The sequence below is a fragment of the Paenibacillus sp. Marseille-Q4541 genome (assembly GCF_018310695.1).
GTDB lineage: Bacteria > Bacillota > Bacilli > Paenibacillales > Paenibacillaceae > Paenibacillus.
The window spans coordinates 1-57,671 of record NZ_JAGXCY010000010.1 but is presented as its reverse complement, the minus strand read 5'-3'; the positions used below and the strand labels follow the sequence as shown (position 1 = coordinate 57,671).

Here is a 57,671-nt window from a genome sequence, read left to right as displayed (position 1 = left end):
TGGTGTGCTGTAATATGTCAGTGTAGTTCGTAAGGCAGACCTTTGGTCTGCCTTATTTGAATGTAAATCAAAAAAAGAATTACTTTTTTTAGGTGAAACGCTTACAATGAGTTCGTCGACATATTTCGATGTTTACTGAACTTTTATTCCTTGTTATTGATCTTTACGATTGTTCTATTATTCCAATACATGAGGTGAGTCACTCTGCTATGTTTCGATATCATTTGTTCAACAAGATCGTTCTTCTCATCGTAGTTATGCTCATTCCCGTCGTACTGCTGTACAGTTATTCCAACAAAATGGCGACGGATGTAGTCGTAAATGAATTGAACCGCTCGAGCAGTAATCAGCTCGCATTTTTTCAAAGTCAGGTGAACACGAGCATTGATGAATTATCTTCCTGGCCCATTTTATTAATACATGATCCGGATATTGAAAGCTTTGAGGATCAGTATTTGGATAGCGAGTACTTAAATCTAGACCTCATTAATCAAGTGAAAAGAATACAGAACAAGCTGAGTATTCAGGAAAGCTCCTCGAATTGGAGGAGCAATTTGTCCTTATATTCACCTTCTATGAAAAGAATGATTACCGAAGGCAATGCTAGGTCATACGATAAGAGTGAACTAGAAAGGGCGAACTCACCAGGCTGGCAGGTACGGAAGGTGACGACAGGTAATAGTGAGCGTTATCTTTTTTCATGGTATACGGTGTCACCCTATTCAGCCAAAGATGCGGTGAAAAATGCGAGTAGTATTATCAAAATTGAATTTGACAGCACTAACATCCAAGACATGCTGGATAAATTCAAAAGTAACGGAAGAAGAGATCCTTTTTATTACAAGCCAGGAACAGGTACGATCTATAACCGAACAGCTGACCTTACACGAAGTAATGAGCTGCTGACACAGCTTGATTTTACACAGATCAAAGACGTGGACTATCGGACAGTTGAGCTGGGTGAAGACGTCTATAGCGTACACATGGTACTTTCTCCTGCTACGGGGTGGTATTTGATCGATTACATTCCACTTACGGATGTACTTGCTCCCATCAAACAATCCAATCAGTTGTTCTACGGGGCTGTTGCTTGTTTGCTATTTATGAGTTTCCTGGCTGCCTACTTGTTATATGTTCAAGTCCAGATTCCGGTAAGAGATTTAATGCGTGGTTTTCAGCGATTAAAACGGGGGGACTATACGGTGAGGCTCGATCCAAAGGGCCGCAATGAATTTAGTTTTTTATCAGAACGTTTTAACTCTATGGTCGTCCAGATTCAGGAACTATTTGAACACGTTTATCTGGAACAAATCCAGGTTCGCGAAGCAAGGCTGAAGCAACTTCAATCCCAAATCAATCCACACTTTTTCTATAATTGTTTCTCCTTTATTACGAGTATGGCGAAACTTGGCAAAATGGATGCAGTCGTAGCGATGTCGCATAACTTATCCCGTTACTACCGGTACACGACCCGTCAGGAAAAGGATCTCGTTCCAATGAAAGAAGAAATCGATTTCGTCCTATCTTATCTGAAGATTCAGAAAATGCGAATGAGCCGCCTAGATTATGTAATTGAAATACCAGATGAGATGCTCGAACAGCTCGTACCGCCTCTTGTTCTTCAGCCGCTTATTGAGAATGCGGTCATTCATGGCATAGAAAGATCATTGGAATCTGGTTTTATACGAGTGACCGGTTTTGTAGAAGAGGGAATGCTGTGTCTTCAGGTAGAAGATGATGGACTGGGGCTTGACGATGAAGGACTTGATAGACTTAGAAGCCAGCTTTCAAGACCAATGGACGAACATAGTGGCTGTGGACTTTGGAATGTCAATCAAAGAATGCAGCTCAGATATGGCGAGAAAAGTTATTTGTCCGTGGAAAAATCGCCAATGGGTGGATTCAAAGCAAGCATTTATATGGATAATCTATAATTTAGGAAGGAATGACACGTTCATGATGGATGTATTACTTGTAGATGATGAGACCTATGTGACAGAAAGTCTGGAAGCGACAATTCCTTGGAGTGAGCTAGGGATTCGCAATGTATACCGGAGTGATTCAGCAGGGGAAGCATTGCAGCAGCTCGCTGCTCATCCCATAGATATTTTGATTACCGACATACGAATGCCAGGTATGAGTGGACTTGAATTAATAGAAAAAGCGAGTGTTATGTATCCGGACCTTCGCTCCATTTTACTGACAGGTTACGGAGAATTCGAATACGCTAAGAAGGCGGTTCAATTAGGTGCTATCGATTACATAATCAAACCCGTAGATGATGAAGATTTTATAAAGAGTGTCAAGCAGGCTGTTCAGTCGATAGAAGAACAAGGAAAGCAAGCAAATAAGTATCAACAGCTACTATATCAGCGTAAATCAGATTACACCTTACTTCGCGAAAATTTATTGCAGCAACTTCTTATTGGAGAACAGATTCCGCTCATGAGAACGGAACAGCTGCTTCACGACTATGAGATTCCACTAACCGTCTCAACACTGACGATCACGATTCTAGTTCAATTAAATAAAGGGTTTATGGAACACGATGGAAAGACGAGAGTCTTGATGGAGTATGCGATCGGTAATATGGCAGAGGAGATTTTTGGCGACACCTATCAGATTTGGCAAAGTCGAACTCCACATCATTGTCTGATAATGATGCTCCAACCTAAGGACAACAACATTGGTGCTTGCATGGGATCGGAGTGTTTGGAACCTAAACATCTGAGGCCACTCATCCAAAAGTTTCGGTCCAGTGTTTTGTCCTACTTGCGCGGAGAAGTCCATGTTATCGTCAATCCTCCGTGCTTCTTTCCTGAGGATATTAGTGAAATCTATAGGCGTGCCCTGAACTCCGTATATTTAGCGGATCGTCAAATGGAGGCGGGGGTTGTTTTTCTGCAAAAAGATCAAACGGCTACAGAATCCCCTTCATCGAAGGCTGCTTTTGAAGTACTGTACAGACCGCCGATGCTTCAGCAGCTTCTGGAACGTAAAGGGTGGGAGGCAGCGTCGCTTAGGTTAAATGAAATGTTTGCAGTCATAGAGAAGCACCCTGTTTCCCGTGAGCATATGTACGAAATTTACTTGGCGATCATTAATTCCTTTTTGTATGTCACGCATCAAACAGGACATCGCATCAGTGAGCTGGATGCCCGAGGGCTTGAGCCCCATGTCGTTGAACGAATGATTCATTACCCAGCATTACTGAAACAATATACGGAACAAATTCTTATGAAACTTGAGCAAGAATTGTCGGTTCCTTCTCCGCCGAAAAGCCATATTGTAAGCCAAGTGAAAGATATGATATCGACTGAAGAGGGAAGCGAACTTACGGTGAAAACTATTGCAGACCGTGTTTTTCTTCATCCGGTGTATTTGTCCAAAATTTTCAAAGCTGAGACTGGAGAAGGACTGAGTGAGTATATCATTCGGATTCGGTTGGAACGAGCACTATATCTGCTCAAACATACAAATAAAAAAATATATGAGATCACTACCGAGCTTGGATATCAGAATCCCCAATACTTCAGCAAGCTGTTTAAGAAACACTATGGCATAACCCCTAACGAATATAGAGACCAATAGGTTGAAAAAGGTGCAGAAACCTTAAATTAGTGTCATAGGAAAAACATCCTATGTAACTCATAATGAAATATATAAAGATTAAGTTTAGGGGGAAACAAAATGGCACTTACATTTAAAAGATCATCACTTGCTGCCCTTGCAATAACGATGGTAATCAGTGCAGGCCTTATTGGTTGTTCAAGTAAAGATTCAAGCAGTAATAGTGGATCTGCTCCGCAAAACACTGAAAACGTATACAAAGAGAAATACGATCCGGAAGTAACAATCTCGACAGCATGGGGAATCGATCCGGCAGTGACATTTAAAAATGGTGAAACGATAGAAAATAGCGTAGCAACGAAATGGGCAAAAGAAGAGCTAGGAATTAATATTAACTCTTTATGGTCTGTAACCGATACGAATGGTGCTTTTGCAACAAAGGTGAGGTTATCAATGTCCTCAAGACAGGACATGCCTGATATTCTGACCATCGGTGCTGATCAGACACAGCTCGTACAGGACTTGATCGATTCAGGTATGTACGGTGAAGTGGGAGATCTGTTTGACAAGTACGCTTCCGACACTTGGAAAAAAGCGATGGATATCGATCCAACCGTATGGAACGCTTTTATACGGGACGGCAAAAAAATGGGTATCCCGGTTCTGGACTACGCCTACAACAATGATTATCTACTATGGATTCGCCAAGACTGGCTAGATGCACTGAATCTTAAAGCTCCAACAACCATAGCTGAGCTCGAACAAGTAATGGATGCTTTTAAAAACAATAACCCGAGTGGGCTTGCTCCAAATAAAGTAGTGCCACTCAGCATTGGATTCAAAAACTCAATGAATACTTGGATGGGTGATCCTTCGTGGATCTTTGGTGCATCAGGCACACTTCCTCAGCAGTGGAATCTAGATGCAGACGGAAAACTCGTATATGGATCCGTACAGCCAGGCATGAAACAAGGACTCGAAACATTGAGAAGTTGGTTTGAAAAAGGCTACATACCGCAAGAAGTGGCGTTATGGGATGAGAACAAAACATCGGAGCCAGCAGTGGCAGGAACAGCAGGTATCATTCCTGGACCCTATTGGATGAGCGGATGGCCGCTGACAGATACCGTGAAAAATGATCCACAGGCGGTATGGAAGCCTTACGCAATTCCAACAGGAGCGGACGGAACTGCGATGCGTCATGGAACTCATTTTGCTAACGGAGTGACGCTAATCAAGAAAGATATGGAACATCCAGAAGCATTCTTTACCTACCAGAACTATTTGTTTGATCAATTTGCTGATCCGGCTGAGGGAAGTAAACATGACTTTGGTTTGTTTGAAGGATATGACTATCAACTTGACGCAAATGGAAACCAGCTTAGGTATGACCAAATCGACGGTGGGTACGTGAACGTGCTTCGTTATCTGCTTGTCCGAGATGGTGCGCGAATTCCAGATGCCCAGATGAATGCACTGTTAAGTCTCGCTGATGGCAAGGAAGCAACAACGAGACTAGAACGCGAAGTGAAAGCCAATTACGGACTTGAGACGCCAGCTGCGGCGAAAGTTCTTGTATCGCAAGAGGATATTTCATATAAAGATATGTTTACAGGACCACCTACCGAAACGATGAAATCGAAACTCGATTACCTTAATAAAATTGAGAATCAAACTTTTAATGAAATTATTTATGGCAACAAGCCAGTAGACTCCTTTGATTCTTTCGTTCAGACCTGGAAAGCAGGCGGCGGAGACCAAATTACCGAGGAAGTTAATGCATGGTATGACAGCGTAAAATAATCGATTAAAGAATCGCACGACCATCTTACTTGATAGCCTGAAAAGCAGCATGCAATCATGTATGCTGCTTTTCTTCACTTGAAATCAAAGAGAGAGACGAATTTTAGGAGGAACAGTGGATGAAATCACTGAGAAAAACATGGCCCTTTCATGTAATGCTGCTGCCCGCCATGATCTTTTTATTGTTATTTAGTTATCTACCAATGGGCGGAATTGTCATGGCCTTTCAGAATTACAAACCTTGGGAAGGAATTACAGGTTCGGAATGGGTGGGACTGGATAACTTTCGTTACTTGTTTGAAAGAGAAGACAGTATGCAGGTCATTTGGAACACGCTTGTTATCGCTATAGCGAAAATGATTTTTAATCTTCTCGTTCCGTTTGTGTTCGCCATCCTACTTAACGAGATTAGGCAAATGGGGCTTCAGCGTTCGATTCAAACCTTAGTTTATTTGCCTCACTTTTTGTCTTGGGTCATCCTTGGTGGGATACTCGTAGACCTGCTCGCTCCGGGAGGACTCGTGAATCGAATGCTCGGGGAGTTCGGAGTGAGTCCCATCTTATTTCTAGGAGATAATAACTGGTTTCGTTTTACTGTGATTGTATCGGATGTATGGAAAGAGTTTGGTTACAACACGATTATCTTCCTGGCGGCGCTAGCTACGATTAATCCGTCCCTTTATGAGGCAGCTGAAATGGATGGTGCAACCCGCTTTAAGCAGACGCTGCATATCACTATTCCTTCTTTAATTCCAATCACCATTGTGGTAGGGACGCTGGCGCTTGGGAATGTACTTAATGCCGGATTTGATCAGATCTTCAACCTCTATAATCCGCTCGTATATGAAACAGGAGATATTATTGACACCTTTGTCTACCGGACGGCGATTCTAAATGGAGAGATGGGTTTTGGTACAGCAATTGGACTGTTTAAATCCGTGATCAGCATGGTCCTCATTTTGATCTCCTATAGACTTGCCTACAAATGGGCTGGGTACCGTATCTTCTAATTTAAGGATAAGAGAGTGAGGGAAAACCTGTGTATCATAAATCAAAATCATACCGTGTCTTTAATGTTCTGAATACGATTTTTCTCATTGGTTTGGCTGTACTTTGTATTATTCCACTTGTGCATGTACTCGCGATTTCCTTTAGTAGTAAAGCAGCGGCCGATGCCAATATGGTATCTCTGATTCCGATTGATTTTTCACTGGAAGCTTATAAAAAAACAATTAACAATCCAGCGTTTCTGAGATCCATCATGGTCTCCGTCTTACGTACGATCATCGGTACTGCAATTACGCTTGTCATTACTTTTTTGGCAGCCTATCCATTGTCTAAGGAAAATAGCGCTTTTCGAAGCAGAACCGTATATTCCTGGATCTTTGTTTTTAGTATGGTGTTTAACGGGGGACTGGTACCTTTCTATGAAGTGATTCAATCTCTTCAATTAATGGATACATTCTGGGTGCTCGTTCTGCCGTCGGCAGTAAATACGTTTCTCGTTATTCTCATGTTAAATTTCTTTAGAGGCATTCCGAAAGAACTGGAAGAGGCATCTCTCATTGATGGAGCAGGACATTTTCGAACATTGTTCTCTGTATATTTGCCGATTTCCTTGCCGTCGATTGCAACAATTAGTTTGTTCAGTATGGTGTATCACTGGAATTCTTGGTTTGATGGTTTGCTATATTTAAATAATTCAAAAGACTTTCCGCTGGCTACGTTTCTGCAAACCGTTATCATTCAGCGTGACATGAGCTCTATGAGCATGAATCCGCAGGAGATGGAGCTCATTAGCCAGACAACGGTAAAAGCAGCACAAATTTTTATTGGGGCCGCCCCGATTTTGATCGTATATCCTTTCCTACAAAAGTTCTTTGTTAAAGGAATGACCGTGGGTTCTGTCAAAGGTTAATAAATGAAATGAAGCAGATAAAGGAGAGATTTCAATCTCATGATAAAAAAATACCCGCCTCTATTTGATAAAGCGCCCGTTATGCTACATGGTGCTGATTATAACCCGGAGCAGTGGCTGCGATATCCAGAAATACTAGAAGAGGATATAAGGCTGATGAAGAAGTCCCATTGCAATGTGATGTCTGTTGGTATTTTCTCATGGGTTTCCTTAGAACCGGAAGAAGGTGTGTTCACTTTTGAGTGGCTTGATCAAATTCTGGATTCATTCGCCCAAAATGGAATTTACGCACTCCTTGCTACACCAAGTGGAGCAAGACCTGCTTGGATGTCACAGAAATATCCGGAAGTACTGCGAGTTAGCAGTAACCGGGTTCGTAACTTGCACGGTTTCCGCCATAACCACTGCTATTCATCTCCCGTATATCGTGAGAAGGTAACTATCATCAATACGAAACTTGCTGAGCGATATGCCAATCATCCCGCCGTTATTGGTTGGCACATCTCCAATGAACTTAGTGGAGATTGTCACTGCGATTATTGTCAGGATGCATTTAGGGAATGGGTCAAAAACAAATATGTCACGCTGGACGAGTTGAATCATTCGTGGTGGACGACCTTCTGGAGTCATACGTACACCGATTTCAGTCAGATCGAGTCCCCGGCTCCGCACGGCGAAACTCAGGTGCATGCCATGAATTTGGACTGGAAACGGTTTGTAACCGACCGTACACTTGATTTTTTGAAGCATGAAATTGCCCCACTTCAAAAGGTGAATTCTAATTTACCTGTCACTACCAATTTCATGAGTTATTTTGATGGACTAGATTACTGGAAATTTGCTGATGTGCTCGATGTTCTATCTTGGGACAGTTATCCGACATGGCATGATATGGATGATAATGATGATAGCAAGCAAGCGGCTTCCGTTGCTCTTATGCATGATATTGTACGTTCGATTAAGGGCGGTAAGCCGTTTATGCTCATGGAAAGTACGCCAAGTATGACCAACTGGCAGGACGTCAGTAAGCTGAAAAAGCCAGGGATGCATCTCTTATCATCTCTTCAGGCCGTAGCGCATGGTTCGGACACGGTGCAATATTTTCAGTGGCGTAAAAGCCGCGGATCGAGCGAAAAACTGCACGGAGCCGTTGTAGACCATGTAGGAAATGAACACACACGTGTTTTTGAGGAAGTCACAGAGGTAGGAAGCGCTCTTATGGAGCTTGGCGATGTTGTTGGAACGGTAGTTCCTGCAGAAGTAGCCATTATCTTTGATTGGGAGAACCGCTGGGCCGTAACGGATTCACAAGGACCTAGAAATGTAGGAATTAAGTATGATGAAACTATTCAGGCACATTATAAAGTATTCTGGGATAAGGGAATTCCAGTCGATATGATTAATATGGATGCCGATTTTACCAAATACAAACTCGTCATCGCTCCAATGTTGTATATGGTGAAATCAGGCGTTGGTGAGCGTATAGAGAAGTACGTGCAGGAGGGTGGAACCTTGGTAACGACTTACTGGTCGGGTATCGTTAATGAGAATGACTTGTGTTATCTTGGAGGATTCCCAGGCCCGCTCCGTAAGACTCTTGGTATCTGGTCGGAGGAAATAGATGGACTACATGACGGTCAAGTAAATCGAATTGAAGCGCTAGGGGATAATCCTTTAGGATTAAGTGGCGCATTTGAGGCCGTTGAACTTTGTGATTTGATTCATTTGGAAGGGGCAGAGGCATTAGCCTTATATGGTAGTGATTTTTACAAGGGTAGACCAGCAGTAACGGTGCACACCTTTGGAGAAGGAAAGTCCTACTATATTGCTTCCCGTAATAAAGAGCCATTTCATGAAGCATTCTATAATGGAGTGATCCACGAAACTGGGCTAAAGCAATCCATTCAAGGTGTGTTTCCTCGCGGGGTAACTGCTCATGTGCGTACGGATGGACAACACGATTATGTATTCGTACAGAACTATACGGGGGAAGAGCAAGTCCTTCACTTGGGAGATGGAACATATACGGAGATTGGGCTGCCTTCCGTAGACAGTAGTCAGGAGATTATAGAGCAGGTGGTACTTGAACCACATAGCGTTCGGATTTTGAAACGTAACCATAGATTATAGCACTCATAATAGAAAAAGGCGACCTCCAACTCTGATGAATTCCAATCAGAAGAACGGAGGTCGTTTTTCTTCTTGAAATCCGTGAGATGAGAAGGAAAAGTGCTATATCATCACGAAAGATAGTAGGAACACTAATCGCGGGAGGGAACATCATGATTCAGCGTAATCTGGACGGGAACAGTATCATCATCCGCCTTGAAATGAAAACGAAGACGATTAATTTTGGAGAAGTAGCTTCTGCTATCTCTATTGCAGGGGGAGATATCGTCGCTATTGATGTGATCTCAACCAATCAGGATGTAACGGTACGAGATTTGACTGTAGCGATCACAGACAGTGAACATAACAAAAAAATTATAGATGAGGTACGTAAATTGGACGGTGTGACGATTATTAATGTCTCTGACCGGACCTTTCTGCTTCATTTGGGCGGCAAAATTGAAATCGCTCCCAAAACGCCAATCAACAACCGTGAAGACCTCTCAAGAGTATACACTCCAGACGTTGCTCGCGTATGTACTGCGATTGCAGAGGAACCGCAAAAGGCTTACTCTCTAACGATCAAAAGGAATACGGTAGCTGTTGTTTCCGACGGAAGTGCTGTACTAGGCCTTGGTAACATTGGGCCAGAAGCCGCGATGCCTGTAATGGAAGGGAAAGCGATGCTATTCAAGCAATTCGCGGGTGTCGATGCATTTCCCATTTGCTTGCAAACACAAGATACGGAAGAGATTATTCGAACAATAAAAGCGATCTCGCCTGCTTTTGGCGGGATTAATCTTGAAGATATTTCCTCTCCGCGTTGTTTTGAGATTGAAGAGAGGTTGAACAAAGAACTGGACATTCCGGTATTCCATGATGATCAGCATGGCACGGCAGTTGTGTTATACGCTGGTCTTATTAATGCACTGAAACTTGCTGGAAAAACGTTGGAAGACAGTAAGATCGTTATCTGCGGTATTGGTGCAGCAGGTGTGGCCTGCAGTAATATATTACTTTCTGCTGGAGCAAAACGGCTTATCGGAATTGATCGTGAAGGTGCACTTATACGTACGAAGAAGTATGAGAATCCGGTTTGGCAGAGCTATGCGGAACGGACAAATCCGGAACTTGAGGAAGGGACTCTTCATGAAGTCTTGAAGGGGGCCGATGTGTTTATTGGTCTTTCACGCGGGAACTTGCTTACAAGAGAACATATACTCACGATGGCGAAAGATCCAATTGTATTCGCTATGGCAAATCCAGTACCCGAAATAATGCCAAATCTAATTGAAGATATCGTTGCTGTCGTAGCGACCGGACGATCGGATTATCCGAATCAGATCAATAATGTGTTATGTTTCCCCGGCATCTTCCGGGCAGCGCTGGACTGCCGCGCAACCGAAATTAATGAAGAGATGAAACTCGCAGCAGCGAATGCAATTGCCTCATCCATTTCGGATGAGGAACGTACCAAATATTATATTATTCCGAGTGTTTTTAATGAGCGTGTGGTGAAAAGCATCCGGGAACGTGTCATTGAAGCTGCAATTCAAACGGGCGTGGCAAGAAGGGTACCGAGAAAAAGCAGTGACAATTCGTAATAAGAGTTAGAGTTGCAAAAAAAGCCCGGTTAACGCAGATGCGTTACCGGGCTTTGTCTGTTTCTATTTACCGAATAGATTTGGTAATATGCTCCTCTGTTGAGGACAGGGACGCTGCATTATATTCTTCATCATGGAATTTGACGAAAGTGTCTGCAATCAACCATTTCCCTGATACATTTTGTTTCATGTAGTACATACTTGTATTATCGCCTTCAATATCTGATTCTTCGGTATGAACGATCGCTGTGTCTCCATCGTACTTAACTACATTGATCTCCGAAGCAGACAAATCATATTCAAAATAATCGAACCATCCATCGTCGAGTAATGATTTCAAATCACGATAAATCCAAGTTGTCGGATCAAATGCGGATAAAACAAGCTTTTTATTCGCTGTATTAAATCCTTCGTATTGGGTATTTAGGGTTTGCTCGATTGCCGTTTTTACTTCAACAGGTACGTTCGGTTTCTCACCGATCAGTTCTTCTGCTTTGTAGGAATCAGAAAGAGATTCTTCGTAATACAATTTCAGATTTCCGTTTGAAGATTTGCTTAAATCTAGAACGAGTTCCTCTTTGACATCAAAATAAAAAGGTCCACTGATCCAAGTGTTTGTTTTGGTTGCATACACCGTAATTCCATACTCATCCGTGTAGACAGGATCGATATTAGTGTACGTAACCTTGCCTTTTGATTTGAAATATTCACTATAAACATGAATCATTTCATCATAGAAAGGAGCGTCAATATCAACCAGCGCTTTTACTTTTGCGAGGCTGCGCTCATTTTCCGCTTGACTAAGTTTGTTCAGAAATGCAGTAACCTGGGCTTTTGTTTTGTCATCCACTTTACCTGTTTCGATATGAATGGTTTTCTTTTGTTGATTCCAGGTTACTTTATAACCAGTAGCTTCTGCTACAAAACGAAGCGGTACTAAAGTACTTCCTTTAGTTATGTATGGAGCAGCAGGTAAGTCCGTTCTTTGGCCGTCAATGTGTGCGGTGTTCTTACCTACGATTAATTGCAGTTTGGTTTCACCATTGTCTGCGTTAATTCGTTTAGCCGCATTATTCCATTTCACACTGTAATCCAATCCTTCAAAAAGGGGACGGAATTGTACAAAAGTTACTCCACTTTTGATGGTTGGTGCAACATCAAATTTCATTTCAACATTATCCAGATATACCCGGATTTGCTTCTGTGCAACAGCAGCTTCTGCTGTCCCGCCCATGATGGACAATACCATTACTAGAGCGAGGGTTAATAGGCCCAATTGCTTTCTCAGCATGATGTCAACTCCTCTTGGTTGTGTAGGTTAGTAGCTATGGCTATATGAATGAAAGAAGATATATAATATGACTTCATCCTACCATGCAGAAATCAGTTTACCTGCCGAGGAAAATAAATGCAATAGAGGTGGAATTTTTTTACCAAGGTAAAATAATACAATGGGATTTCAGGAAAAATTTTTATCTACCGAGGGTTTTAATAAAATTGCTGTTAAAAATACACTCGTCAGTCATAATAAGATATGTTACAATGAATCGTTATGCTTTTTAGAGGAAAGATTTGCTAGTACTTTTTTAACAGAATATGAAAATTAACATCGATATCATTCATGGATATATAAAGAATAAGGAGGGAAGAGAGACATGTCTTTTGGCGCTCGTGTCTTGAAAACCGGAATTGCAGTTACACTGGCCCTCTACGTAAGCATGTTGCTGGGCATTGATCAGTCACCTGTTGGTGCAGCGATCGCAGCTATCTTTGCCATGCAACCTTCCATCTACCGTTCGTGGCGATATTTTCTGGATCAGCTTCAATCCACTACACTTGGTGCGATCGTTGCACTCATAGGGGGAATGGTGTTCTCCAATGAACCCATTGCGATGGGGCTCGCATGCATACTCGTCATTAGTATTTGTCTAAAACTGAATATGGGAGATACGATTGGCCTAACCTTGGTAACCGTTGTCTCTATTATGGAAGCCTCCGGCGACTGGAATTATGCACTGAATCGATTTTTACTTACCCTTGTAGGGATCATCTCCGCATCAGTCATTAATGTAACCGTGTCACCTCCGAAGCCCAAACTTCAGTTTGTGATGCAAATTCGTAGTGTGTTTGACCGAATGTCACTTCTCTTGCGAACTTCGATATCGGATGAAATCAAGGAGTCGGTGTTCCGAGATGAGAAGAATGATTTGGAGGGGCAGATTAAGTCCCTTGTTGATAAGTATCGTTTGTTTGAGGAAGAAACTCAAAAACTGAAAAAAGCGAAGTTCAGTACGACAAGGCAGATGGTCGTCTACAAACTGATGTTATCCAGTCTTCAGAAGGGGTACGCGGTACTTGATTCGGTAGATCGTCATTATTTTCAGGCGGAACGAACAGACAAAACGGATGAATATTTTGACAACCATCTGGAGAAACTCATTAAGTTTCATGAGCATGTATTATTGAAGTTTGAAGATAAACTAAAACCGAATGATCATGAAGGGGAAGAGATCGTAAGGACGAATGTTGAGTTTATGGAGTCTGCCATCGAACGAATTGAATTTGATAGAGAGGGAATGCTCAGACTTTCGATCGTTGCTGCCGCTATGTATGATTATGGTTACCAACTAGAACGTTTGAACAGACTTGCGGATCATATTTTGGATTCTGAAGACAATAAAGATTCTGCCGAAGGACTTGCTGCCTGGTTGAAAAAATAACCCTCCAGCAAGTGTGATCCTTTTATTTGCATCCACTTGGTGGATTGGATACAATAATAAAACAGCCCGGACACCGACTACATTGTCCGGGTTTATTCTTTTTGTATGTGCCGGGAGGTATAAATGAAATGATGAAAACCGTCATTCCAGAAGCACTGATGACCCTGCTAAGCGGAGAACAGTTAGAAGACAAACAGCAAGAGGCATTTATTTTACAAACGGTAAATGAGGACGGTTATCCTCACTCTGCCATGATCAGCGTTGGTGAACTGGTTGCGTGCGACGCTTTTACGTTTCGAATTGCACTTTGGCCAGGAACGATGACGACAATGAACCTCATCCGAAGCCAAAAAGCACAACTCGTTATTATTGACCAGGGCCTTGTATATTATATAAAAATCCAAACTGTGCATCTTCCGCCAGTAAACTCAGATATACATACAAGAGAACGATTCAGTGCGCATATTCATGCGTTAAAAATAGATCAAGCTAAATATGCTCGGATCGAGTCTGGGATTCAGGTGAAGTTACTCAATCCGGATTCAGTGATCAAAAGATGGCAAGAGCAGGTGGATGCACTTAAACAAAATCCATATTGACATAAAGTTAAGTACAAAGGAGCGGTTATCTTGAGCACGGACAAAGAATGGCAACTTGAACAAGCTAGAGTAGATGAAGTAACAAGGCAGATTCGCCAAGCCATTACAAAACTTGAAAAAGAAGTGGGTTCTGTTCGCGGCGAGGTCGTCGAGATGAGAAAAGACTTTTGGGATGAAGTAACGATTAACTTCAGCGAAGCAGATGATGTGGGTGAAACTTCCACCAATCTAAGACAGCAGTCTGAGGTCTTATCCGAACGGGAACGCAGTCACAAGAATACATTTCAGGCGCTTGGTAAGATGAATAAGCTCGTCTCCAATCCTTACTTTGGACGGATCGATTTTACCGAAGATGGATCTCAGGAGAAAGAATCGATTTATCTTGGTATTGCGTCCTTTCTGTCGGAAAATGACCAGGACTTTCTTGTGTATGACTGGCGAGCTCCGATTTCTAACCTGTATTATGACGGGGCACCGGGACACTCATCCTATCATACTCCCTCAGGTTTAATTGAAGGGGAAATTACACTAAAGCGTCAGTTTACGATTCGAGATGCAGACATCAAGTTTATGTTTGATACTGGGGTAACGATTGGGGATCAATTGTTGCAAGCTGTACTGAGTCGAAGTTCTGACGCGACCATGAAGAGCATTGTAGCCACTATCCAGAAAGAACAGAACCAAATTATACGAAATGACAAGAGTAAGTTTTTAATTGTGCAAGGAGCAGCAGGAAGTGGAAAGACGTCTGCAGCACTTCAGCGTGTAGCGTATCTGCTATATAAAGATAGAGAACATCTGAAGGCAGATCAGATGATTCTATTTTCACCAAATCCGATGTTTAACAGTTATGTTTCTACTGTACTTCCCGAGCTTGGCGAAGAAAACATGTTGCAAACGACATTTCAAGAGTATTTGGAGCGCCGGATTGGTAGAGAATTTCAGCTGGAAGATCCATTTGTGCAGTTAGAATATGTGTTGGCTCAGAAAGAGGACCCCTCCTATGAGGCAAGAATTCAGGGTATTGAATTCAAGTCATCCCAGTCGTTCCTTACGATGATTACAAGATATAAAGAAATTCTTGCTGAGCGCGGGATGATGTTTAGGCCGCTGCGATTTTTAGGCAGGGAAGTGGTATCTGCTGAGCAGATCCGTATTAAATTTTATGAGTACGATCAAAGCATTCTTATTGCTAACCGATTAGAGCTCTTAAAAGAATGGCTGCTTAAGGAACTATCTATTTTCGGGAAAAGTGAACTGGATGCACCGTGGGTAGATGAACAAATTCAACTCTTGAGTAAAGAAGACTATCACCGGGCTTATCAAAGGTTAAAACGGAAACAGCAGGGCAAAAAAGAAACGTTTGATGACTTTGATCTGGAGCGAGAAATTTTGGCTCGAATGGTTGTGTCCGATCGGTTAAAACCCCTTAGAAAATGGGTAAAGGCAACCCGTTTTGTAGATATGAAAAATTTGTACCGTGCCATTTTTAAAGATAGTCAGGTGCTGTCTCGTATTTCTGCAGGAATGAACCTGCCGTCTGCCTGGGAAGAAATTAGCCGGTTCACTACGGATCATTTACAGGCACAGGAACTGGCCTATGAAGATACGACGCCGTTTTTGTATTTAAAAGATTCTTTGCTTGGATTCCGGATTTTTGCAGGTATTCGCCATGTCATTATCGACGAAGCGCAAGACTATTCACCTTTTCAGTTGGCCTTCTTCAAACGAATATTCCCTCGTGCGAAAATGACAGCGTTGGGTGATTTTAATCAGGCAATTTATGCTCATTCGTCTGTACTCCAGACAGCAAGCCCGCTTGGAGAAATCTTCGGGAATGAATCAGCGGAAGTAATTCGTCTGACTCGAAGTTATCGCTCTACCAAAGAGATTGTGGAGTTTACGAAAGCGATGCTGCCGTATGGGGAAGAAATTCTTCCTTTTAATCGGGAGGGAGAACTGCCGACAGTCCGTGAATATGGAAAACGAGATGATATGGAAGAAGCCATTCAGCATCAATTAGAACAATTGATTTCGGAAGGGTATGAATCGGTTGCCGTCATTTGTAAATCCGCAGATCAAAGTAAAGAGGTACAGGAACGAATGTCGAATAAACTCAGTGTGCCAACCAAACTGGTCAAGAAAACGACACTTGGTTTCGACAAAGGTGTACAGATCATTCCGGCCTACCTTGCAAAAGGCGTCGAATTTGATGCCGTTCTCATCTATGATGGATCGGAAGCAATGTATGCAGCTGAAAGCGAGCGGAAGCTGTTTTATACTGCATGTACAAGAGCTATGCATTTACTGGACATTTATTCTCTTGGCCCTGTGAGTCCCTTTGTTTCAGATGTACCTTCTGAACGATATAGACAAACGAGGGAGTTCCAGAGCAAATAACAAAAAAGAAATTCAAAGCATTTCAGATTCGATCTGGAATGCTTTTTTGTATGTAAATCAAACGAATGGATGATATTCAAAACATTTACATAAAATGAAAGGAATATTGAATATCCAATGTTATATTTTGGTATAATTATTGATCTTTTGGTTACCTTACTGAAATGATAATACAATTTGAGTTAAATTTGTTTACATGTGAGGATCGGACTACTATAATCGATAACAATATATTTTTTCATGGATGGTACGAATGGGGGAGCTTATGTTGAAAACGAAACGCTTTGAAAGACCTGCCTTAGCCGATTGTGTAAAAGATCTGGTGGCTACTGCAAGAGGAGATATGAAGGCATCGCTTGTCATTCAAGGCGGTACACTTGTTAATGTTATTTCTGGTGAGATCTTAGATCATATGTCCGTTGCTGTTCAAGGATCCAGAATTGCTTATGTCGGTAAAGATGTTTCGCATACAATTGGACCGGACACAGAAATCATTGACGCAACGGGACAGTACATAGCACCTGGGCTGATGGATGGACATTGTCATATTGAAAGTACACAGCTTAAAGTATCTGAGTTTGCAAGAGCCGTATTACCGCTGGGCACAACGGGAGGATTTTTTGATGCCCATGAGATATCCAATGTTTTAGGTTTAAAAGGGCTCAAGTATATGCTGGAGGAAGCAAGAACTACACCGCTTGCCGCTTACATGCAGGCTCCTTCTTGTGTACCTTCCACAAGTCCGGAACTCGAAACGACGGGCGCATGGATTGGACCAGAGGAAGTGGCAGAAGCTTTGTCTTGGGGACCGGATATGATTGGACTCGGCGAAGTTATGAATTTCCCAGGCGTAGTGTATGGTGATGACAAAATGATTGGCGAAATTGAAGCGACACTTCGGGCAGGAAAAGCAGTAGATGGTCACTTTACATGGGCATCGGATGACTGGAGACTTCCCGTGTATGCTGCTGCAGGCGTTACGGGAGATCATGAATGTGTAACCAAAGAAGATGTGGCAGAACGTATTCGACTCGGAATGTATGCAAAACTGCGTCAAGGTTCAGCTTGGCACGATGTTGCAGAGACAATTAAAGCAGCAACTGAGCTAGGTCTTGATACTCGGCGGATGATGCTTGTCACCGACGATCGCAGTTCCGAGTCTTTGCTGGATGAAGGACATATGAATTTTGTAGTAAGGCTTGCTATTTCACAAGGCTTGAAGCCGGTAACCGCATTTCAAATGGCGACCATTAACACTGCGGAACGTTTTGGTGTTCAGCGGGATGTGGGTTCGATCACCCCAGGTTCCATTGCGGATATTATCCTCTTGAATGGACGCCTTGCAGATGTCGATGTGGATACGACGATTGCTGCGGGTCAAGTCGTTGCCCGTGCAGGAGAGATGGTTGCGGAGTGGGAACCTTATATTTACCCTCAAGATGCGCTTGGAACAGTTCATCTTGCGGAAACAGTGCGGCCTGAGGACTTTGTCATAAAAGCTCCTATTTCTGGTGGAGAGCTAAAAGCAAGAGTGATTCAGGTAACTGAGAACCATGTGGAAACCAAAGAAGTGTGGAAAACCGTACAGGTTGAGTCAGGGCAAGTGAAAATAAGTAAAACTCAAGATGTTTGTAAAATAGCAGTCATTGAAAGACATCACATGACAGGTAACAAAGCCGTCGCTCTTGTCGGAGGTGTTGGATTTGATCGGCCCGCTGCGATAGCGATGACAGTGGCTCACGACAGCCACAATCTGATGGTCATCGGAACTGATGAAAATTTGATGGCTGAAGCAGGAAATCGGGTAGCTGCTATGCAAGGTGGAGTTGTTGTAATTACAGAGGAAGGTATAACGGAGTTCCCGCTACAAATTGCTGGTCTCATGTCTACAGAGCCTTTTGAAGTGGTAGCATCACAGTCTGCAGGAATCAGCACAGCTCTGCAAACGGCGGGCTGTTATCTGAATAATGCTTTTATGACCTTATCCTTACTTGCACTGGTCGTTATTCCTGAGCTTCGTTTATCTGATAAAGGACTTGTTCAGATTTCTGCGGATGGGATCAAAATCGTACCTTTGTTTGAAGAGTAAACTTTAGCTTGTTCGTATAAAAATAGGTGAACAGACACGTGTCTGTTCACCTATTTTTTTGTGTTTTGACCAAAAAAATGGTTTTTTATACCTAAATGAATCTAAAGACCTATAAAGAAGTTTCACTTTTATTACGAAAAATATAAGTATAAGGTGATTCTTTGGTCCTTAATATTCGTATATACGGATGAGACTTTGGTAATCCTGTATAAGCTATGAATAGTTCTAAGAGGTGAGAAGAGAGAGATAGGGCAGTGACCATTGGATCGGAAAGTATACACTGAGGGCAAATTTACCGAAAGGTAGAGACGCAAAGCCAAAGGGTCTAAGGTGAGTCTAACGACTTACGATGACAGCCGGTTGCCGATGTGAAAATCGAAGGAGTGTACAACAAATGTGGAGAAGAAACAAAAGGAAATTAGGCGCTATACTTTTGGTATTCGCTATTGCGGTAACACCATGTGCAGGAACTCTGGAAGAGGCAGAAGCTACTCCGGTAGCGACGAGCCAGACAGCTACTTGGCTGTGGGATACAACTCAGATTAAAACCGCGCCAAACTCAGTACTATCGTTTGCAAAAGAGAATGATCTGAATGTGATATACTTACAGATTAATCGTGACGTACCGATCAGTAGTTATAGATCCTTTATACATAATGCTTCGAAAGCGGGAATCGAAGTCGAGATCCTAGATGGTCGCCCTTCTTGGGGGTTAACAGAAGCAGCAAGTGGGCTCGCTGATTTTATAGACTGGATTGAGAAATATCAAAGTGAGGCAAAAGAGACAGAGAAATTCGCAGGAATCCATTTGGATATCGAACCGCATGTGCTTCCCGAGTGGAAAGAAAACCGTGATGATGTAGTAGGACAGTGGCAATCTAATGTGAAGTATTTGACAAGTGAAGCAAGACGCCTTGATATGAAGATTGGTGCAGATCTACCATTTTGGCTTGATAACTATACGATCCCCGGTAAAGATATGAAAATCAGCAGCTGGATGATTCGCCAGTTTGATTCAGTTACGATTATGGCTTATCGAGATAAAGCAAACTCCATCTATGATGCGGCCTATAGTGAACTTGTAGAAGCTTCTGCTCTGGGTAAAAAAGTATCCATTGCGGTAGAGACGAACAAAAGTAATGAAGGGGATTTTATTACTTTTTATGAAGAAGGACCGGTTTATATGGCTGAGCAGCTTCAATTGCTTGAGCAAAAAGCAAAGATACATGGTTCATTTACGGGAGTATCCATTCATGAATATGGCAGTTGGGAAACGCTTTTGAGACGATAAAAAAAGAAAAGGTGCCAAGGATCTTGTATTCAAGTTCCAGGCACCTTTTTTATATAGTCATGGCTTCAATGGCAATTTGTTCATAGAAAAGTTTACGATACTGTGAAGGAGTCTTTTCTTTTTGTTTCTTGAAGAGGGTGATGAAGTAACTGAGATTATCAAATCCAACTTCCATTGCGATATCTACGACTTTGTAGTTGGTGTTCTCGAGCAGTTTACACGCTTTTTGAATTCGGTAGTGATTAATATAATCAATAGGGCTTTTCTGCACCATCTGCTTAAAAAATCTGCAAAAATGTCCTTCACTCATATTTAGATGGGCAGCCAGATCTTTTAATTTGATGCTTTCATTGTAGTGCTCATGAACGTAGTTCAGTGCCATTTTAATCCGGTCGATCTTATCGGGACTGCCTGTAACCCGGTTAGTGTGTTGATCATTTACCTGCATCTGTTCAAACATTTCAGCAAAGATAAGGTATAAATGAGCCTTGGTTGAAATCTCCAAAGTTCGTTTTTTCTCTTCGTGTTCAGATAGAATCCGGTTGATGTGCTCTAGAATGGAGGCTCCCCACAACGTATTTTTCTTAATATGACGAGGGGGAATGAGTCTTTTTGTCATCAAAGGATCAATTAGGTTCTCTTGCAGAGCATCATAGGAAGGACCCGCCAGCCAGCTTGAATCAAAAACAATAGCTGAGAAAATACAGCGTTCCTCCCCTAATAGATATCCGGCGTGGATTTCTCCACTTCCTACAAAAATAGCTTCCCCGGCTTTCACCTCATACACATTCATATCTACGTGAAATACTGCGGAGCCTTGTTCCATTAGTATGATTTCCATCTCATCATGCCAGTGGCAGTCAAGAATACTGTCTCCATTGAGTTGATCCACCCCCGGATAAACACTGACAGGAAACAAGGAATGACCGTGAACTCGATTTTCGCGAAGTAATTCTTTGTTCATTGTGACACACACTCCTTTCTTGTAAGTTTCAAGAATTGGACTTGTAATCGCTTCCATATATGGTTATCGATTGATAATTCAAAGAGCTCAAGTATACAAAATATCATAATAATGATACATTTCATCAAAATAACGTAAGAAAAAGCCCGATTATATCAATATCATTATAGTATAACTGAAGGGGGTAAGAAACTATGAAATTTACAGACGGATTCTGGCTCGTGCGTGAAGGGTATGAAATTCAGAACCCCACTGATATTCGCGATATTGTTCAAAAGGGAGATTCGATTACCGTTTACGCGGCAACTAAATATATTCGCACGAAAGGGGATACGTTGAACGGTACGTTATTAAAGGCTACATACAGTTCACCGATGCCAAATGTTATTAAAGTAACGTTGAACCATCATAAAGGGAAGGTAAATCATGGCCCTGCTTTTGAAATTTTTGATCAAGATACTAATGTTTCTATTCAAAAGACAGAGCAAGGTGCTGTACTGGAAAGTGGCAAACTGAGTGTTCAGATTGATAAGACGAACGGATGGGACGTTCAATTTTTATACGATGGAAAGCGTATGACAGGAAGCGGAAATAAAGCAGCCGGTTACATTACAGGACCTAACAAGGAAGCTTATTTCCGTGAACAACTGGATCTCGGTGTAGGTGAACATATTTATGGACTTGGTGAACGTTTCACTCCATTTGTGAAAAATGGACAGGTCGTTGATATCTGGAATGAAGACGGTGGTACAAGCAGTGAACAAGCTTATAAAAACATTCCTTTTTATCTGTCCAATAAAGGATACGGTGTATTCGTGAATCATCCGGAGCGCGTTTCTTACGAGGTTGCTTCTGAGAATGTTTCCAAAGTGCAGTTTAGTGTAGAAGGTGAAACACTGGAATACTTCATTATTGGTGGAGATAACCCGAAAGATGTTCTTAATAACTACACTGCATTAACAGGAAAACCGGCTTTGCCGCCTGCATGGACATTTGGTCTATGGCTGACGACTTCGTTTACTACGGATTATGATGAAGCCACAGTGAATCATTTCGTAGACGGTATGGCAGAGAGAGACTTGCCTTTGTCTGTATTCCACTTTGACTGTTTCTGGATGAAGGAATATCAATGGTCTGATTTTGTATGGGATGAGGAGATGTTCCCAGATCCAGAAGGAATGATCCGCAGGCTCAAAGACAAAGGACTTAAGATTTGTGCATGGATTAATCCGTATATTGCTGAAAAATCTTATCTGTTCGATGAAGGTATGGAAAAAGGATACCTCGTTAAAACAGCAGACGGAAGTGTATGGCAATGGGATCTTTGGCAAGCCGGTATGGGCCTTGTTGATTTCACAAATCCTGATGCAGTGGAATGGTATAAGAGTAAATTGTCTGTACTGATCGACCAAGGAGTAGATTCCTTCAAGACAGACTTTGGTGAAAGAATTCCAACGGATGTCGTTTATTATGACGGCTCTGATCCGGTGAAAATGCACAACTATTACACACAGATGTATAACAAAGCTGTATTTGAATTGCTTGAAGAAAAGCTTGGTAAAAATGAAGCAGCACTCTTTGCTCGTTCGGCTACAGCAGGTGGACAGCAGTTCCCAGTACACTGGGGTGGGGATTGTTCTGCAACTTATGAATCGATGGCAGAGTCACTACGTGGCGGCCTTTCCCTTGGTTTATCTGGGTTTGGTTTTTGGAGTCACGATATTAGCGGATTCGAAAATACAGCACCAGCTGATGTATACAAACGCTGGGTTCAATTTGGATTATTATCGTCTCACAGTCGCCTGCATGGCAGCACTTCATATCGTGTGCCTTGGCTGTTCGATGAGGAATCTGTTGATGTGGTTCGTGATTTCACCAAACTTAAAATCAGTTTGATGCCTTATCTGTTTAAGTCTGCTAAGGAATCAACGATTCAAGGTATCCCTATGATGCGCGCGATGATGCTTGAGTTCCCGAAAGATCCAGCAACATTCGGTCTGGATACGCAATATATGCTCGGTGACTCCATTCTAGTCGCTCCGGTCTTTAATAAAGAAGGGGATGTCAGTTACTATCTCCCTGAAGGAACTTGGACGAATTTCCTCACTGGGGATAAAGTGATCGGTGGACGTTTCGTAAATGAAAATCACAGTTTCCGTACTTTGCCGATGATGGTGAAACCAAACAGTCTCATTGCGGTCGGGGCTGTAAATGATGTCATTGAATATGATTACGCTGAGGGAGTATGCTTGCATTTGTTTGAACTTGGTGAGAATGCTTCTGCAGAAGCGAAAGTAATCAGCACGAAGGCAGAAGAGGAACTGGCGGTCACTGCACAGCGAACAGGTTCCAAAGTGGAAGTCGTTTCAGAAGGAACAGGAAAAGCTTGGTCACTCGTATTACGCGATATACATGAAGTGTCTGAAGTAGTAGGCGGAACGGTTACCAAAGGTGAACAAGGAGTCGTTATTACACCGGAGAAAAACAACGGTACATTAACAATCCAGCTATAAAAAACATTTGAAGAAGGCGCTGTATTTATGCAGCGCCTTCTTTTTTATGTCACTATCCAAACTGCATAATTTAGTAACGTTACATCCATATTAACGAAGTCGGTTGATTCTAACATCCCTCTTGTATGCTACTTAGGATGTACAGGATGATTGAATAACCCAATAGCGCCCGAGGTGGATACTTACATGGAAGATAAGAAATGGGATTTGGCTGCATTAGCCTCCATTCCGCTTATTATGACACTAGGTAATTCAGCTTTAATCCCCATTTTGCCACAGATAGGAAAGGAACTAGGTGTTTCGACCTTTCAGGTGAGCATGCTGATTACAGTTTACGCTGTAGTAGCCATTATTTTAATTCCTCTAGCAGGATATTTATCGGACCGATTCGGAAGGAAAGCGATTATTATTCCAAGTCTCATCATTGCAGGTGTAGGGGGAGCCATCTCTGGTGTGGCAGCCTGGTTAATGACAGATGGCCCTGCCTACTGGACGATTATCGGTGGGAGGTTGTTACAAGGAATTGGTGCAGCGGGAGCATTTCCGATTGTGATTCCACTGGTAGGGGATATGTTTAATGATGAAGAAAAAGTGAGTTCTAGTCTGGGTATCATTGAAACTTCAAATACGTTTGGGAAAGTACTGAGCCCTATTATTGGAGCGGCACTAGGTGTATGGCTATGGTTCTCTCCATTTTTAATGATTCCAGTTCTATGTCTCATCTCATTATTGCTTGTTATTTTCTTGGTGAAAAGTCCGAAGAAAAGTAAAGAAGTACCTACCATTCGGGAATTTCTACATTCGTTAAAAGAAGTGATGGCTGAAAAAGGACGCTGGCTTTACGCAATTTTTACCGTGGGATGTATTTGCATGTTTGTTATTTTTGGCGTGCTTTTTTATTTGTCAGAAACACTTGAATCCGAATATGGAGTAAACGGAATTACAAAAGGTTTTGTGCTGGCAATTCCACTTGCTGCACTTTGTTTAGCTTCTCTTGTGAGCGGGAAATTAATTGGAAAAGAAAAGTCACGTATGAAATGGATCGGATTTATAGGTCTTATTATTTTGACTGCTTCGTTATTTATCATGGGTTTTTCAAAATCTATCTACTATGTAGTCGGCGTATTTACGGTGGGAGGAGTAGGGATTGGCGCTACCTTGCCATGCCTTGATGCACTGATTACGGAAGGTGTTGAAGAAGAGCAAAGAGGGACGATTACTTCTCTTTTTAGCAGTATGCGCTTTATTGGGGTATCTCTTGGGCCGCCCATTATATCGTTACTTCTGAATACATCTCATTTTGTGCTGTTTACCATACTGGCAGGGATCGCTGCAGCGGGAGCACTACTCACGTTGTTTGCGATTAAACCGAAACAGAATGAAGGATCAGGTTCGGGTCAGAGTAAACCTAGTAAGCATTATCGCTTGGGCGGTAAAAGTTTTGTTAGAGTAAAACGCAAAGTGTAGGGTGAAAAAGCAATAAAAGTCCGTTCTTCGAATAGAAGAGCGGACTTTGTCATGAACTATTTAGGAGTCAGTCTGGCCGTTTATGCAGAATGGGATGCTTTTAATTTTGCCTTTTTAGCCATTCTCATATGAATGAGATAAATAACAAGGAGGAGAAGGATAAACAGAGCTGAGTATCGATACATGATATTATAATCTGAAAAAGAAGCAATCAGTCCAAGCAAGAGTGAGCCAAGAGCAATCCCAAAATCGAGGGTATTCAGAAACATACCATTAGCAAGACCTCTCTGTTCGGGAGATACGACTTGAATCATCCAGGTCTGGAAAGAAGGCTGAAGAGCACCGTACCCTATGCCAAATAGAAAAGCGGAAACAAATAAACCTGATGTAGTACTTACATTGGATAGAAGGACTAAACCTACCATAACAAATATGGAGCCTGGGATCACGAGTGCAGCATGCCCTTTTGAATCATAAATACGTCCTGCAATGGGACGAACGACGAGGATGGCTAGCGCATTGAAAAGAAAAAACAAGGCTGCGTTATTAATTCCGTTCTCAATTCCAAACAAAGCTATGAAGCTAACAATGCCGCCATAGCAGAATGCAAGGAGCCCGTTAAGAACAGAAGGTACAACAAGCGCTTTATTAAATCCAGCTTTTTGTTTTTCGGTAAAAGGAGTTTCTACAGGCGCTTTCGGTTTGGGACTCTTGGATGTCAGCGTATAACTAAGCGGAGCTATGATGAGAATGACAAGAGCGGTTGCCCAAGTCAGCATGTTAAATCCAGAAGAGTTCAGTATACCGATACCGAGGACTGGACCGATTGACATTGCAAGACTGGTTGATAGACCGAAATATCCCATTCCTTCGCCCATTCTTTTTACAGGGATGACATCAGATGCCATCGTGGGGAAAGCGGTACTGCTCATACCAAAACCTACACCAAATATCATTCGAAGCACAAGAAGTACGCCCATAGCAGCGGCAAAATAATAACCTAGGGTTACGAGAAGAGTAATGAGAATTCCGACATATATCATTCGGTTACGATTGCCCTTCTCCAATTGCTTAGCGGAATAAAGACGTGCTGCAATAGCACTCAGTGCAAATAATGTAGTGAACAAACTGACTTGAAAGGAACTGGCATGAAACTCTCCCTGAACATAGGCTGGCAGAGTAGAGATAATCATGTGAAGTTGTAAAAATAATAAGAAATTACATAACGTTAGAATAATGAACTCTTTGGTCCACAATCGGGTTTTATCTTGTTGCATAATCGGTTATTAATCTCCTTCATTATTGGATTGCTCAGGGTCAGGAGAAGAGTTTGTAACTTACTTCCTGTTAATTTGAGCCATTCTTCTGTTCATGCTGTTCTTGCAAATGGTATTGAATGTCATTCAACACTTTCCAGAAAATAGTCATTTCTTCTTCCGGAATGCTGTTTGCAAGATCTTCATTTAATTTTTCTTCAAGAGGGAGAATGGAATGACTGAGAGCAACTCCTTCATCTGTGAGGAAAAGTTCATAAGCTCTACGGTCAGCAAGGCTTGGCTTACGAATGACCAGGTTTTTCTTTTCAAGCATGTCAATAATTCGAGTGGTAGTGGGCTGGTCTTTGTACGCTTTTGAGGCAATCTCTCTCTGGTTCATCCCTTCATGAGAGAAGATTTGAAATAAAACGGACCACTGTTCTGTTGTGATATCGTATTCCTTTAAGCGCTGATTCATTAAATGAACAGAACGTCTATGAGCAACGCCAAGCATAAATCCGATCGAACGTTCGGGTACAGAATTATTCAATGTAGTAGATAACTCCTTTCTATAAACGGATGATATAAATACTTGTTATACTAATATTATTAAATGTTTTTAAATGTGTCAAAGGATAAAATAAGGAACGTGGATTTATAGAAATAAGTGAAGGGTAGAAAATTAACCATATAATTCCTATAATGAGTTTGCAGCATAATAATAAATGTGGACCAATGAAAGGGGCATGATCATGGAACTATCAGACAGGCAGACGGAAATCATTAGATTAGTCACTGATCATACCCCGATTACCGGTGAGCAAATTGCTGAAATGCTGGGGCTGAGCCGAACCACGATCCGTTCCGATTTATCGATTCTAGTTATGCTTGGATTACTCGATGCAAAGCCAAAGGTTGGATATACACCAGGAATAAGTAGTCTTGCCACAGGTACTAAGCAGGAACGAATACCCACCTTATTGGTGCAAGATATTTATACTAAGCCTGTACTAATTGAGGGAGACAAGACAGCTTATGAAGCAATTACTCTTCTGTTCAAAGAGAACACGGGGACACTTATGATTGTAAACGATCAGAGGGATTTTATTGGCATTGTTTCTCGTAAAGATTTGCTGCGAATTACCCTTGGACATGCTGATCTTAAATCAATTCCCGTGAGTCTGGTCATGACAAGAAGAGCACAGACGATTACGATCACAGTAGATGAATCTCTTATGGAGGCAGCAGACAAAATGATGCGATATCAGGTTGATTGTTTACCCGTTCTGCAAAGGGACGGGGATAAAAGAATGCCTCAGGAAGATGAAGTGCTCGGGAGAATTACCAAAACAAATCTGCTGAATCTGTTTATCAAGTTAAAGAAGGGGGAGCTATAATTGAATATAAATGAAAAACAGATGATAAAACGTGCTGAGCTTCGGGACGTACCTGCCATTGCCCCATTATTTGATCAGTACCGTGTTTTCTATGATCAGATTTCTGATGTGGAATTGGCAAAGCGTTTTTTGGAGGAACGGATTCAAAAAGACCAGTCAGTTCTTTATTACGCTCAGTTAGAAGGCACGGATCAACTCATAGGATTTGTACAATTATATCCATCTTTCTCTTCTGTGTCCGCTCAGCCTCTCTGGATTTTAAATGATCTCTTTGTTACAGAGAACGTAAGAAGATCAGGAGCAGGCAGAGCTTTGTTAAGAGAGGCCGCCCGAATGGCTCGTCTTACGGGTGCAAAAGGCATATCCTTGACCACTTCTGGTCAGAACAAAGCGGCTCAGAAATTATATGAATCCGAAGGATATATACGAGATACCGTTTATTGGCATTATGATTTGCAAATATCTCAAGAAGATTAGTCGGTGATATCGATGTATTTTTCTGTGTTATTCATGTAGGAAGTGCGAGGAAATACTGACTCCGTATGTAATTCCATGCCTCGTTGTATTACGAAGAGTCCTTATGGCATAATACAGCTACAAAAGGAACATAAGGAGGCGTTCGTACTGCACTGGATCGCGATGATTACGATGCTAATTGATCATATTGGTGCTGTATTTTATCAGGATCAAGAAATTTTACGTATTATTGGTAGGATTGCTTTTCCCATTTACGCGTTCTCAACATACCTGGGTTATAAATACACGAGAAATATAAAGCGCTACACTTATCGGCTACTGCTGCTTGCTATCATTTCGCAGCTACCTTTTATGCTTGCTTTTCAGCATTATAACCTAAATGTCATCTGGACGTTACTAGCGTCACTATTGGTTCTTCAACTGCTGGACAAGACCCAGAATGGAGTGTGGAAAGTTCTTATTGTCGTTACCTCAGGTATACTCATGGAATTGTCCACCATGGATTATGGGATTTATGGTCTATTACTCGTTCTAATCTTCCGATATACCGAAGGATTTGTCATGATAGGAGCTCATTTACTACTCAATATTGCAGACATGGTCGTGTCTCAGCTCCAAATTTGGAGTACGGTAGCGACGGCATATATTGCCTTTTCTGTACATAAGGGAGCTTCTTTTCGATCTACCGTCCCACGCTGGCTATGGGTTAGCTTTTACCCTTTGCACCTTGCTATCCTTGCAGCCATTCGCATAATGCAGCAGAACGGAACATTAGGCATTTTCGGTCTTTAATAGGCAATAGCTTACATATGCTGAAGGGTTTTTTCTTCAGCTATATTCCTTCATTTTTATGAATCGGTTACAATAGAACACAAGGTGGAGATAATCCGCGAAGAGGTATTCATTGATTTATTTTGCAAACATAGATTGGGAGTTGAGAATTCAAGTGGAACTAAAACGTGCAGCAGCAGAAAGAGCAGTAGATTATGTTAAAGATGGAATGAAAGTAGGCCTTGGTACAGGGTCAACCGCATATTGGGCCATTCGACGTATAGGCGAACGAATGAAGGAAGAAGGTTTAAACATCCAGGCAGTGGCTACGTCCAAGGCTTCTGAAGATCAGGCAAGAGAATTAGGAATTCCGCTGATTCCTTTTGCTGAGATGGGTAGACTCGATTTGACCATTGATGGTGCGGATGAGGTAGATGGCAGATTGAATCTGATTAAGGGGGGCGGCGGTGCTCTTCTACGCGAGAAAATTGTTGCCACAAATAGTAGACGTCTTATTATTGTAGTAGATGAAAGTAAAGTGGTTCATACGCTTGGTAAATTTCCATTGCCTGTAGAGATTGTTCCCTTTGCATTTGAATGGACATTTAATGCGCTGGATCAGCTCGGATGCCGTCCACAATGGCGTATGAATGGTGACGAGAAATATGTAACTGATAATGGAAATTATATTGCAGACTGTTTATTGGGACGGATATCCGATGCGGAGTCTTTAAATCAGAAATTAAATATGATTCCGGGCGTTGTTGATAATGGTCTGTTTGTCGACATGGCAGATAGTGTAGTAGTTGCCCATAGTGACGGCTCGATTGAACTCAAAAAAAGATAGTTTCTTTTACTAGGAAGGAACAGGAATTATGGCAACAGTTCGCCTGCAATCTGATGATGTAGTATTGAGGACAATTGAGGAAGCAGATATTGAAGAGTTATATCATCTTCTCTATGGGGAAGCGAACCCGGAGTGGAAAAAATGGGATGCTCCTTACTATCCTTTAGAGCGGGAGAGCCGTGAATCCTTTCGGGAGAGCGTTCAAAAAGTTTCTTCTAAGGAAGTTTCATCTTGGATCATCATTGAAGTGAACGGTCTGATTGTAGGGACTGTGTCCTACTATATTGAAGATTCTTTATCCATGTGGATAGAGACGGGAATCGTCATGTACCGTTCGGGAAACTGGAATAAAGGGATAGGTACGAAAGCCATGAAATTATGGATTGCTTACTTATTTCAAGCCTTACCCATTGTTCGTATTGGTATTACCACATGGTCAGGTAATGTAAGGATGATGAATGTGGGTACGAAACTCGGAATGCAAATCGAAGGACGAATGCGTAAATGTAGAGTGGTAGATGGGGTATACTATGATTCTATTCGCATGGGAATGCTCCGTGAGGAATGGGAGCAACATGAACTATAAATCATGCTGAAATTTGATATCTATTTGCTAGAAAATGATAACTTTTGATATAGGTTAATGGAGGCAAGGTTATGTCTAATATACGCGATGAGAGAGATATATCGCTCCAGTTGTTTGTGGTTCTTGCCAGAGCCTATAACTCGGTAACTGCAAAATCGAATAAAGACATCCAGAGCCATGGTTTGAATACGACGGAATTCGGTGTTCTGGATTTACTGTATCACAAGGGACCTCAACCTCTTCAAAAAATTGGGGAGAAGGTGCTGATGTCAAGCGGGAACATCACTTACGTTGTGGACAAGTTACAAAGTAAAAATTTGTTGATACGTAGAGCTTCCCTCGAAGACAGAAGAGTGATCTATGCCGAACTGACGGATGAGGGAACGGAGTTTTTTGAACGTATTTTTCCTCAACATCACGAAGTCATTATTAAAGCAGAACAAGGACTGACGGATGAAGAGAAAGTCGAAGCGATTCGGTTGCTCAAAAAACTTGGACTGACCGCAAGTGGGCAGATAACAGATAACTGAAATTGATATAAGAGTCGACCTTACATGAGGTCGGCTTTTTTGATTCAAATTGGCTGTTACTTGCATGTCATTTCATAGTATGGGACAATTAAGTAATTGAAAGTTTGATAGATTCACGTGAAAAACGAAGTGGAACTATTGTATATTGGTTTTCACCGAAGGGAGCTGCGATGGCATGAATGCTACCAATAATGCAGCTGGTGAAGCCTTCTTGCGAGAGGTGGATCATCTCGCCGAACAGATTACAGATCGACAATACGAAATACAGCCCGAACTAGAATTAAAATTCGGCGAGTCCGGCAGAATCAGAACGAAACAAGATACCGTTTATAGTCTCCGTTTTTTGGCAGAGAGTGTCATGATGAAAAGCCCTTCTCTATTTACGCAGTATGTCTCCTGGTTAAAAATATTACTTGCAGGATATCGTGTAACAGAGGAAGACTTACGAATAAACTTGTCATTAATTAAGGAATTCATTGAACAAACATATAACGAGACAGATAAGGAACTTGTGCTTGAATATTTACAACGGGGAATGCAGGAGATAGCCTATGCTGAACCCATACCTACGTATGTTGCTGAGAATCAGCCGTATCATCACTATACGGCAATGTATCTAGAATCGTTACTCTCCGCTGATCGAGAAGCAGCTTGGTCTGTGGTAGTAGAATTGCTTGAGGCCGGGACTTCTGTAAAAGATATCTATATCTTTATTTTTCAGAGATCTCAACTAGAGATCGGAAGGTTATGGCAAATGGGTAACATTACCGTTGCTCAGGAGCATCTGTGCACGGCTGCTACACAGGCGAATATATCCAAGTTATATCCTTACTGGCTCACCAATGGGAATAATGGTTATAAGATGCTCGCTGCATGTGTAGGCAGCGAACTGCATGAGATCGGTCTACGCATGCTAACGGATCATTTTGAAATGGAGGGTTGGGATACTTATTATCTAGGTGCCAATGTTCCTCATGAAGGTATTATTGATTCGATTCAAAAATATAATGTGGACGTACTTGCATTGTCTGTAACGATGACTTTTCATGTTCACTTAGCTAAACGGTTAATTGATGAGGTGCGCAGCAACCCTGCAACCAAAGATGTATCGATTATCGTTGGCGGTCTGCCATTTAATATTGATCAAGAACTGTGGAAAGAAATTGGAGCAGATGGATATGCTCCTGATGAGGTCCATGCTATTGAACTAGCTTATTCACTGCAGTCGCCTAAAGCAGAATAAAATTGCATCGTGTATCATTATTGGCGATCTAACAGAGAGGAGGGATGATATGCCCTCAAAATTTAATGAGCACGAGATTACAAACCTGAGAAATATCATTGCTGAACTTAATAAGGAGATTATTAAAAGCAAAGAGCAGGAGCAGAATGTATTAAGTGAGTTTTCAAGTATGAATAATGATCTGGTTACCTTGCAAAGAGAGCTTGCCAAAAACAATTCAAGGCTCAATGAAGCGAAGGAACAGGCAGTACAGGCTAGTGAAGCAAAAAGTGAATTTCTGGCTTTACTGAGTCATGAGTTTAGGACTCCCTTAAACGGAATTTTGGGTATGACCGAAATTTTATCGATGTCATCCCTTACGGAAGAACAGCAGCAATCCGTGACCGTTATTCAGGAATCATCACAATTGTTACTTTATCTAATTAACGATATTTTGGATCTCTCCAAGCTTGAGGCAGGAGAAATGAAGCTTAATCTTGTAGAAATGGATGTAAGGGCAGTGCTGAAGCATGTGTCTATTCTTTTATCTCCCAAAGCTGCTAAAGCGGGAAATAAACTTTATACAGAGATTGATGATTCACTATCAGAGAAATTGATAGGAGACTCTGCAAGGTTAACGCAAATCCTTGTTAATCTCGTTGGAAATGCGAACAAGTTTACGAATGAAGGAACAATATATACCCGAATAAAAGTTTTGTCACAAAATCAGAATGAGCAAAAGCTTCGGATCGAAGTTTCTGATAATGGAATTGGTATTGCTGAGGAAGAACAGTCAAAACTATTTAGACCGTACGCTCAGACGTTAGACGGACAGCAGTCCAAATATGGAGGAACCGGACTTGGGCTCTCCATTTGTAAGAACTTTGTAGAGCTTATGAACGGCACCATTGGAGTCATTAGTGAGTATGGTAAGGGATCTACTTTCTGGATTGAAGTTTCTTTCCAGGCGATAGCTCAACAAGAGGTGGTTGTTACCGCTACTGAACCTAGTACCATTCTTGCTACATCTCCGTCAATGGATACAAGTAATCCATTAACTTATCTACCACTTGAACATCCGATTCTTATGGCCGAAGACAATGGAATTAACCGTAAGGTTGCTCTCGTTCAGCTGAAGAAGCTTGGAATTACGAATGTAGAGACGGTAGACAACGGGGAAGAAGCAGTCGCAGCTTATCTTAGCAAACCATATTCCGTAATATTAATGGATCATATGATGCCCAAGCTGGATGGTTTGGAAGCAACACAGAAAATCCGTCAGATTGAACGAGATGAGATGCGGTTTCATACTCCGATTATCGCGCTTACAGGTAATGTAATGCAGAGTGAACGTCAGAAGTGTCTAGATGCGGGTATGGATGATTATCTGCCTAAACCGATCTCTTTGGAGACACTAAGAGATATCATGCAGCGTTGGCTTCCGGGAATGCAGGATAAGGCAATTCTAAATGACGAAGTTTTATCAGAGTTGCTGACTCTGGGAGATGAAGAAAGTAACGAAGATTTACTCCAAACATTGCTAGAGATGTATCAGTCAGATACACCAACAAAAATTTCGCAATTGATCCATTACATCAATAGTAATCAATATGATAAAGCGTTCGAAACTGCACATGATTTGAAATCAAGCAGCCTTAGCTTAGGAATGGAGCACCTTTCTTTGATCCTGGGGAAAATAGAAGCATCTGCGACAACAGGTCGGCTTGATGATGCAAAGGCAATGATGGATCTACTAATGCCTGCCTATGAGGAAGCCTGCAATGAAATTGGGAAGCTTCTCAAATCTACAGGTTAGAAATAGATCAGTAACCATTCCATAAGGTATCCGATATTATCGGATGCTTTATTTTTTTATGTAAAAGATGCGAATTTAACAAGAGAAAACTTGCTCCTCATTTGGAAAAAGCCTTTCTTTTTTCTTTTATTTGTTAGGTATTCCTGAAAGGGTTGTGTACAATATGAGAAGAATCAATCGGTACATTTACACTTAGATGAGATAGAAATATTTGAAATTGGAAGAAGGAGAGAAATAGGATGTGGTTTTTATTAGTTATTCTTATTGCGATGGTAGTGTTGTGGGCTGCGGTGTCTCATTTTTATAAAATGGCGGTAAAAAGAGCTCCTAAGACGTTTCTGATCGAAAACTCTGAACAGGCGTCAGGAGATCAGGCAGTTTCCGTAGGTCCTGATTATGCCTGGATACGATCCCAATCACCTCAGATGGTAGAAATCACTTCTTTTGACGGATTAAAATTACGAGGAACCTGGATTTCAGGAAAAGGAAAAGAAAATAAGGTCGTAATTCTGGCTCATGGTTATTCAGGCCGAGGTTATGATATGGCGGGTTTTGCTAGATTCTATGTAGAAGAGCTTGGTTTTCATGTTCTGATGCCAGATGATCGAGGTCATGGCGACAGCGAAGGAAACTATATTGGATTCGGTTGGCACGACCGGCTAGATTATGTGGAATGGACACGTTTTGTGGTTAATAAAATTGGAGAAGACAGTGAAATATTTTTACATGGAATCTCTATGGGTGCCGCTACGGTACTGATGGCAAGCGGTGAGCAGCTGCCCGTTCAAGTCAAAGGAATTGTCGCTGACTGTGGATACACTTCTGTCCAAGCAGAGTTAACGCATCAATTGAAACAAATGTTTAAGCTTCCTGCATTTCCGTTTATTCCACTTACTAGTTTATATACAAAATGGAAAGTCGGTTACAGTTTTCATGAAGCTTCTGCCTTAAAACAGGTGAAACAATCCGAGCTTCCGATTTTGTATATTCATGGCGATGAAGACACGTTTGTTCCTACCTCAATGGTTCATGAACTTTATCGAGAAAGTGCAGGAGAGAAATATTTGTACATTGTTCCTCGTGCCGCACATGGCACCTCCTTTCTAGTAGAACCGGAAGGATACAAACGGCATGTAAAGGAATTTGTAGAACGATATTTGAGACACGGAAGTGAAGTGAATACAGAGAAATGGATATAGAGGAGGAATCACCATTTATTAAGCGCACATGTCCGTATTGCAAAGAGACGGTTTCAAGTGATGCGATAAAATGTAGTCACTGCGGAGAAATGATTACCAAGCAAATGCCACGTCAAGATGTTTATGCCTCAGCAGGTGATGTTTTTTATCTGGATCGCTATTCTAGTATCTTATTGATAATTGTCACTTTAGTTGTACCTATGGCTGCGATTATTATTGGAAGCATCCTGTTATTCCATGATGATACATACCGGCGAGATACGGGGAAACTAATGGTAACCATCGCTATAATTCTATGTATCATCTATCTGATCTTGTTCTCGTCATTTCATTTCTTTTCATTTTTTTAAGTTTTATCATAATAAAAGCAATACATCTTCTTTCTAATTGGGTAATTGGTGTAATAGAACATTGGAAAGGTGATGTGTCTTATGTCTAAAGAGTTTAAAGAAGCTCGTGAAATGGAAGAAACGTATCATCGTAAATTTTATCAGGAGCATGATCTCTATGAAGAAGGTACATGGATGGCTGGGCCTATGCCCATAGTAATGGAGACTCTTCATCGTCTTACCGAGTATAAAAATAAACTAACTGTCCTTGATCTAGGTGCAGGTGCAGGCAGAAATACGATTGCAATGGCGGAAAAGCTGCGTGATACCGGAAGCAGAATCGTAGCAGTTGATTTGCTGGAGGAAGCAGTCAGCAGCTTGGTTCATCACGCTAAAAAATATAAAGTGGATCACCTGATTACTGCAGAGCAGGGTGATATTGAACATTACGAAATTGAGCCTAATCATTATGATTATATTGCCGCTTGTTCTTGTCTTGAACATGTATCCTCTGAAAAAGCGCTGCATCAGGTTATTGACCAAATGCAGGCAGGTACTAAAATAGGTGGTATTCACCTTATTACGATGAGTACGAGTGTGGAAGAAGTGAAGCTGCCGGATCATGAATCCGTGAAACCGCTGATTGAGCTAAATCTGCCTACACAGTATGCTGAAGACTTGTTGACTCATCGTTATCATAATGATTGGGACATTTTGCTGACCGAGCGAGTTACCCAAGCTATTCCAGAACATAAATATGATGAACCGACTGAATTCCGCTGTCAGTTGCTGCGATTTGCTGCGAGAAAAAGAATATAAACAAAAAACAACAGACTATTACAGTTTGTTGTTTTTTGTAGGGAAAAAGTGCAAACATTTCGTTGTGGCGAATGTAAGTTAGCTCTATAATTAAGATATGTAATAATTGTCTGATGGATTATTTTTAGATGTAAATTTCCGTTATATGACGATGGACTCTAAATAAATAGTAAAGGGGGATTCACAGAGTTTGACATATGAAGAACGTTTGCGAGATATCATGAACCAGCCCCAGATTGTAGATGACCTAAAACGTGTCCGCGAACTGCGACTACCACAGGCCTGTATTGCTGCCGGATATGTAAGAAATCGAGTGTGGGATGAACTACACGAGTATAAAAGCCCTACTCCACTGAATGATATCGATGTCATTTATTATGATCCAGAGCATGTAGATGAGTGGACCGATACGAAGTATGAACAGCAATTACAATCTGGCCAGATCGGACGTAACTGGCAGGTTAAGAACCAGGCACGAATGCACGAATATAATATGGACCCACCATACCAATCGGTAGAGGATGCCATGAGGTATTGGCCCGAAACAGCAACAGCTGTTGCCATAAGACTGAATGATCAAGACGAACTGGAGATCATCGCTCCGTTTGGTTTAACCGATCTTTTTGAAATGAATGTGAAAAAAAGTCCATATTTCCGAAATACGGCGCTTTATAAGCAAAGAGTATTTGAGAAGGAGTGGCTGGACCATTGGCCATTATTGTTGATGATGGATTCATAGAGATAGAAAGTACAGATAGAGATAGAAAGATGAAATAGAGATGTTCTACCATTATGAAATCCATTTTATAGGGGAAAAGTGGGGGAAATAAAGTATGCCTTGGCCAATGGTACATTTAACGGTTGCCCATCTGGTTCAACAAGGACGTCCATCACCATCTTTTGTTCTGGGCAACATTGCACCGAATGCTGTTCTCACAAGAAATAATGTGAATGATCAAATGAAGTGGGCCAGTCACCTTTGTGCGGTAGAAGGGGTTTTGCCACGCGTAAGGGAAATCCAGCAGTTTCATGTTTCTCACACGAAAGTTCATCTTGGTGAAGAGTATAGACAGTTTTTATTGGGTTATGCTGCGCATTTGTACGTCGATTTGAGATGGGCTGAAACGGTGTATAAAGGTATGGAAAATTTAGTGGAGCGTATTTTTCTGTACCGATGGTACACCCAGTTTCGCTCATTTCAGTCGCTGTATAACCGGGACGTCACACAACTTGAATACATACTAATGGATACACATCCAGAAACAAAGCAATTACTCGAAGCACTTGAATCTGCACCTGCTGCGGCGATGGGGGAGCTCGTTTCAGTGGAAGAAGTAGATGATTATCGTTATGCTACTCTTCGCAGATTGGAAGAACCGATCAAACCTCGTTCTCTCAGATTAATGGATGTTGAACGTGTAGAGCGTTTTATTGAGGAAACGGCTGATGAATTAAGCTTTTTATTACCTTCTTGGGCAGCAGCCAGTCCAGTTCCTTTTCCGCTAGAGGAGGTCTACAGTGAGTCTTAAAGCAGATGTTGTAATAGTTATCGACGAATAACGAAATGAAAAATTTTGGTCAAAGAATAGCTGAGACTTGAAATATTCATGTAAAAGCCCTAAAGTACGTATAGTGAATGCGTTAGAACAGGAGGATTTACATTGTTTATTTCATTAAAAGATCGTTTACAGGATCCTGTGGTACAGGAACTGATTGAGTATGCTACACTCCCTGAGCCTGAACATATAGAGTCGGCTCTGAAGGAATACAGAGAACAAGATGCCTTACAGCTGTTCGGTTTTGAGGATGAGGAGCAGTTAGTCGCTCTAATTGGCTTCGAGAAACAGGGTAAGGAAGTTCAGATCAAGCACCTTGCTGTCTTGCCAGAGAATCGCCAAAAAGGGTATGGACGCGGCATTATATCAGAGATGATTAGCAGCGTGAAACCCGATGTTGTCACTGCGGAAACGGACGAAGAGGCTGTAGACTTTTATCGAAACATCGGTTTTATTGTGTACAGTCTTGGGGAGAAATACCCCGGAGTGGAACGCTTCCACTGTGTATTTGAAGCAGAAGAAGAGGAATAACCCGTAGCATGAATGATATGCAAGGTTTGCGTTTTATCCAAAACGGTACCATATAGAAGGAGCACATGCATTTGTCTACCAAGATGTATCGAATCATAGGTTTACTTCTCGGACTTGCAGTTCCCTTTGTTTTTCTGTGGCTAAAAATTATATTTTTGCTGCTCTTTTTGTTCATTGTTTATGCGGAGTTACGTAAAGTACAATTTCCCCAAAGCGGAATTTATTTTGTTGCAGGGATGCTGGTGGGGAGTATCGTTACGTTTTTGATCTAAGAATGGATCTTGTGATGATGCTTAGGTGAAAAGACATATGTTTCCTGAGAAAGGCTATACAGCCCTAATCAGAAATGTATGTCTTTTTTTGTGATCTTTTTCTTGAAAAAGGGGCCAAGAGGACAACTTGCCGTGCCGTCTGCTTACGAAAATACATATGCTACGTTAACACCACCTTTGGTGACTCTTCATCATTTTATAAAGTCATAGGAAAGGAGGGGTTTATATGGTTTATCGTTATTTGGCGCTAGGAGACTCGTTGACCGTTGGTATTGGAGCTTTATTTGGAAGCGGATTTGTCCCCCTCTATCGAAAAAGACTGGAGTATCATCTGCGCAGCCCTGTTCTCGTAAGCAACCAGGGGATAAACGGATTAACATCCGACGGACTTCTATCCATGGTAAAATATAATCAGTACTTGCGAAATCTCATTTCGTATGCGGATATCATAACCATTTCGATTGGTGGAAATGATTTGATTCGCGCAGCTCGTTCGAGCAAATGGAATTTAAGTTCTCCTTCTTTTATCCAGACTCTGGACATCTGCGAGAGCAATGTGAGAGAGATTTTATTACAGATTCGATCATTGAAAAAAGAGGATGAATCCTACTTCATTCGGCTAGTAGGTTTATATAATCCGATGCCGCAGAATGAAGCTGCCTATCATTGGGTGAAACAATATAACGACTTTCTCATTAGTCTGACTAACAGAAGAGTTGAAGCTGCTCCGCTTCTCTATGCATTTCAGGGGAAGGAACGGGAGTTGCTGTTTTTCGATAAAGTTCATCCTAGTAGCAAAGGATACCGGGTTATCGATGAGCAGTTGAATCAATTAGGCTATACTCCGCTCTTGCAGCAAGAGAAATCATATACTGCCCGAAAAAGAAAAAAGTAGGGAAAATAAGAGGGGTGCAAGTCGTGTTAGCTTGTATTCCTCTATGCTTCTATTTAAATAAAAAAACCTCTATATACGAAGGAGCGGACAGTTTATGCATGCATTAACATCATCTGATATCACTAAAGAAGAAGGATACGCCATCCGCAGTATGTTGGAGTATTATTTGGGAAGGTCAGAAGGGATAGGAGCAGCAGAGTGCAACATTAGCCGATTGGCGGGAGGTATGAACAATTCGACTTACTTGATTCAGTGCGGCGAGCAGCGCTATGTGCTTCGTAACTACAATAGTCATCAGGATACCGAGAAGGTACAGTACGAGCATGCCATACTGAAAAGTCTTGCAACATACCAAAAATCTTTTGTCATTCCACAGTTGGTACATACGATCGAAGATGAGACATTTGTCAATCATGAAGGAAAAATAGGGGCTTTATTTCACTATCAGAATGGTTGCAATCCAGAGCTAATCGAGACTGGGCAATACTTTGATTTGGGTCAAAAGGCGGGTCAGCTGTCGATTGCTTTGTCCAATATAAAGGTCCCGTTATGCCCCGTATATCCTCCTTACTACAAAATAGAACTTGCTTATACTGAATGCTCACCTGCGGACTTTGTCCGTTTCTTACGTGAGCCAGATCCGTTATTTCTATATCTGCAAGAAGAGACAAAGGAAATAGCAGGAGAAGTGGAACAGCTTTTCATAAAAATAAGCCAGCTTGAGCAACTTCCTCATCAAGTTGTCCATGGTGACCTGAATGCATCTAACATACTTGTAAGCGAAGAAGGAGAGATCACCACCATCCTTGATTTTGAGTTTGCAACCTGGGATATTCGGGTGATGGAACTAGCCGTTCCCTTGTCAGATATCATTTCAGGCATGATTTCAGATGAAACACACACAGTAGAAGCTGAAGAGAAGATGTGGAGTCATCTGGAAGCACTCATTCGCGGGTATAGATCCGGAGTTCATTTACTGAAAGAAGAGATGGATATTCTGCCTTCACTTTTGCTTCTTCGTAGAGTAGATGTCGTTATGCATTTTTTAAGCAGGTATAAAAAAGGCATCGATGGAGCAGATGTGGTTAAAGCTCAGCTACAAGAGCTTGTTCATTGTGTCCGCTGGCAGGAGAAGAACCGTACTAGACTTGAACATCTACTGTAAAATAAAGACCGCACTCTTCTTCTCACTGATTGAGAAGAAGAGTGCGGTCTTTTTATGAATTAAAACAATTTCCGAAAGAAACTGCGAACAGCCCAGCGGCGTTCCTGACGTTTCTTATACTTTGGTAGAGAGCGGTATACGTCAATGGACTGACGATACGCCTCTTTAGCATCATTTTTACGGCCAAGGATTCCATAAACGAGTCCTAGATAATAGTAAGATTCGCTGGAAGAAGACTGGATGTCCTGAAATTTTTCCACATAATGAAGCGCTTTGGACTGATCTTTATCTTTGTATGCAGAAGCAAGGCGAAGATAAGGTTGACCGTACTTTACTTTCGGATTCAGTTCGAGTGCGTGCACAATGTGACGTTCTCCTTGTTCAAGCTGCCCCTGATGAATCTCTATCGTTCCGACCATATCCCAATATTCTGCCGAGTGATCATAGGAGGATTCGATAGACTTGAGGAATCCTTGAGCCTCGCTATACTTTTTGCGTTCAATCAGCAGTCTAGCTAAATCGAATTTAGAAGTAACATCATTTGGGTTCATAGCGATTTGTTGACGATTTTTGGAGATGTTGCGCATCCGTTTGAAGGGCTTCGTGATACTCGGAAATACGCCGACAAAACGGCGGTCAAGAAAATAGACAATAAGCAAGAGTACGATAATAGCGATAAACGGGTTACCAAATATATAAAATAACAGACCAAATACGAAAAGCTTACTCATAGATCTCCCCCCCTGAAAATGATAGTGTTGTTTCATTTACATGGAACCGAGTGCATTACGTGCGGCCAGTATGTACTTCGATTGATCAAGCGGGTTAATACCACGTCTCTTCCGCTGTACCTCAATTCCTTCGGGACACTCCTCATAACCGGCAAAACGAGTGGTCATCACCCCGATCCCCTTCGTTTCGGAACGCAGTTGTAAAGGATACTGAAGCGAAGTGGCAACTGGGATCGTTCCTTCTACGGAACAACGTCCGTTCATGATGGAAGGAGCTTCGAATGTAGCACGCATGTGGACAAGATCACTAAGGACTTTGCCACCATGATCTTCCGGTACGGTGATACGAAAATGTTGCATGGGTTCCAAGAGGACTGTCTTCACACGGTTCAGTCCATCCATAACCCCCATGGGGGTCGCAACTACAAAATCAAGCGGATGGGTGTGCCATACATGGTGCTCGCCTTCGGTTAGTACTACTTCAAGATCTGTTACTTCCCATCCGAGCAGCCCTTGCTGTAGTGCTTCGGGCAAACGGCGAGCGACCTCGTTCTGATATCTCTCTAACAGATGATCGGCTCTAACGATAGAACGATAGACAAGTCCGCTCCCTCTTGGGAGAGGACGGATGGCAAACCGAAGGATCGCCCAGCATGGCTTCGGCATAGTATAGGCGATGTAGCCTTCTCCTGTAGACGCCGGCGTCTCTTTGTAAATGACGGAAGGTTCATCAAAAGTCACTTTTAGACCAAAGCGGGTCATAAGTAAGTTCTCTAGAATTTCAAGCTGTATAGCGCCCATTACTTTGACATGAAGTTCGCGTTCTGCTTGCAGCCATTGCAAATCAAGGAGAGGGTCTTCTTGGGTTAGTTCTTGAAGTGCGTTCGCAAGCGCAGCATATTCTGATTCATTTTTATTATGTACTTGAACGGTAAGCAGAGGAACAGCCATGTTGGGTGCTTGTGGGATTTGTGCCTCTGATCCAAGAATGTCTCCGATTCTCACATCTTGCATCCCGAAAACGGCAGCAATATCTCCGGCTACGACTTCTGAAACATCTGTAAACTTACGACCTTCGATCAATCTAAGTTGCGTTACTTTTTCTTTGATATCCTGGTTTGCAATAGGTACCGTATCACGGGTCTGTAATGTGCCTTGATAGAGCCGTACATAAGCCGTTTTCCCCATGGATTTGTCTCGTTCTATTTTGAATACGATGCCGGAAAGTGGTGCATTATGGTCTCCTGCAGGAGGGGGGAGAAAAGTTAGAAGAGAATCTAGAAGTTCTTCTACACCAATCCCTTTTTGTGAAGCACCGAAACAGATGGGAAAAGCTGTTCCTGCTCTTGCTGCTTCCTGAAATCTGCTCACAAGTTCCATAGGTGCGATCTGCTCCCCATTGATAACGCGTTCGAGAACGAGTTCATCTTGATCAGCAAGCCATTCCGTAAGTTTATCCCATTCTGATCTATCTTCTGTTAAGGATTCAGACGGATCAGAGGAAATCGGTACAATACCGTGAAAAGTATCCCCGTCATATTGTATAGTCTGTACAGGCAACGCATTCGGAGACAAGCCAATTTGTATGTTTCTCACAACGTCTTCCGCATTGACATCCTGCCGGTCCATCTTATTAACGTAGATTAACGTAGGAATGTTTAATTCTCGCAAAGATTTCCAAATGGTTTCGGTCTGTCCCTGAATTCCATCGGATGCGGATACAATCAGAATTGCTCCGTCCATCACCCGCAGCGCTCGTTCCACCTCGGATATAAAATCAATATGTCCAGGAGTATCGACGAGATTAATGGAGTGGTTGTTCCATTTAAGGGAAGTTAGAGCGGCTTTCACCGATATTCCTCTTTGTCTTTCAATGTCTAGGGAATCTGTAAAAGTAGTACCGTTATTTACGTTTCCAGGCGATTTCAGCACTCCGCCCAAATACAGCATATGCTCTGTAGTTGTCGTTTTACCGGCATCTACATGAGCAAAAATTCCTACATTTCGATGATTGGATTTAGCCATAAGATTATATTGAGCTCCTCTAATTTTCTATGCCGTCTTCCGACCTGTTTTTTTAAATTAGTATATCATATACGTTCGTGACAGGTTTCCTATAACTCTAGTAAGATGAAAGAACATCATAACACTTAGAAGATAAAGGAGTAAGGTAATGATAGAGAGAATCAGGCAGCAAATTGAATTTGTTCGTGAAATTGATGGATTGAAACATATTGTTAGACAATCTTACCTAATGAATAGTACGAGGCGTGAAAATGATGCGGAACATAGTTGGCATATTGCTGTCATGGCCTTGCTATTGAAAGAACATACGACTCAGCAAGATCTGGATATGACCAAAGTGCTGCATCTGCTGCTGATTCATGATCTTGTAGAAATTGATGCAGGGGACACATTTGCTTACGACGTAAAAGGGTATGAAGACAAGTGGGAGAGGGAGCTTGCCGCCGCAAAAAGAATTTACGGGTTACTTCCATCCGATCAAAAAGAAGAATGGATGGGGCTGTGGCTCGAATTTGAAGAAGGGCTTACGAAAGAGGCTCAGTACGCAGCAGCTATGGACCGTCTACAACCTGTATTGCATAATTTCTATACGGAAGGCAAGGCATGGAGAGCCAATCAAGTCTCAGCGGTATCCGTAAGAAAAAGATTGGGTGTTTTACAAGAAGTTTCGCCTGCGCTGGAGGCGTTTGCTAATGAACTGATTGACGAAGCAGTAGAGAAAGGTTATTTATTACCATAAGCTTGATTCGGACAGGAAGGATTCCCCTTGAGAGGATGGGGATTCTTCCTTTTTTATATGCATTAATCAAAACTGTACAGAGGATTTAACGCATCATTTTACGATAAGACGAAGGAGTAGTACCTGTATGTTTCTTGAACAGTCGATAGAAATGAGGAAGGCTTACAAACCCGCATGCCTCTGCAATGGAAACCATCGTATCATCGGTGCGCACTAGTTTTTCTTTAGATAAAATAATTCGTCTAGCTGCGACGTATTCGGTGAGCGTCATACCGGTGTGCTGCTTGAAAGCTCTGCTGAAATGTGCGACCGAAATCGACGCATCCTTCGCAAGGGTAGACAGTGACACAGGCAGATGAATCTGATGATCAAGCTGCTGAAGGACATGTGACATCCACAGAGGGCCTGCTAAGGGGGCTTTTGAAGGTTCATCCACTTCCGTCATTCTGATCAGCGAGATAAGCATAAGCTGTAATAACAGGAGAGTGGCATAAGTACGCAAATGTAGTTGACTTATCGTTTCTGCATAAATTTGCTCAATCCATTGTTCAATTTCTACTTGTTCTTCGTAAGTGAGCTTCTTGATATAACTTCGAGTTTTTCGAGATCTTTCAAAAAATGGTTGTATCGATGCTGCTTCACCGCCAATGCCTTGAAAAAGGACGGGGCTAATATAAAAAGCTGACGAAGTAAGCGGATTGTCTACATGTTGAAACGTGCGATGAAGGGTATTGCCGGGAATAATGATTAAGCTCCCTGCCTGAATATCAACGATGGAATGATCGATTAACATTTTGCCTTCGCCTTGATGGACACATATGAGTTCGTGCCAGTCGTGGAAGTGATCAGGAAGTTCATGTTCTGGAAGTTTGGTTTCATGGTACAACATACGGAAAGGAAGATCGATTTCGGCTTTGAGACGCAGATCAACAGGTGCATTCAGCTCATGCTTCAAGATCTTAACCTCCTCAAATTAATAACATCAATTAAGAGTATATTTTCAGCAAAATTAGCAATTTATGTTCTTTCAGATGATGATACAATGAACAACAGAAGGAAACAACCACTAATAACAGAGGTGAAGAGGAGTGACGGTTAAAAAGGATTTACCAAGACTCAGCTTGCAGCTAAGCGGAAAACAAATGAATCCAGTAGATGCCATAAGGGAATATCCAGTGAAAGTGCTTCAGATTGGAGAAGGGAATTTCCTACGCGGATTTGCTGATTGGTTGATTTATGAAAGCGCTATTAAAGGTGAGTTTAAAGGAACTATTGCCGTTACCCAGCCAAGGCGAAGCGGAAGAGAGAAACTGCTCACGATTCGGGAACAGGACGGTCTGTATACATTACTAACAAGAGGGATTGTGAACGGGGAGACCGCGGAGTCGAAAACGATCATTCCTGTCTTGAACTATGCGATAGACCCTTATGAGGAATGGGATGATTTTTTACAGCTTGCAGCAAATCCTGATCTAGATATTGTTATCTCTAATACAACAGAGGCGGGGCTAACCTACCAACCGTCAAAATATAAAGCAGGGGAACCTGTTGAATCTTTTCCCGGCAGGCTTACGGTATTTTTGTACGAACGGTTTACACACTTTTCTGGAAACAAAGAAAGCGGATTGTTAATCCTGCCTTGTGAACTCATAGAAAGGAATGGAGATCTGCTCAAAAAGTATGTACTGCAACACAGTCTTGATTTTGGTTTTTCGGATTCGTTTCGGGAATGGATTCAGTTGCATAATCGATTTTTGAATAATCTAGTAGACCGGATTGTGACAGGAGCCTCTTCCGAGGAAGAAGCTGCGGCGCTGGCAGAACGCTGTGGATATGAAGATAAGCTGATGACGTTGGCTGAGCCTTACCATTTATGGGCTATCGAAGGTGACCCTGAGCTGGATAATAGACTCCCCCTAGCCAAAGCCGGACTTAACGTACATTGGACGGAGGATTTAAGGCCATTCCAGCTTCGAAAGGTACGCCTTTTAAACGGATCGCATACACTCATGACCCCGCTCGCCATATTAAAGGGACAGACGTTTGTCCGTGAAACGATGGAAGATCGTGTGCTAGGTACTTTTGTAAGAGAAGCAGCTGAAGAAGAGATCATCCCGTCGCTGGGTCTTCCGGAGGCGGAATTACAATACTATGTAAAAGATGTCTGGGATCGTTTTCTGAATCCTTACATTAATCATAAGCTGACCGATATTATGCTAGGTTCAATTTCCAAATTTAAAGTCCGGCTGCTTCCCACGATGCTGGAAAGTATAGACCGAAACGGTAGGCTTCCTGAGCGAATCGTTACTTCTTTTAGTGCGCTTCTTCGTCTATACAAGGTAGAGCCAACAACAGAAGGGTATGTATCCTATACCTTTGGTGGTAAGAAAGTGGCACTTCGGGATGAACAATTCCATCTTGCGGTCATGGCACGGTATTGGTCCGCATATAACAGGGGAAATTTGAGTGAAGTTGTTGCTTGTATTTTATCAGATGAAAATTTATGGGGACAAAATCTGGATACTATTTCAGGGCTTCGCAATAAAGTGGTAGATAACCTGAAGCTGTGGGAGAAGGAGGAGACAAATGAGTACATTTAAATCCTCAGCAACCGATTGGACTCAGATTCATCCTCGCGATGATGTGCTTATTGCGCTTAGAGATTTGAAACGTGGGGAACGGATCGATGTTACGGGTGAGAACAGTGTCATCCTGCAAGATGATATCGGCAAAGGACACAAATTTGCTGCAAGGACCATCAAAGCTGGAGAGCACATCAAAAAATATGGTTATTCCATTGGCGTGGCAAAGGAAAAAATTGATGTTGGTCGCTGGATTCATACGCATAATGTCCATACCGGACTAAGTGGCATTCTTGACTATGAATATGTAAAAACTCCAGTGGAAAAACCAAACCTGCCTCCAGCTCACCTCCTTACATTTCAAGGCTATAAGCGAAGAAATGGTAAGGTTGGCATTCGAAATGAAATCTGGATTATTAACACGGTTGGGTGTATTAATAAAGTTTGTGAGGCACTAGCTAAAATGGGGAATCAAACGTTTCAAGGGCAAATAGACGGAGTATATCATTTCGCTCATCCTTTTGGCTGCTCACAGCTTGGGGATGATCTGAAATATACGCAGCAGCTATTGTCGTCACTTGTCGCTCATCCGAATGCTGGTGGGGTTCTGGTTGTAGGACTTGGCTGTGAAAACAATCAGATTGAGGAATTTCGCAGTTTTATAACTGATGAAGATCAGCAAAGAGTCCGCTTCCTGAAAGCACAGGAAATAGATGATGAGATGAGTGAAGGATTGCGGCTATTGGAAGAACTAACTGAGCTTGCGGTGCTAGAACAGAGGGAATCTGTTCCCATATCTGAGCTCACGATTGGACTCAAATGCGGTGGCTCCGACGGTTTTTCGGGAATTACGGCTAATCCGCTCGTTGGAACTGTATCGGATATGCTGGTTGCGGCGGGCGGGACCGCGATCCTTACCGAGGTACCTGAAATGTTTGGAGCGGAAACGATCTTAATGAACAGAGCGCGCAATGAACAAGTTTATGGAGAACTCGTGGACTTGATCAACAATTTCAAACAATATTATGTGGATCATGGGCAGAACATTTATGAGAATCCTTCACCTGGAAATAAAGAGGGGGGAATCACAACTTTGGAAGAAAAATCACTGGGGTGTACGCAGAAAGGCGGACATTCCGAGGTTGTGGACGTAATTGCTTATGGAAAGAGAGTAAGTCAAAAAGGATTGAATATTGTGGAGGCTCCGGGTAACGACTTGGTATCCGTAACAGCTCTGGCGGCAGCGGGTGCACATATTGTACTCTTTACGACCGGACGAGGGACTCCATTCGGAGGACCGGTTCCTACCGTCAAAATTGCAACCAACTCTGATCTCGCAAGCCGCAAAAAGCACTGGATTGATTACAACGCTGGCCAGCTGCTTGAAGGAAAGGGAATGAACGATCTTGCTTGTGAACTGCTGACGGAGCTGGTTGAAATTGCCTCCGGGAACAGATTAACGAATAGTGAACGTTATGGATTTCGCGAGATTGCGATATTTAAAGATGGAGTCATCTTATGATGTGTCTGGAACTAGGTATTGCACGTAAGAAAAAGCCTGTAGAGTGAATGATTTTCTCTACAGGCTTTTTTCATTATAAATCAGATCATCCCGTAACTTGCCAAAGTTTTTAAACGTTCCATGGTGAGATGACCTCGCCACTCCGCTTCCGCCGCTGGGCTCAGTGCAGGCCAAGAGATAGGCCATCCTCCGTCTTCCAACTGGGAGGCTAGCAGATGCTCCAGGTGCTGCTGAATAACCTCCTTAGGTACAAAGCGGGCAGCATAACTGTCTGCACGAGGTGCCCAGTCAAGAACTTTGTGTACATAACCTGTTGCATCGGGATCAAGCTCAATTGTCCCGGGTTGCTCCAGTATATGATCTACCCGATTTTTAAGCTGGTTCGTTCTTTCACTATCGTCCTGATATTCGAGAAAATGAATAGCTTGAATGACATCGTGGTATCCTTCAAGATTCGAGTGTTCAATGGATGACCAGGTGAATGCTTCCGCTTTTTTAAACCAACTTTCCTTTAGGAAAGGGTGCCATTCTTTACATTTGTAGAGGAGTCCGATAATAGATCCGGTTGGATTCAGTGAAGCGATGTCATCTTTTTCTGTAGTCCACCAAGGCGCATGGGGATGTTCGTTTACGCTTCTAAAGGAATATGGCCATCCTCCGGTTTCCGGATTCGAATGTTTTTGTAGAAAATAACCAAGCCCTGTAAGTATACTTTCGGGATAGAGATGAACCTCATCTAGCAAATGAAGCGCAAATTCCGCTCCTTGTGGTTGACTGTAAGGACTTCGAATATCTGGCTCAAGCCCATGACCGAAACCGCCGTCCTGATTTTGATAAGCAGCAAGGGAATGCAAGATCGCTTCGGCCGATCGTTGTCCAGTTGCATATTCGAACCGGTAACGATCTAGCAAACGAGCATGGGTATAAATGAAATCACGAGCTTTTTTTACAACGGGATGGGATTCATCTAGCAATGGATAAGTTCTCATACAGGATTCACTCCTCTAAGGCTTGATCATATTCTCATTTGTATTCTCTATTAGAACATATTCCCCTGCAACGTATAGTGTGTAAATAGAAAATTCCCGCACACTCTACGAATTCAGAGCATACGGGAATGGTTTGATGATGGAACGGAGTGATATGTTCGAATGTAGTATTATTTAACCTGCAAAATCTGTACTCCGCGCCCTTCAATTTGGACGGTTCCATTATGGGAAGTACCCGTTAGGAGATCCTCAGCCTGAACCTCACCCAGGTCATAGGAAGAGGTTTCCTTATTAAAATTGAGTACGAACAGGTAAGAGATACCGTCTTTCACACGACGACTGACCTCAACACCTTCCGGTGTTACAAGGTTCGGCTCAATTCCTTTATCCGCTGCTATTTTGTCAATTAGACCATCTAGGAAGCTGGATTCTGGATCAGAAGCTACATAATATGCCTCACCATTGCCGAAAGCGTTACGAGTCAAGGAAGGCATGCCTTGATAGAAGTCTTCGCCATACTCAGCGATCACTTCCGCACCTTCGGTGTGAAGCAGGTCGCAAAGCATACCACATTCATATTCACCTTGTAGCGTGCCGTACGACGATTTCACAACCATCTTGTTCTTTTGATCTGGGAAGAGGGCATCAATCTCTTCTACCCAAATGCCAAGCAGGTTACGAAGTTCTCCTGGGTATCCTCCTACGGTAACGAGATCATTCTCATTAACGATTCCACTGAAGAAAGTAGTAACGAATGTCCCACCATTTTTAGTGAATGTCTCCAGCTTATTAGCAAAACCGGATTTCACCATGTAAAGGACGGGTGCTACGACAACATCGTAGGATGAAAGATCTGTGTCTACACTGATCATATCGACCTGGATGTTACGGCGATAGAAAGCAGCATAATACTTATGGATTTGTTCCACGTAATTCAGAGCTACTGTCGGTCCGCTTGATTTCTCAATAGCCCACCAGTTCTCCCAGTCAAAAAGAATCGCTACTTTGGATTCTAAACGGGAATCCAGCGTTCGATCACCAAGCTTCGCTAGTTCTGTGCCGAGCTGGGTTACTTCGCGGAATACACGTGTATTCTCGTGACCTACATGTTCAATGACAGCACCATGATACTTCTCGCAGGCACCGATCGAACGGCGAAGCTGGAAGAACATGACGGTGTCTGCTCCGTGAGCGACAGTCTGATAACTTTGCAGTCGCATCACGCCTGGACGTTTTAAAGAATTGTACGGTTGCCAGTTTTGCTGACTCGGGGTCTGCTCCATAAGCATGAACGGCATGCCATCTTTCAGGCCTCTCATCAGATCATTTGCCATCGCAGTTTCACTAGGCGGAGTTGTAAGACTCGGATAGCTGTCCCAGGACACGATGTCCATATGTTTAGCCCACTTGAAATAATCGAGCTGCTTGAAAAAGCCCATCAAGTTGGTAGTCACAACTGATTCCGGAATATGTTTTTTGATCGCATTATATTCAAGTTTGTAGCAATCCAGCATACTGTCGGAATTAAAGCGGGAGTAGTCGAGCGAGATTCCTTGGAAATTGGTGCTGCGATCGCCCCATTCTTCACTGAGGTTGCTTGGAAGTACGATTTCATCCCAATCATAGAACGTGTGACCCCAGAAAGCAGTATTCCAAGCTTTGTTAAGGACGTCCAGTGTCTGATAACGTTCTTTGAGCCATACACGGAAAGCACGCTCACAGTTTTCACAGTAGCAATCACCTCCGTATTCGTTGGAAACATGCCATACCAGTACTGCAGGATGATCTTGGTAACGTTCGGCAAGCTTGCTCGCAATTCGCTCCGAATACAAACGATAAGTTGGGCTGTTTGGACAGGAGTTGTGGCGTCCTCCAAATTTACGTTTGCGTCCGTCCTTGTCCACACGCAGTACATCTGGATATTTGGTTGCCATCCATGCCGGATGTGCACCTGTACTCGTTGCAAGACAAACATAGACACCGCTTTCATAAAGACTATCAATGAGTTCATCCAGCCATTCAAAATGATATGTAATTTCATCTGGCTGATTTTTAGCCCATGAAAATACGTTAATGGTTGCAATATCGATACCCGCAATTTTGAACATACGCAGGTCTTCTTGATGGGTTTCATGATCCCATTGTTCTGGGTTATAATCGCCGCCGTAAAATACTTTAGGAAGTTTAGAACTAATCAAGTTAAGTCACCTCTTGTATAAGAATAAGTCCATGATATATCATGGATTATATTTTTAAAATATAAGAATTGTAATGAGGTATATAATAATATGGAACAGAAATGAGGTGGGACTATGCTGCTGACTCCAGAGCATCAACGCTTTTTTATGACAAGCAGAGAACAACCGCTGCCCTTATATATTGAAAGTATTGGAGCGAACTTAAATCAAGAATCCATTGTGCGTCCTTCAGGATATCCATGTTATCACTGGCTGCAAACGGTAGAAGGAGAGGGAGAGTTCACTTTTGGAGGGAAATCCTACCCTGTACTTCCTGGTACAGGAGTGTTAATTGCCCCGGGTGAACCGCATGAATACAAGAGGAAAGGGTCAGGATCACGATGGTCTACTTTATATATTACATTTAGCGGTCCGCAGTCGGGCCCTATTCTTGCTTCGCTTGAACTCGAACCATCTGCATGTTACCAGTGGGATCCTGCCTCAGACCTTCAGTCCTATGGACAAAAAGTGCTGCGATCGATTGGCAGCGATCTGGATCTGACCGGACTCGATGCCTCAGGCGATATGTACCGCTTTCTGTTATTGCTCAAAAAGTATGGAACGACGGGGAATACGCCTTCTTTGTCGCATTCCCTAGGTCGACTTGCACCGTTGCTTGTTTTTATGGAAGAAAATTTGGGAGATCCCGGAGTGGGTTTAGACGAGATGGCCGCTGTGCTCTCCCTCAGTCCGAGATACGTAAATACACTATTCAAGCAATCCTTTGGCGAGACAGCTTATGGATATTTCATCCTAAAACGGATTCGTAAAGCAAAGGAAATTCTCACATCCCATCCTGAAATGACGGTGAAAGACACGGCCCAAGCGGTTGGGTTCCGGGATGCAAGCCATTTTGTAGCCACATTTCGAAAGATTGAGGGTGTGACACCGGAACATTTCCGTAAACTGTACTAACGATTTTATATGAAAAAAAGACGGATTTTTAGGATTGATGAAAACGGTTTTATGTAGGATGATGAATGGGTGAGACAGGATACATAATTTGGAATAGAGAAAGAAGGGGAGACCATGTCTGAAATATTTATCTGGCCTGGACAGCCTCCATATGCAGCTGAAGGGTATGAAAATGACAAACCTACGCTGACACCCTATCTTGTAGAAGGGGCTAAAAGTGCCGTAATTATTTGTCCGGGTGGCGGATATCGTCATCTTGCGCCTCATGAAGGAGAACCGGTAGCCAAGTGGTTGAATGAAGCAGGAATTTCTGCATTTGTTTTAAAGTATCGGATCTTTCCGCACAAAGAACCCGCACCGCTGGCTGATGCAAGAAGGGCAATACAATACGTTAGGGCCCGGGCAGAGGAGTATGTAATTGAAAAAAATCGAATTGCTATACTGGGCTTCTCGGCAGGAGGACATCTGACCGCTAATGCAGGAACTTCTTGGATTCAGGGAAGGGCTGATGCCGAAGATCCCATCGATTTTGAAAGTTCGAGACCAGATGCCATGATTTTGTGTTACCCCGTCATTACAATGGAGGATTACGGCCATCTAGGTTCGAGAGAAGCACTTCTGGGAGAAAAGGCTTCTTCGGACCTTGTCCAAAAATATAGTACCGAAAAGCAAGTAAAGAAGGATACACCTCCCGCATTTATATGGCATACGTTTCAAGATGAGGCAGTTCCTGTGCAGAATAGTCTAGCGATGTCCATGGCATTAAGCCATTTCAAAGTACCTCATGAGCTTCATGTATTTGAAGAGGGGCATCATGGAATAGGACTCGCCGAGGATCTAGAGGAGTCATCTGGAAAGTGGAAGGAACTGTGCATTACCTGGCTTCGGAAGCAGGGATGGTAGAAACGCGATTAATTTAGAAGAGGAGTGTGTTAATCATGAAGTTGCAAGCAGGAGATAGATTCGTCATGATCGGTGATTCGGTTACGGATTGTGGACGGGCAAGACCGGTTGGCGAGGGCAGCATGGGTCTTGGAGATGGTTACGTTAAAAACGTAGATGCGCTGCTCCAGAGTGTTTACCCAGAGCTTGGTGTTCGCGTTTTAAATGTGGGGATCAGCGGTAATAACGTGAGGGACCTCAAAAACCGCTGGCAAACCGATGTTCTTGATTTGAAACCGGATTTTTTGTCCATCATGATTGGAATCAATGATGTATGGCGTCAATTCGACAGTCCTCAGCGGAAAGAATTTCATGTCTATCTGGATGAATATGAATCTACTTTGCAGGAGATTGTTACGGCCGTACGTCCTCAAGTAAAAGGAATCGTTCTTATGACACCTTACTATCTGGAACCTAACACAGATGACGCTATGCGCTCTACTATGGATCTATATGGCGAGGCTGTTCACAGAGTTGCGAAAAAGAATGATACTATTTTTGTGGATACTCAAGCAGCACTAGCTCCGCTATGGGATCACCTCTATCCTGGCGCCATTGCTTGGGATCGCGTGCATCCTAATCATACAGGGCATATGGTTCTGGCAAGGGCTTTACTAAATGCCATCGGTTTTGAGTGGAATCGGAATCTATCCTAGCGAAGGAGTGTTTGACATGGCAGAACTCGAACTCGTATTAGAGGCAAAAGCGAAGCTCGGAGAAGGACCCAGCTGGGATGCCGAAGCCGGCCGTTTATATTGGGTAGATATTGAAGGTTTCAAGCTGCATGCATATGAGCCTGAGACAGGGAAGGATACGGTCTATGAGATTGGACAACATATCGGAGCTGTCGTTCCCTATGAAAAAGATCGCGTTGTCATTGTTCTAAGAGAAGGATTTCATTTTTATAACTTGGATACAGGTGAACTCGAGCTTATACATGACCCAGAGAATGGTCGTCATGATAATCGGTTTAATGATGGGAAGTGTGATCCTGCCGGCCGTTTTTGGGCCGGAACGATGAGCCTTGAAGGTAAAGACAAGCAAGGATCTCTCTATTGTCTGGAAAAAGACGGTGAAGTAAGAACCGTATTTACAGACGTAACCACTTCGAATGGTCTCGGGTGGAGTCCTGATCATAAAACCATGTACTACATCGACACGCAGACGGGAAAAGTAGATCAGTATGATTTTGAGGTTGCTAGCGGATCTGTGTCGAACCCAAGAGTAGCCGCTGATTTTGAACATCAAGACGGTTTTCCAGATGGGATGACGGTAGATGCTGAGGGGATGATCTGGGTAGCACACTGGGGAGGTTCACAGGTAAGCCGCTGGAATCCAAACACGGGCAAACTGCTATCACGCATTGAAGTTCCTGCGAAGCAAGTAACATGTTGTTGCTTCGGAGGTAAAGATCTGGACGAGCTCTATATTACTACCGCACGGACCGGACTGGACGAAGAACAGCTTGCAAACACACCTCATGCAGGAGGGCTGTTCCGAGTCAAACCTGGCGTCAAAGGAATGCCGACCTTCCGATACAAACAACAATAAGTAGTCCATGTTACTATTAACTTCTAGATGAAATAGCAAAGACGAAGTGAGGGTCTTTTTAACACCCAATACACTCTGTTTTTGCTATTTTTTAGTACTTATTATGTTTATTTAATTTCCAATTTAATGGGAACCTATTTATTAATAAGACGTAGAAAGAGTATGAAGTTCTTTTTATAGAATAAAATTTAGGGAGATAAGGAGGGGAAAATGAATAATGAACCGCTCCAAGATCAGAATTTAATTTCTGAACCAATCGATCCTTATAGTGCAAAAGCGAATTTTGACGTAAAAGAAGAGATGCTGCATAAATATGGTTTTCCATCTTTATGGAGAGAAGTGTCCAATCTACTTATTTTAGTCGGGATTATTGCAGGAGTAGTATTATTATTTCGACTTTTCTAAATGCCACAATAGCAAGGCAAGCTCTGGATTTATTGCTGCAAAGGTATGAGTTCAGAAAAAGAAAGCCACAGAACGATAAATTCGTTCTGCGGCTTTCGTATAGTAATGGGATTAATTGCGAATGAGATAATCAAAAGCACCGAGTGAGGCAGTAGCGCCTGATCCCATGGAGATAATGATTTGCTTGTAGGCACTGTCTGTGCAGTCTCCGGCAGCAAATACACCAGGAAGGCTTGTCGCACCACGTTTATCTACAACGATTTCACCCATTCTAGTACGTTCAATCGTATCGCCTAACCAATCTGTATTCGGAACAAGACCAATTTGAACAAACACGCCTTGAAGTTCGATATGCCCTACTGTTTCTGTATCACGTTCAATGTAGGAGATTCCGTTTACTTTGTCAGTACCCGTGATTTCCTTCGTTTGAACATTCTTAAGAACAGTAACGTTAGGCAGGCTGTAAAGACGATCTTGTAGTACGGAGTCAGCTTTTAGTTCAGGCATAAACTCAAGAACTGTAACATGTTTTACGATACCAGCAAGGTCGATCGCAGCTTCAATACCAGAATTTCCGCCGCCGATAACAGCTACGTGTTTTCCTTCGAACAATGGACCATCACAGTGTGGGCAATAAGCTACCCCTTTGTTCTTGAACTCCGCTTCGCCAGGTACGCCAACATTACGCCAACGTGCACCGGTAGAAAGAATTACAGTCTTACTCTTAACGACAGCGCCGTTTTCCAGCTCAATTTCGATAAGATCTTTTTTCTCCAGACGTTTAGCACGCTGTAAATTCATCAGATCGATATCATACTCTTTCACATGTTCTTCCAGGCTAGCTGCAAGTTTAGGACCTTCTGTATGTTTCACACTGATAAAGTTCTCGATACCCAGTGTGTCCATGATCTGACCGCCAAAACGTTCAGCGATAATACCAGTACGGATGCCTTTACGTGCTGCATAAATTGCGGCACTTGCCCCAGCTGGACCACCACCAACAACAAGAACGTCAAAAGGTTCTTTGTTGCTGAACTCGGATGCATCTGGAACACTTCCTACCTTAGCAAGAATTTCTTCCAGAGACATACGGCCGCTGCCAAATGGTTCGCCATTCATGAAAACAGTTGGTACTGCCATAATGTCTTTGCTCTCAACTTCATCTTTAAAGGCTGCACCATCAATCATTGTGTGTGTAATGCCTGGATTCAGAACGCTCATCACGTTTAACGCTTGAACGACATCAGGACAGTTGTGGCAAGTCAAGCTAATATAGGATTCAAAGTGATACTCACCTTTGATGTTTTTAACTTGATCGATTACCTTTTGATCTACTTTCGGAGGTCTACCGCTCACTTGAAGCAAGGCAAGAACCAATGAAGTAAATTCGTGTCCTAAAGGAATACCAGCAAAAACAACGCCCGTGTCTTCTGAAACACGGTTTACACTGAAGCTTGGTGTTCTTTCTAGTTGCGCATGTTGCACTTTAATTCTGGATGACATCGTAGCAAGCTCGTCCACAAGGGAAAGCATGTCACGGGAAACTTCATCGTCTCCCGCGGACACTTTCAGTACTACGTCGCCTTCCAGAAGCTGTAGATATTGATCTAATTGTGCTTTAATATCTGCTTCTAGTATCATTTAACGACACTCCTTAGATTTTGCCTACAAGATCCAGACTTGGTTTGAGTGTAGCGCCGCCTTCTTGCCATTTAGCTGGGCAAACTTCACCTGGATTGTTGCGTACATATTGAGCTGCTTTGATTTTGTTAACAAGCGTACTTGCATCACGGCCGATACCGCCTGCATTGATTTCTACGGTTTGGATAACACCATCTGGATCGATGATGAATGTACCGCGATCAGCAAGACCAGCTTCTTCGTCCAGTACATCAAAGATACGGGAAATCTTTTGGGAAGGGTCTCCGATCATAATGTACTCGATTTTACCGATAGTTTCGGAATGATCGTGCCAAGCTTTATGTGTAAAGTGAGTATCTGTAGATACAGAGTATACTTCTACGCCAAGATCTTTCAGTGTAGCATATTGATTTTGAAGATCTTCGAGTTCAGTTGGGCATACGAAAGTGAAGTCTGCTGGGTAGAAGCATACTACGCTCCATTGACCTTTAAAGTTTTGTTCAGAAACTTCGAGAAATTCACCTTTTTGAAAAGCATTCGCTTTAAATTCTTGTACTTCTTTTCCGATTAGAGACATATTCATGTTCCTCCTAAAATGTGTTTGGTTTTGTAAGAATTGATATTTAATTAGTTTGAACAAAATGGCCAAAACCAATTAAATAATAATAATTCTAATC

The 57,671-nt window shown here is 42.4% G+C and carries 50 protein-coding genes and 1 riboswitch; of the genes, 39 read left to right on the top strand and 11 right to left on the bottom strand.

The window, feature by feature from the left end; genetic code table 11:
• Positions 1–209 precede the first annotated feature (209 nt).
• The 7 genes from KFT32_RS12920 (at position 210) to KFT32_RS12890 (ending at position 11,004) form a co-directional block, all read left to right on the top strand.
• On the top strand, positions 210–1,934 hold the full coding sequence (locus KFT32_RS12920; protein ID WP_211747631.1) for a sensor histidine kinase: 1,725 nt from the start codon (positions 210–212) through the stop codon (positions 1,932–1,934).
• Positions 1,935–1,956: 22 nt separating this feature from the next.
• Complete coding sequence (locus KFT32_RS12915) at positions 1,957–3,591, top strand: response regulator (RefSeq protein ID WP_211747630.1); 1,635 nt, start codon at positions 1,957–1,959, stop codon at positions 3,589–3,591.
• A gap of 99 nt (positions 3,592–3,690) precedes the next feature.
• On the top strand, positions 3,691–5,373 hold the full coding sequence (locus tag KFT32_RS12910) for a type 2 periplasmic-binding domain-containing protein (RefSeq protein WP_211747629.1): 1,683 nt from the start codon (positions 3,691–3,693) through the stop codon (positions 5,371–5,373).
• Between the two features lie 119 nt (positions 5,374–5,492).
• Entirely contained in the window at positions 5,493–6,383 is an 891-nt protein-coding gene (locus KFT32_RS12905) for an ABC transporter permease (RefSeq protein WP_211747628.1), read from the top strand.
• 29 nt (positions 6,384–6,412) lie between these two features.
• Positions 6,413–7,291 (top strand): carbohydrate ABC transporter permease, encoded by an 879-nt coding sequence (locus KFT32_RS12900; RefSeq protein ID WP_211747627.1) that lies wholly within the window; start codon positions 6,413–6,415, stop codon positions 7,289–7,291.
• Positions 7,292–7,330: 39 nt separating this feature from the next.
• Positions 7,331–9,421: a beta-galactosidase gene (locus KFT32_RS12895; protein ID WP_211747626.1), complete on the top strand. Its 2,091-nt coding sequence runs from the start codon at positions 7,331–7,333 to the stop codon at positions 9,419–9,421.
• Between the two features lie 152 nt (positions 9,422–9,573).
• Complete coding sequence (locus KFT32_RS12890) at positions 9,574–11,004, top strand: NAD-dependent malic enzyme (protein WP_211747625.1); 1,431 nt, start codon at positions 9,574–9,576, stop codon at positions 11,002–11,004.
• A 67-nt stretch (positions 11,005–11,071) separates the two neighbouring features.
• Here KFT32_RS12890 and KFT32_RS12885 read toward each other — a convergent pair whose 3' ends face one another.
• Positions 11,072–12,295, bottom strand: coding sequence for a copper amine oxidase N-terminal domain-containing protein (locus KFT32_RS12885; protein WP_211747624.1), 1,224 nt, complete (start codon positions 12,293–12,295; stop codon positions 11,072–11,074).
• Positions 12,296–12,659: 364 nt separating this feature from the next.
• Here KFT32_RS12885 and KFT32_RS12880 point away from each other — a divergent pair, with 364 nt between their 5' ends.
• The 5 genes from KFT32_RS12880 to KFT32_RS12860 all read left to right on the top strand — a co-directional run bounded on the left by KFT32_RS12880 (position 12,660) and on the right by KFT32_RS12860 (position 20,103).
• The gene (locus tag KFT32_RS12880; RefSeq protein WP_211747623.1) at positions 12,660–13,724 is read left to right on the top strand and encodes an FUSC family protein; all 1,065 of its coding nucleotides are present in this window, start codon (positions 12,660–12,662) and stop codon (positions 13,722–13,724) included.
• Between the two features lie 128 nt (positions 13,725–13,852).
• On the top strand, positions 13,853–14,323 hold the full coding sequence (locus KFT32_RS12875; protein WP_211747622.1) for a pyridoxamine 5'-phosphate oxidase family protein: 471 nt from the start codon (positions 13,853–13,855) through the stop codon (positions 14,321–14,323).
• Between the two features lie 30 nt (positions 14,324–14,353).
• Positions 14,354–16,723, top strand: a complete 2,370-nt coding sequence (gene helD, locus KFT32_RS12870; protein WP_211747621.1) for an RNA polymerase recycling motor HelD — start codon at positions 14,354–14,356, stop codon at positions 16,721–16,723.
• Positions 16,724–16,988: 265 nt separating this feature from the next.
• Positions 16,989–18,812 (top strand): adenine deaminase, encoded by a 1,824-nt coding sequence (ade, locus tag KFT32_RS12865; RefSeq protein ID WP_211747620.1) that lies wholly within the window; start codon positions 16,989–16,991, stop codon positions 18,810–18,812.
• A gap of 275 nt (positions 18,813–19,087) precedes the next feature.
• Positions 19,088–19,180: riboswitch (cyclic di-GMP riboswitch) on the top strand.
• Between the two features lie 26 nt (positions 19,181–19,206).
• A complete protein-coding gene (locus KFT32_RS12860) occupies positions 19,207–20,103 on the top strand; it encodes a hypothetical protein (RefSeq protein WP_211747619.1) in 897 nt (298 codons plus the stop codon).
• A 49-nt stretch (positions 20,104–20,152) separates the two neighbouring features.
• Here the strand turns inward: KFT32_RS12860 and KFT32_RS12855 are convergent, their stop codons facing one another.
• Positions 20,153–21,067, bottom strand: coding sequence for a helix-turn-helix transcriptional regulator (locus KFT32_RS12855; protein WP_211747618.1), 915 nt, complete (start codon positions 21,065–21,067; stop codon positions 20,153–20,155).
• A gap of 194 nt (positions 21,068–21,261) precedes the next feature.
• Between KFT32_RS12855 and yicI the strand changes: the two genes are divergently transcribed.
• Entirely contained in the window at positions 21,262–23,580 is a 2,319-nt protein-coding gene (gene yicI / locus KFT32_RS12850) for an alpha-xylosidase (protein ID WP_211747617.1), read from the top strand.
• A 186-nt stretch (positions 23,581–23,766) separates the two neighbouring features.
• The gene (gene bcbE, locus KFT32_RS12845) at positions 23,767–25,047 is read left to right on the top strand and encodes a bacillibactin exporter BcbE (RefSeq protein ID WP_211747616.1); all 1,281 of its coding nucleotides are present in this window, start codon (positions 23,767–23,769) and stop codon (positions 25,045–25,047) included.
• Positions 25,048–25,127: 80 nt separating this feature from the next.
• Here bcbE and KFT32_RS12840 read toward each other — a convergent pair whose 3' ends face one another.
• Positions 25,128–26,324 carry an MFS transporter gene (locus tag KFT32_RS12840; protein WP_211747615.1) on the bottom strand — a complete coding sequence of 399 codons (1,197 nt, stop codon included), beginning with the start codon at positions 26,322–26,324 and terminating at the stop codon, positions 25,128–25,130.
• Between the two features lie 70 nt (positions 26,325–26,394).
• Entirely contained in the window at positions 26,395–26,853 is a 459-nt protein-coding gene (locus KFT32_RS12835; RefSeq protein WP_211747614.1) for a MarR family winged helix-turn-helix transcriptional regulator, read from the bottom strand.
• Between the two features lie 202 nt (positions 26,854–27,055).
• Between KFT32_RS12835 and KFT32_RS12830 the strand changes: the two genes are divergently transcribed.
• The 17 genes from KFT32_RS12830 (at position 27,056) to KFT32_RS12750 (ending at position 40,715) form a co-directional block, all read left to right on the top strand.
• Positions 27,056–27,700: a helix-turn-helix transcriptional regulator gene (locus KFT32_RS12830; protein WP_249435858.1), complete on the top strand. Its 645-nt coding sequence runs from the start codon at positions 27,056–27,058 to the stop codon at positions 27,698–27,700.
• Positions 27,701–28,177, top strand: a complete 477-nt coding sequence (locus tag KFT32_RS12825) for a GNAT family N-acetyltransferase (protein ID WP_249435857.1) — start codon at positions 27,701–27,703, stop codon at positions 28,175–28,177.
• Positions 28,178–28,252: 75 nt separating this feature from the next.
• Positions 28,253–28,969: a TraX family protein gene (locus tag KFT32_RS12820; protein WP_249435856.1), complete on the top strand. Its 717-nt coding sequence runs from the start codon at positions 28,253–28,255 to the stop codon at positions 28,967–28,969.
• 154 nt (positions 28,970–29,123) lie between these two features.
• Complete coding sequence (gene rpiA / locus KFT32_RS12815) at positions 29,124–29,795, top strand: ribose-5-phosphate isomerase RpiA (protein ID WP_211747613.1); 672 nt, start codon at positions 29,124–29,126, stop codon at positions 29,793–29,795.
• Positions 29,796–29,823: 28 nt separating this feature from the next.
• A complete protein-coding gene (locus KFT32_RS12810; RefSeq protein ID WP_211747612.1) occupies positions 29,824–30,381 on the top strand; it encodes a GNAT family N-acetyltransferase in 558 nt (185 codons plus the stop codon).
• A gap of 71 nt (positions 30,382–30,452) precedes the next feature.
• Positions 30,453–30,911: a MarR family winged helix-turn-helix transcriptional regulator gene (locus KFT32_RS12805; protein ID WP_211747611.1), complete on the top strand. Its 459-nt coding sequence runs from the start codon at positions 30,453–30,455 to the stop codon at positions 30,909–30,911.
• A gap of 175 nt (positions 30,912–31,086) precedes the next feature.
• Entirely contained in the window at positions 31,087–32,154 is a 1,068-nt protein-coding gene (locus KFT32_RS12800; RefSeq protein ID WP_211747610.1) for a cobalamin B12-binding domain-containing protein, read from the top strand.
• Between the two features lie 49 nt (positions 32,155–32,203).
• The gene (locus tag KFT32_RS12795; protein ID WP_211747609.1) at positions 32,204–33,949 is read left to right on the top strand and encodes an ATP-binding protein; all 1,746 of its coding nucleotides are present in this window, start codon (positions 32,204–32,206) and stop codon (positions 33,947–33,949) included.
• 239 nt (positions 33,950–34,188) lie between these two features.
• Positions 34,189–35,148, top strand: coding sequence for an alpha/beta hydrolase (locus tag KFT32_RS12790; RefSeq protein ID WP_211747608.1), 960 nt, complete (start codon positions 34,189–34,191; stop codon positions 35,146–35,148).
• Entirely contained in the window at positions 35,139–35,498 is a 360-nt protein-coding gene (locus tag KFT32_RS12785) for a zinc ribbon domain-containing protein (protein ID WP_211747607.1), read from the top strand. The genes KFT32_RS12790 and KFT32_RS12785 overlap by 10 nt, the downstream gene beginning before the upstream one ends.
• 81 nt (positions 35,499–35,579) lie before the next feature.
• The gene (locus tag KFT32_RS12780) at positions 35,580–36,296 is read left to right on the top strand and encodes a class I SAM-dependent methyltransferase (RefSeq protein WP_211747606.1); all 717 of its coding nucleotides are present in this window, start codon (positions 35,580–35,582) and stop codon (positions 36,294–36,296) included.
• A gap of 220 nt (positions 36,297–36,516) precedes the next feature.
• On the top strand, positions 36,517–37,035 hold the full coding sequence (locus KFT32_RS12775; RefSeq protein ID WP_211747692.1) for a nucleotidyltransferase family protein: 519 nt from the start codon (positions 36,517–36,519) through the stop codon (positions 37,033–37,035).
• A gap of 94 nt (positions 37,036–37,129) precedes the next feature.
• Positions 37,130–37,825, top strand: a complete 696-nt coding sequence (locus KFT32_RS12770) for a hypothetical protein (RefSeq protein WP_211747605.1) — start codon at positions 37,130–37,132, stop codon at positions 37,823–37,825.
• Between the two features lie 132 nt (positions 37,826–37,957).
• A complete protein-coding gene (locus KFT32_RS12765) occupies positions 37,958–38,383 on the top strand; it encodes a GNAT family N-acetyltransferase (protein WP_211747604.1) in 426 nt (141 codons plus the stop codon).
• Positions 38,384–38,454: 71 nt separating this feature from the next.
• Positions 38,455–38,655 carry a hypothetical protein gene (locus KFT32_RS12760; RefSeq protein WP_211747603.1) on the top strand — a complete coding sequence of 67 codons (201 nt, stop codon included), beginning with the start codon at positions 38,455–38,457 and terminating at the stop codon, positions 38,653–38,655.
• Between the two features lie 226 nt (positions 38,656–38,881).
• Entirely contained in the window at positions 38,882–39,550 is a 669-nt protein-coding gene (locus KFT32_RS12755) for a GDSL-type esterase/lipase family protein (protein ID WP_211747602.1), read from the top strand.
• A gap of 94 nt (positions 39,551–39,644) precedes the next feature.
• The gene (locus KFT32_RS12750) at positions 39,645–40,715 is read left to right on the top strand and encodes a phosphotransferase (protein ID WP_211747601.1); all 1,071 of its coding nucleotides are present in this window, start codon (positions 39,645–39,647) and stop codon (positions 40,713–40,715) included.
• Positions 40,716–40,774: 59 nt separating this feature from the next.
• Here the strand turns inward: KFT32_RS12750 and KFT32_RS12745 are convergent, their stop codons facing one another.
• A complete protein-coding gene (locus tag KFT32_RS12745) occupies positions 40,775–41,446 on the bottom strand; it encodes a tetratricopeptide repeat protein (protein ID WP_211747600.1) in 672 nt (223 codons plus the stop codon).
• Between the two features lie 36 nt (positions 41,447–41,482).
• Complete coding sequence (locus tag KFT32_RS12740) at positions 41,483–43,471, bottom strand: elongation factor G (RefSeq protein WP_211747599.1); 1,989 nt, start codon at positions 43,469–43,471, stop codon at positions 41,483–41,485.
• 148 nt (positions 43,472–43,619) lie between these two features.
• Here KFT32_RS12740 and KFT32_RS12735 point away from each other — a divergent pair, with 148 nt between their 5' ends.
• Positions 43,620–44,210 (top strand): HD domain-containing protein, encoded by a 591-nt coding sequence (locus KFT32_RS12735; protein WP_211747598.1) that lies wholly within the window; start codon positions 43,620–43,622, stop codon positions 44,208–44,210.
• A gap of 85 nt (positions 44,211–44,295) precedes the next feature.
• Here KFT32_RS12735 and KFT32_RS12730 read toward each other — a convergent pair whose 3' ends face one another.
• A complete protein-coding gene (locus KFT32_RS12730) occupies positions 44,296–45,165 on the bottom strand; it encodes an AraC family transcriptional regulator (RefSeq protein WP_211747597.1) in 870 nt (289 codons plus the stop codon).
• A 133-nt stretch (positions 45,166–45,298) separates the two neighbouring features.
• Between KFT32_RS12730 and KFT32_RS12725 the strand changes: the two genes are divergently transcribed.
• Positions 45,299–46,810, top strand: a complete 1,512-nt coding sequence (locus KFT32_RS12725; RefSeq protein WP_211747596.1) for a tagaturonate reductase — start codon at positions 45,299–45,301, stop codon at positions 46,808–46,810.
• A complete protein-coding gene (locus KFT32_RS12720) occupies positions 46,797–48,314 on the top strand; it encodes a UxaA family hydrolase (protein WP_211747595.1) in 1,518 nt (505 codons plus the stop codon). The genes KFT32_RS12725 and KFT32_RS12720 overlap by 14 nt, the downstream gene beginning before the upstream one ends.
• Before the next feature lie 80 nt (positions 48,315–48,394).
• Here the strand turns inward: KFT32_RS12720 and KFT32_RS12715 are convergent, their stop codons facing one another.
• Both KFT32_RS12715 and KFT32_RS12710 read right to left on the bottom strand, forming a co-directional pair.
• A complete protein-coding gene (locus KFT32_RS12715) occupies positions 48,395–49,303 on the bottom strand; it encodes a hypothetical protein (protein WP_211747594.1) in 909 nt (302 codons plus the stop codon).
• 170 nt (positions 49,304–49,473) lie between these two features.
• Positions 49,474–51,501 (bottom strand): beta-galactosidase, encoded by a 2,028-nt coding sequence (locus KFT32_RS12710; protein ID WP_211747593.1) that lies wholly within the window; start codon positions 51,499–51,501, stop codon positions 49,474–49,476.
• A 114-nt stretch (positions 51,502–51,615) separates the two neighbouring features.
• Here KFT32_RS12710 and KFT32_RS12705 point away from each other — a divergent pair, with 114 nt between their 5' ends.
• The 5 genes from KFT32_RS12705 to KFT32_RS12685 all read left to right on the top strand — a co-directional run bounded on the left by KFT32_RS12705 (position 51,616) and on the right by KFT32_RS12685 (position 55,353).
• Positions 51,616–52,455: an AraC family transcriptional regulator gene (locus KFT32_RS12705; RefSeq protein WP_211747592.1), complete on the top strand. Its 840-nt coding sequence runs from the start codon at positions 51,616–51,618 to the stop codon at positions 52,453–52,455.
• Between the two features lie 114 nt (positions 52,456–52,569).
• Entirely contained in the window at positions 52,570–53,358 is a 789-nt protein-coding gene (locus KFT32_RS12700) for an alpha/beta hydrolase (RefSeq protein ID WP_211747591.1), read from the top strand.
• Between the two features lie 35 nt (positions 53,359–53,393).
• On the top strand, positions 53,394–54,053 hold the full coding sequence (locus KFT32_RS12695; RefSeq protein WP_211747590.1) for an SGNH/GDSL hydrolase family protein: 660 nt from the start codon (positions 53,394–53,396) through the stop codon (positions 54,051–54,053).
• A gap of 16 nt (positions 54,054–54,069) precedes the next feature.
• Positions 54,070–54,948: an SMP-30/gluconolactonase/LRE family protein gene (locus tag KFT32_RS12690; protein ID WP_211747589.1), complete on the top strand. Its 879-nt coding sequence runs from the start codon at positions 54,070–54,072 to the stop codon at positions 54,946–54,948.
• Between the two features lie 210 nt (positions 54,949–55,158).
• Entirely contained in the window at positions 55,159–55,353 is a 195-nt protein-coding gene (locus KFT32_RS12685) for a hypothetical protein (RefSeq protein WP_211747708.1), read from the top strand.
• Between the two features lie 111 nt (positions 55,354–55,464).
• Here KFT32_RS12685 and ahpF read toward each other — a convergent pair whose 3' ends face one another.
• Both ahpF and ahpC read right to left on the bottom strand, forming a co-directional pair.
• Positions 55,465–56,994 carry an alkyl hydroperoxide reductase subunit F gene (ahpF, locus tag KFT32_RS12680; protein ID WP_211747588.1) on the bottom strand — a complete coding sequence of 510 codons (1,530 nt, stop codon included), beginning with the start codon at positions 56,992–56,994 and terminating at the stop codon, positions 55,465–55,467.
• A 13-nt stretch (positions 56,995–57,007) separates the two neighbouring features.
• Complete coding sequence (gene ahpC / locus KFT32_RS12675) at positions 57,008–57,571, bottom strand: alkyl hydroperoxide reductase subunit C (protein WP_211747587.1); 564 nt, start codon at positions 57,569–57,571, stop codon at positions 57,008–57,010.
• Between the last annotated feature and the right edge of the window lie 100 nt (positions 57,572–57,671).

Coding starts and splice junctions, on each gene's coding strand:
- ahpC (WP_211747587.1), bottom strand. CDS start 57,571: ATGTCTCTAATCGGAAAAGAAGTACAAGAATTTAAAGCGAATGCTTTT.
- KFT32_RS12880 (WP_211747623.1), top strand. CDS start 12,660: ATGTCTTTTGGCGCTCGTGTCTTGAAAACCGGAATTGCAGTTACACTG.
- KFT32_RS12830 (WP_249435858.1), top strand. CDS start 27,056: ATGGAACTATCAGACAGGCAGACGGAAATCATTAGATTAGTCACTGAT.
- KFT32_RS12685 (WP_211747708.1), top strand. CDS start 55,159: ATGAATAATGAACCGCTCCAAGATCAGAATTTAATTTCTGAACCAATC.
- KFT32_RS12695 (WP_211747590.1), top strand. CDS start 53,394: ATGAAGTTGCAAGCAGGAGATAGATTCGTCATGATCGGTGATTCGGTT.
- KFT32_RS12750 (WP_211747601.1), top strand. CDS start 39,645: ATGCATGCATTAACATCATCTGATATCACTAAAGAAGAAGGATACGCC.
- KFT32_RS12805 (WP_211747611.1), top strand. CDS start 30,453: ATGTCTAATATACGCGATGAGAGAGATATATCGCTCCAGTTGTTTGTG.
- KFT32_RS12735 (WP_211747598.1), top strand. CDS start 43,620: ATGATAGAGAGAATCAGGCAGCAAATTGAATTTGTTCGTGAAATTGAT.
- KFT32_RS12780 (WP_211747606.1), top strand. CDS start 35,580: ATGTCTAAAGAGTTTAAAGAAGCTCGTGAAATGGAAGAAACGTATCAT.
- KFT32_RS12820 (WP_249435856.1), top strand. CDS start 28,253: ATGCCTCGTTGTATTACGAAGAGTCCTTATGGCATAATACAGCTACAA.
- KFT32_RS12700 (WP_211747591.1), top strand. CDS start 52,570: ATGTCTGAAATATTTATCTGGCCTGGACAGCCTCCATATGCAGCTGAA.
- KFT32_RS12890 (WP_211747625.1), top strand. CDS start 9,574: ATGATTCAGCGTAATCTGGACGGGAACAGTATCATCATCCGCCTTGAA.
- KFT32_RS12810 (WP_211747612.1), top strand. CDS start 29,824: ATGGCAACAGTTCGCCTGCAATCTGATGATGTAGTATTGAGGACAATT.
- KFT32_RS12840 (WP_211747615.1), bottom strand. CDS start 26,324: ATGCAACAAGATAAAACCCGATTGTGGACCAAAGAGTTCATTATTCTA.
- KFT32_RS12855 (WP_211747618.1), bottom strand. CDS start 21,067: ATGAACAAAGAATTACTTCGCGAAAATCGAGTTCACGGTCATTCCTTG.
- KFT32_RS12770 (WP_211747605.1), top strand. CDS start 37,130: ATGCCTTGGCCAATGGTACATTTAACGGTTGCCCATCTGGTTCAACAA.
- KFT32_RS12875 (WP_211747622.1), top strand. CDS start 13,853: ATGATGAAAACCGTCATTCCAGAAGCACTGATGACCCTGCTAAGCGGA.
- KFT32_RS12790 (WP_211747608.1), top strand. CDS start 34,189: ATGTGGTTTTTATTAGTTATTCTTATTGCGATGGTAGTGTTGTGGGCT.
- KFT32_RS12715 (WP_211747594.1), bottom strand. CDS start 49,303: ATGAGAACTTATCCATTGCTAGATGAATCCCATCCCGTTGTAAAAAAA.
- KFT32_RS12915 (WP_211747630.1), top strand. CDS start 1,957: ATGATGGATGTATTACTTGTAGATGATGAGACCTATGTGACAGAAAGT.
- ahpF (WP_211747588.1), bottom strand. CDS start 56,994: ATGATACTAGAAGCAGATATTAAAGCACAATTAGATCAATATCTACAG.
- bcbE (WP_211747616.1), top strand. CDS start 23,767: ATGGAAGATAAGAAATGGGATTTGGCTGCATTAGCCTCCATTCCGCTT.
- KFT32_RS12905 (WP_211747628.1), top strand. CDS start 5,493: ATGAAATCACTGAGAAAAACATGGCCCTTTCATGTAATGCTGCTGCCC.
- KFT32_RS12745 (WP_211747600.1), bottom strand. CDS start 41,446: ATGAGTAAGCTTTTCGTATTTGGTCTGTTATTTTATATATTTGGTAAC.
- KFT32_RS12740 (WP_211747599.1), bottom strand. CDS start 43,471: ATGGCTAAATCCAATCATCGAAATGTAGGAATTTTTGCTCATGTAGAT.
- KFT32_RS12800 (WP_211747610.1), top strand. CDS start 31,087: ATGAATGCTACCAATAATGCAGCTGGTGAAGCCTTCTTGCGAGAGGTG.
- ade (WP_211747620.1), top strand. CDS start 16,989: ATGTTGAAAACGAAACGCTTTGAAAGACCTGCCTTAGCCGATTGTGTA.
- KFT32_RS12755 (WP_211747602.1), top strand. CDS start 38,882: ATGGTTTATCGTTATTTGGCGCTAGGAGACTCGTTGACCGTTGGTATT.
- KFT32_RS12785 (WP_211747607.1), top strand. CDS start 35,139: ATGGATATAGAGGAGGAATCACCATTTATTAAGCGCACATGTCCGTAT.
- KFT32_RS12690 (WP_211747589.1), top strand. CDS start 54,070: ATGGCAGAACTCGAACTCGTATTAGAGGCAAAAGCGAAGCTCGGAGAA.
- yicI (WP_211747617.1), top strand. CDS start 21,262: ATGAAATTTACAGACGGATTCTGGCTCGTGCGTGAAGGGTATGAAATT.
- KFT32_RS12910 (WP_211747629.1), top strand. CDS start 3,691: ATGGCACTTACATTTAAAAGATCATCACTTGCTGCCCTTGCAATAACG.
- KFT32_RS12895 (WP_211747626.1), top strand. CDS start 7,331: ATGATAAAAAAATACCCGCCTCTATTTGATAAAGCGCCCGTTATGCTA.
- KFT32_RS12775 (WP_211747692.1), top strand. CDS start 36,517: ATGAACCAGCCCCAGATTGTAGATGACCTAAAACGTGTCCGCGAACTG.
- KFT32_RS12795 (WP_211747609.1), top strand. CDS start 32,204: ATGCCCTCAAAATTTAATGAGCACGAGATTACAAACCTGAGAAATATC.
- KFT32_RS12705 (WP_211747592.1), top strand. CDS start 51,616: ATGCTGCTGACTCCAGAGCATCAACGCTTTTTTATGACAAGCAGAGAA.
- KFT32_RS12885 (WP_211747624.1), bottom strand. CDS start 12,295: ATGCTGAGAAAGCAATTGGGCCTATTAACCCTCGCTCTAGTAATGGTA.
- KFT32_RS12920 (WP_211747631.1), top strand. CDS start 210: ATGTTTCGATATCATTTGTTCAACAAGATCGTTCTTCTCATCGTAGTT.
- KFT32_RS12720 (WP_211747595.1), top strand. CDS start 46,797: ATGAGTACATTTAAATCCTCAGCAACCGATTGGACTCAGATTCATCCT.
- KFT32_RS12860 (WP_211747619.1), top strand. CDS start 19,207: ATGTGGAGAAGAAACAAAAGGAAATTAGGCGCTATACTTTTGGTATTC.